Below are 57,671 nucleotides of genomic sequence, written 5' to 3'. Positions count from 1 at the left end.
AAGATGAGGGCCAAGATTACATCGGTTGGAAGGGCATACAATCTCTGCCTGTGCTCAATTTTGACAACCCAGAGGTAAGAGAATACCTCTATCAAGGGGACGATGCGGTGGTCAAGCATTGGCTAAAGCCACCCTACTCCATTGATGCTTGGCGATTTGATGTGATTCATATGCTAGGCGAAGGAGAAGGGGCAAAGAACAACGCGCCCTACGTCAAAGCTTTTCGTGACGCCGCCAAGCAAGTCAACCCGGATTGCTACGTACTGGGTGAGCACTTCTTTGAAGCGACTCAATGGCTGCAAGGCGATCAAGAAGATGGCGCAATGAACTACTATGGGTTTGCACACCCACTCAGAGCGCTGCTGACAGGCTTAGACATCGCGTTTGACCCAATCGACATCAATGTCAGCGAGTTTTTGGATTGGCAAGCCGAGGCGAGAGCGAAGCTGCCGTGGGCCAATCAATTGGCACAGTTGAATCAGCTCGACAGCCACGATACTGCGCGCTTTATTGAACTAGTCAAAGAGGAACCCGAAAAATACGCCTTGGCTGCCACGCTGCTATTCAGCTATGTCGGCGTACCTTGTGTCTATTACGGCAGTGAATTGGCACTCGAAGGCAGTCATGACCCCGATAATCGCCGCTGCATGCCGTGGGATAAGGTGGACGCTAACCCCACCTTGGCTCTGTTTCAGGCATTGATCGCCTTGCGCAAACAACACCCTGCGCTGCAATACGGTGATTACGTCCCTCTGGTACACGACGACAACAGCTTTGTGTTTGCGCGTACCCTAGGCGATGAAGTGATTGTTGCCGCCTTTAACGTCAGCAACCAAAACCAAATCGTCTCTATTCCACTGTGGAAGCTCACCAAGCCGGTGTTTGTGTTGACCGACTTACTCGACAAGCACGCCCTCCCCGTCAAAGGAGAATCCATGCAGATTACCCTACCAGCGATGGGCGCGCGCTTGCTTGGTGGCTAAATTGTAATTCAACCAGGCGCTGATAGAGCTCACATGACTCGAGCAGCGCCGCATGGCTGCCTTGGTCAACTAACTGGCCCCCGTCGAGTACGGCAATACTGTCCGCGTGTTGAATGGTCGATAGACGATGCGCAATGATCAACGTCGTGCGGCCTTGCATCAGTTGCTCAAGCGCCTGCTGAACGTGATGTTCACTTTCACTGTCGAGTGCACTGGTGGCCTCATCGAGCAGTAATATCGCGGGATCTTTCAGAATCGCTCGCGCAATCGCAATGCGCTGCCTTTGACCACCGGACAAACGCACACCGCGCTCGCCGAGAAAACTGTGGTAACCGTCAGGCAGCGCCATAATGAACTCGTGCGCATGGGCTTTTTTCGCCGCCCGCATCACCTCTTCATCACTCGCGTCTGGACGACCATAACGAATATTATGCATCACATCTTGGCTAAACAGGGTTGGCTGTTGGGGAACCAGCGCCATATACTCGCGCAGTTGACTCGGTTCAAACAGCTTCACATCACGCCCTGCGATGCGCACCTGACCAGATTGTGGGTCATAAAAGCGTTGTAGCAGTTCAAACAGCGTGGTTTTTCCTGCGCCTGACGGACCAACAAGCGCCAGCACTTGACCATCTGCGACCTTAAGCGAGAGGTTATCGATTGCCGCCACATCTGGCCGCGATGGGTAGTGAAACGTCACCTGCTCCAGTTGGACGCTCGCTCCTTGGATTGGGCTGTCGCTCCTGGCCTCACTCGGCCCCACAATATCACTTTGCACTTGAAGAATGTCGACCAAACGCTCTGTTGCCCCCGCCGCGCGTTGCAGCTCGCCCATGACCTCAGACAATGTGCCTAACGAGGAGGCGACCATAATGGCGTAGAACACGAACGCGCCCAAATCGCCCGCCGACATGGTGCCATGAATCACATCTCTTCCGCCGACCCAAAGCATTCCAGCAATCGCAGTAAAGACGATCACAATCACTCCGGAAATCAATATGGCGCGCTGCTTCACTCGCTGACGGCCAACGTCGTAGGCCTTTTCAACTTCAGTGGCAAAGGCCGCACGCTCAAACGCCTCACGGGAATAACTTTGCACCGTTTTAATCTGTTCAACCGCTTCGCCGGCGTAACTGCCGACATCCGCCATCGAGTCTTGGCTACGTCGTGATAAAGCGCGAACTTTACGGCCATAAAAAAGAATCGGGACCAACACAAACGGCACGGACGCCAGCACCACCAAAGTTAATTTCACATTGGTGGCAAACAGCATCACTATCGCACCTAAACACATGAGTGCGCTGCGCATCGCCATGGAGAAAGAGGATCCAATGATACTTTGCAACAAGGTAGTATCGGTGGTGAGGCGTGACATGATCTCGCCGCTGCTGTTGGTTTCAAAGTAACTGGGGTGCAAAGAAATCACATGATTAAACACCGCGAGGCGTATATCCGCACTGACGCGTTCCCCCACCGATGAAACCAAATAAAAGCGAAAGAAGGTGCCCACCGCAATCATGATGGTGACCGCCACGATATAAAGGATCGCTTGCTCAAGCTCCGCCAATGACTGCTGTGAAAAACCATTGTCGATAAGCATGCGTACCCCTTGACCCACCGAAAGCGTCAACGAGGCAGTCGTCACCAACGCAATCAACGCGCCGATGACCTGCCAGCGATAAGGACGCACAAAAGCCAGTAACTCGAATAAAATCGCTAAGCTTTTACGTGATTGGGCACTTGGTGTTGCCGAAGATGTCTGATTTTGCTGATTGGTGGATGCTCGTCCCATCAAATGGTCTCTTTTTCCGTCGTGATGACGCTAGGCTATTGAACAGCTTCGAGACTACCACCTCACACACTAGGATGCACCCATTGGCTTTATCAATAAAAGAGGAATGAACGCATCGACACCGCGCCCAGTTCAATGCCACCTGTGATAGAGAAAAGCCGATCTTGTTCATCCGACGCTCCCGCAACCGTTAGCGCAGGCACATAGTGCTCAAGCGTTGGATTCGCTTGATAAAGCAGAGAACCCAGCTCACGTGTATCCGCCAAGGATGAAAAGCGTCGCGTTTGCAGCGCCTGACCGACTTTATCATCGAACTCTAGCGCCCAATCATGAACATGACCGTCTAAATCCAGAGCGCGTAGGTTGTGCACCACATTGCCAGAGCCGAGAATTAAGACGCCACGGTGGCGAAGTTCACGCAATGTTTTACCGAGATTGAGATGCCAGTCGAGCGGCTTCGTAACATCAATCGACATCTGGAACACAGGAACGTTGGCCTCTGGGTAAAGAGATTTCAGCAGCGCCCACGCGCCGTGATCAAGCCCCCACGTCTCATCTTCATGGGCGTTGATGTGGTCAAGTAACTGCACCACTTCTCGCGCGAGCCTTGGTGCCCCGGGGGCCGGATATTGCTCTTCATACAGGGCCTTGGGAAAGCCGTAAAAATCATGAATGGTGCGAGGCTGCGCAGAAACATCGACCAGGGTCGAGCCTTGACTCATCCAATGAGCAGACAGCACCAAGATCGCTTGAGGAGTAGGTAAACTGGCGCCCAGTTCCATCCACGAACGACTGTAGCGATTGTCTTCAATGATATTCATCGGTGAGCCATGACCCAGGAAGATCACTGGCATGCGTTCGGATGCGCTCAATGAGCGTTTTAGTTGTTGATAAGTCACGTTGGTCATTGTTGTGCCTCATAGTATTCGCTGGAGATGCTCCCTTGTAAGTAGGAGCGGATGAACTCAGTATGCGCAAAATAAATAATGAACACTATGTAGATTATGTGGAATAATTATCTATATTTTGTTCGCAATTTCATTCGCAAGAATGTTCCCCATTTCGATTGTTCTTAGGAGGATACCCGTGGATAAAATGGATGGACTTAGAGCCTTTGTCGCCACCGCGCAAACGGGATCGTTTACCGCAGCGGCGCAAAGGCTTGGCATCTCTAACCGACTCACCTCCAAATATGTGGCTCAATTGGAAGCGCAGGTCGGCGCCCGCCTGTTGCAACGCACGACACGCAATGTCAGTGTCACCAGTGCGGGGTTGCGCCTACTCGAGCAAGCGCCACGTCTTCTCACCGAATTTGACGAACTGTTCGAGCAAGTCGGTCGCAGTCATCAACAACTCTCTGGGCCACTCAAAATCTCCGCCCCCATCACCTTTGGTGAACTCTACCTGCAAGATCTACTGCGCCGCTTTGCCTTGCTTCATCCAGAGATTGAACTCGACCTGCGCTTAACCGATGATTTCGTTGATCTAGCGATGGAGGGATTTGATCTTGCTTTTCGCATCGGCCTGCCCGACAACGCTTCTGTTCGTGGCCGTAAGTTAGGCATTATTCACAGCCAGTTAGTGGCCTCTGCGGAGTATTTGGCCGCCCACGGCACGCCGATTAGCATCGACGATTTAGCGCAACATCGGTTGATTATTGATACCAATCGGCAAGGTTACCAACGTTGGACCTTTACGCGAGAGGGCGTCCAGAGTGACTTCAAACCGCGCAGCCAACTTAAAGTCAACAGTGCGCGCGTGGCAAAAGAGTGGGCAGAGCAAGGGATGGGTATCGCTTTGTGCCCCGATTTTGTCACTCACGATGGCATCAAAAGAGGGCGTTTAGTTCGGGTACTGGACGATTACGATCTCGGCACACGTTCGATGTACGCCATCTATCTAGCCGGGCATGAAATTCCACGTAAAGTCCGAGCGCTGATTGATTTTGCCCATCAAGAACTGTCATCCACAATCTAACCTATCTACCCAGCAAGGCTTGGCGTATGATGCGAGGCTATTGCGAATAATAATGAGAAGTCAGCTCAAGCTCCCCTTGAGCCATTTACTGCTATGAACGTCACTACGCCAACCCACCTTATCCCCGTTGGGGTTCGATTTATGCTCTTGTCTGCACTGGGCTTTGCTCTGATGTCGGCAAGCGTCAAATACGTCAGTGAGCACGGTATTCCTGTGTTTGAGATTGTTGCAGCGAGGGCATTGGTGTCTCTCATCATCAGCTATCTGGATGTGAAGCGTAAGCGCCTCTCGGTATGGGGACACAATCGTAAATTGCTCCTCGTTCGCGGCGCCGTGGGCACCTTCGCGTTGATGTGTGTCTACTATTCGGTCACCACGCTGCCCCTTGCGGAAGCGACCATCTTGCAATACGTGCACCCGGTGTTCACCGCGCTGCTTGGCGTGCTGTTTTTAAAGGAGCGCATTCAAAGCGCCACCTTAGTGTGCATCGCTCTCTGTTTAACCGGGCTTGCCGTGATGATGCAACCCAACTTCAGTGACAGTGTTCACCATGAACTGCCTCCACTTAGTGTGATGCTCGCGCTCGGTGGCGCGTTTGGCAGTTCGATTGCTTACGTCATCGTTCGTAAATTGAGCCAAACCGAAGACAGTTCAGTGATCATTTTCTATTTCCCGTTGGTCGCCCTACCTACCTCTTTGCTGCTGATGGGCGATAACGTCGTTTGGCCAAGCTTGCCAATGCTGTGCATGTTGGTGCTGGTGGGCATTTTCACCCAAATTGGCCAATACGGTTTGACGAAAGCGATGCAAACCCAAGAAGCAGGCAAAGCCTCGGCGTACTCTTACGTGCAAATCGTCTTTTCTACCCTAATTGGTGTTTGGGTCTTTAATGAAGTGCCATCGCTTTGGACCTACCTAGGCGGCACATTGATCATTACTGGCGCTTTGATCAATGTGTTTGGACGGAAAATGCTGCCACCTCTTCGTAAAAGAAATGGGGCAACACGGGCGAAATAGCCGATTCATCGAGGCGAACCTTAAGGTCAACGGCGACGAGAGCGCCGTTGACCCAGCGCCCCCCATCACGCGCTCGGCGCGTGACACTCGGGTTCTGCTTTGTGACTCATCATTTCAAACACCACCAGCAACAAGGCGGCAGTGATGGCCCCCGCCAAACAGAGATATAACGCGCTGTAATAGTTATACAGCTCGGCGACCACACCCACCGCGAGGCTCGAAACAAGGGTACTGATGTTCAGCATGTTGGAAAACAGCGTCGATGCGGTGCCAAGGCGATCCTTCATCATGTCTTGCAATGCGACCATACCTAAGGTCGCGCATATCCCAATAAAGAAACCATTCAGCAATTGAGCAAACAACATCACGCTAAATTGGGTTTCTACGAGCATCACCAAATAGAACAGCGCACCAGAGACAACCGCGGTCGTCATCACCCTCGTGGTGCCAAACTTGTCCGCCATACGGCCGGCGGCCAGCATCACCGGAATCTCAAAGGCGGCGGCAGCCCCAAATAACAGCCCAAGCCAGCTGGCATCGACCACTAACTCTTGAGAGAGGTAAAGCGGAATACTGATGATGTAGAGGTTATTCGCTGAAAAAGCGCACACCACGATCACGCAGTACAACAGCACACGTTTACCCAGAGGTTTATTGACGCGACTTGCTGAGCGATCCTCTTGCGTCACCACATGCGAGGGGATCTGCTTGACGACCACCCAAATACCCAAGGCCACGATCACAGCCGAGACCGCAAACGAGGCGCTAAAGCCAAACTGAGCTTTGAGCATAAACGCTGCGGGTGGACCAAACACCCACGCAATCGCTAGACCCGCTCGCATGGTAGCAACAAAACGCGTGCTGTTGTCGACATGACGGTCACCATACTCTCGGCCGAGAGCGAACAATTGACCAAACGAAGCGCCACTGACGCTGCCGAACAGTGTGACCACAGCAACCGCCAACCAGTAGTCACGAATCACAGTAAAGCTCGCCACGGTAATGAGATAGCTGCTTAACGAGACGACCAAAATGGTTTTGCGATTCCAATGGCTGTCTGACCGTTTGGCGATCGCCGATGAGACCCATACCGAACTGCTGACCGCCACCACCATGTAGAGGCTCAACATCAATGGTGAAGCACCCAGTTCTTGCACAATGAAGAGACTCGATAATGGATAGAAAAACGCGCCGCACAAGCCGGTGACAAAAGTGGTAAATATAAAATAGAGTGCGGTTTTATCCCGGTACATGGCGGACTCCCCATCCAGACACATTGAGAACGAACACGGCGAATACGCCGCAAGCAATGCCCGTCAGTCTACGCCAATCCCCCGCCGACAATGGTAGTATTCGAGCCAGATTTGATACTATTCCTTCAACTTTACACTCATCTTTGACAGAAAAGCGTCACAAAGCTAGGCTAACGACAAACCAAGGAGCACATTGTGAAGCCATTTAAAGAGCATGTACTGACAACCCCTAGCTTTGACTGGCTGGTGCGTGAATTTCGTTGCCGAGAGCACAACGATCAGTACGCCTGCTCATGGCACTATCACAGTGAGTATGAGTTGGTGCTCTATCTCGATCCGCACTCAGTGTTTCAGGGTAACTATTACGCCGGTGATGCGATTGGCGAGATTGTGGATCATACTCTGCTGCTTTATGGGCCTGGGCTGCCCCACATGCTCGCAGGCAAAAGTGTTGCCTCAGAGAACAGTGAGCAACACACGGTGATCATTTGGTTCTCACAGCACTGGGTGGATCAACTGCAACACTTAGTGCCCGAAGCGAGACACCTCTCTCGCTTACTGAGCCAAGCTGCGCACGGGCTGCATTTTAGCCCTGAGATTGCGCAGAAAGTGGCCAATATCATGGAAGGGTGTATCCATCTGCCGCGCCATCACCAGGTGGTCAAAGTCATTGAGGTGCTGCTCACGCTTGCCGACGATCTTAAGGCGACCAAACTCTGTACCTCACCATATCGCATACAGCCTTTTTCCTCCCAGCACGACACGGATCGCCGCATTGAACTGGCCACGCATTACATTGAACAGCACTACGCACAAAGCATCACAATGGCCGCGTTGTGTCAAACACTGCACATGAGTGAAAGCTCCGCCTATCGATTGTTTGAAAAACACTATGGGGTAAGTTTCTCTGAACATCTCAAGCAGTATCGCGTGGGCAAAGCCTGCGAGCTGCTAGCCAGTACTCGTCTGCCGATCGCCCTTGTTGCAGAGCGTACCGGCTTTAAAAACCTCTCCAACTTTAACCGTCAATTCAAAGGGGTTAAGGCGATGACGCCGAGCGAATTTCGCCAACAGTTTATCTCTCCCTTAACGCTAAAATCCTCTCCCTAGCATGTTGTTGGCCTTAACCGCAGACGAAAAAGTATGAACACTCTCTCCTCCTTTTGCCTGCAACACGACACGTCTAACCGTCTCAGGGCTTAGAAGAGACACAACACAAACTTTCGTTCATAGCGGAGCCTCTCACCCTGTTCTATCTAATCAAGTACCTATGGATAGAAGAGGCTTACCCGATGTCCTTTCCCTTGACGAAATTCTCCCTAACAACCTTGACCCTACCCTGCTTAAGCGCATTGCTCTTGTCCAACACGACATTCGCGCAAGAAGAGGCGGCTCGACCGTTAACTGTGGGCGATGTGATCGCACGACCTGGCGTACTGACACCGAAAGGAAAACTCACTTTTGACGCCTCACTCAGTTACACGCAAAACTCATCCAATAAAGTCTCTGTGGTTGGGTATACCGTGTTGCCGACGCTGATTGTTGGACGTATCGAGGTGAGTGATTCAGACAGAACCACCATTACCGCAGGGATGAGTGCGCGTTATGGACTCACCAACACAACAGAGTTGGAACTGCGCTTACCGTTTGTGTATCGAAACGATCAAATCTCTACCCGCCCAATCCAAGACGGTGCGCAAGACAACACGGTCAATATCACGCTAGATGGAGGGGGATTAGGCGATGTGGAGTTAGCGCTGCGCCATCAATTCAATGTCGACTCAACTCCTTACTGGATTGGCGGCCTAAGCGTCAAATCAGACAGCGGAAAGTCGCCCTATGACATCGAGATCGACGACACCACCAATACCTACAAAGAGGTCCCAACCGGATCCGGTTTTTGGAGCATTGAGCCCAGCCTTTCGATGATCTATCCGACCGACCCTGCCGTCCTCTTTACCAGTTTCAGCTACATTTACAATTTTGAAGATGACGTCAATGTAGGGGACAGCAGCAGTGCCGTAAAATTGGGTGATACCCTTTCATTAGGCGCGGGGATTGGCTTTTCGGTCAATCCTGATCTGTCGTTTTCGCTCGGCTTGAGCCACAAAACAATATTGAAAAGCACACTGGATGGCGAAGAGGCGGACGATGCAAAACTACTGCAACTGGATTCGATTAACTTTGGTGTCAACTACGCGTTTTCAAAGACATCGTCATTGAACGTCAACGCTCAGGCAGGCTTAACCGAAGACACCCCCGACTTCCAACTGACAGTGAGGGTGCCGTTCAGTTTCTAATAACCTCCGATCAATAAGGCATCTTGAAGCTTGGTGCGACTGCGAATCTGTTGCACTAAGCCGCTGACTTGAGCGTCAATATTGACAATCGTATCCACCCCCAGCACGCTGTGATCGAGTGTATTTTGAATCACATTAGTGATGCTTGCTGAGGTGATCGACGCCGATGTGCCGTTGGTCACATCCAGTGAATTGACTAACGCCGCTGGGTTGACACTCACATCTCCTGCAATCTGATTGCCTTCGCCTACTTGAACAACATTCACCACATCGGTGACAGGCACCGCAGTCGTTGCCGTCAACGAGTCGTCCGTTTGGTTAGCTTGCCGGACTTGATAGTTCGCCGACTGCTTGAGCAGTTGACCGTTTTCAAACACCAAGTTGGCGATTTGCGTATTAAAGACCGATTGTCCATTAACACTGCTTCGTACACTCAAGCCTATATTGATGACGTAGTCTCTGTTGATTTGAAACCCTCCTCGATACAGAGCCAATCTCGATTGACTCATGGGTGTCAGTTGAACTTGCTGTATATCAATGGCATCAGCAAACACGGACATCGACGCCATGCTGGCTAATACTCCTATTACCACCTTTACCGTTTTCATAATGTCGCCCTAAAGGCTAGTATTCCCCAGCCTCTGGTAACGTGATCGAAAATACCCCGAGAGATTCTCGAGATACCCCTGTGCTTAATGGTGCGCTGTGATAAACCGCGAAGTGATCGTCGGTAATGAACGAGGCCCTCCCCACTTCCGCTTTATTGCGAATCAGCAGGACAACACCTTGATAGTACTGTTCAAACTCTTCAAAGCTCATCATCATGGTGCCACGAGAAGGATCGCCTAAGATCACAGAATGTTGGTTCATTCCCTTTATGACCACAAAGTGAAGATAACCGTCAAAATTCACTAAGGTCACCCCAGGAACGCCTACCTGTTTCATTTTCTCCAAACTGATCTGAAATCCATCTGCGCGCAGCCCTTGAGCGTCAAGATACTGCTTCATATCCAGCAACGAAAAGCCTTGTTGCTCAATGAGGGCTTGATCCCCATTTGAGAACATCACTTCAAATATCTCTTGTTCGGCGGAAGGGGTTTGGTAGTGGTAAGTCAGAAGGGAAGCCAGCGCCGCAGAGCCACAACTAAAATCGTATTGTTGACGATGCACGTCACCAAACTGCAACTCCTTGTAGCTTTTTACGGGCACGCTGTACATTCCGCGCTGGGGGAGAAAATTGAGAGCTTGAGCAGAAGAACAGAGCATCGCTCCTACCCAAGCTAGAATTACGCACCAAAGTTTCATGGTCATTTCAGTGTTAAATTGACAACTGTTGAGTTTTGTATCAACACATTATTGCCAGTGTTTTGGACCACGCTCGTGATACCTGAGCTGTGCATGAGCGCACTGCTCGCGATCACGTTGTTCCCCGTAACACTGTTTGTCACCGCATTTCCTGCGTTGATACCATTTATCTCTGACGACGCAGTCACACTCTCGATGTCGATGTGATATTGGCCTCCACGGGAGCTGTCGAGTTGCTGCTCCGACAGCCCCGGTTGTTCCAATATCAACTCATCGGCATAAGCAGATAGCGTGCCCAACGTCATCAGGACGAATAGAGCTGTACGCATCGCTTTGCTCCTAGAGTGCGAACTTAATCGGTAAACACAGACGCGTTAGTGGATACAGACTGTTGGATCAATGAGTTTGAACCCGCATTCTGCGCCACAGTCACGATACCCGCTGCACTGCCAAAGCCATCCATACGATTGATGTTGTCTACGCTCACACGGCCTTTGTTTCCACCGGCACCGTAAACGACAGATACACCCGATACGCTACCGCCCAGTGTTGAGCTGGCCACAACCGTGTCGGAGTCGAGATCAATCTCATAGGTATTAGTGTAGGTATTGGCACTGTTGTTCCAAGTATTACTGTTATCACTGCCATCGTTGTAGCTGCCATTAGTACTGGAATTGGTGTTACCACTGGCGACCGTTGCAGTATTACCACTATCGTCAACACTGTTGTCGATATCAGTATTCGCCTCGGTGTACGTAGCAGTGTTACCACTGTCGTCAACACTGTTATCCGTCATGGTGTTACCACTCGCTAAATTCGCCGTATTTCCACTATTGGCCACACTGTTGTCAGTATCGGTGTTCGCTTCGGTATACGTCGCTGTGTTACCACTATCGTCAACGCTGTTGTCCGTCATGGTGTTGCCGCTGGCTAAATTCGCCGTATTCCCACTGTTGGCCACACTGTTGTCGGTATCATTGTCATACACCGTTTGCGTTTGCGTCACGGTGTTGGCACTGTCGTCCCAGTTGTTACTTGAATCTGTATTGTGACTTAGAAAGTCGTCACTGTTATTGTTATCGGCCCACGCAATACCACTCACAAATAGCGCTGACATCGCGACAGCAATACCGGTTTTTTGAAGATTCATAATGTGCACTCCATTAAGTTGACTGATTGTTCCTCGCCCTAAGGCAAGCTCAGTATAGGGGGTGCGCAATTTGGAATTGTCTCACCGCTAAGACTGTCTAAAGCCAGACACCAGCAATTTAGGGAACACTTATCACTGCTTGTTTTTTTAATCTTTAAAAACAATATCTTATCGGGCACTGCTGACTGAAGTATGAAAGAAGATGACTATTTTGGAGGGAAAAAGTATGACGTGTTTACGGCTATTTTCAGTCTTGCACGCTCATACAGTCATGATGAAAGATAAAGTCAGAGCAAAGTTAACCTACTGATTTAAAATCACAAAACAACGTTCCGACTAAGCGCTTAGTTTATATACCGCCGATCATGTTGAAACTAAAGGTCACCACCCTAATACGCTTCTAGTCTCTCTTTATGATTTTGCGCCGTCATACTGGGCGCTGGCGTATACTTAACCCTATTGAAAGGACGATGTTTCGAGTCTTTCAACGTTCATTTTGTTGCCAGGATGGGAAACCCATGGATACCTACACACTGATGCTCCTGACGCAAAAAAATTTGCAAAGTAGCTTGATTCAACAGCAGCTCTCAACTATCAAGAATGTCAGCGTTGAGAGTTGCGCGCCAGAGCAATTGGTCGAGCTTTCTGTTAAGCGCAAAGTGGATCTGGTCGTGGTGGATTACGCCTACTTAGACGATATGTTACGCGAAGATGCCCTGCCCGACTTCGAGCTGCTCGGATTTGGTTTGCTCGTTCACAATGTACCGGAAGAGGCACAAAATTTTACCTTTGTGCGTTGGAAGTTTTTGCGCGGCCTACTCCTTCAATCCGCTTCGGTCGACCACTTAACACAGAGTGTAAAATACATTTTGTCCGGTGGATTGTGGCTGCCCAGAAAATGCCTAGAACGCACCGTGCTCCACTATCGAGATCCGGACACCGTCCAACACGACTACTACGCCAACTTGACCTGCCGAGAGAAGCAGATTCTAGATTTAATCTATCATGGCAAATCTAACCAGCAGATCGCCAACCAACTCTATCTCGCTGAAAGTACGGTCAAAAGCCACATCTACAAACTGTATAAAAAGCTGCATGTACACAAGCGAAAAGAGGCGGCGCAGGTCGTCCGAGCGGTCCAAAACGCCACGGGGCTTTAATTCAATGTGTGTGATTGAGCTTGGAGCTTAATCATTTTGCTTGATGTTTTTAAAGAATCGCTCCAGATTCACGCCCACCGTCATACCGCCGATAAATCGCCCTGTTTGGCTGTCGCGGATAGGAACACTGATTTGGGTTTGAAACAAATTGGTCGAAGGATCGTACTGAATGTCGTCAATAAACATGTCAATGCCGTTCAAGAGCCTCAAGTATTTGAGCTCATCGCCTTGCCACAAGTCTGATGTCACCACACTTTGCCCTACGTTATAGCCTTGAGCATCAAAAACCATGATTTCGGAGAAGCTCTCTTGGCTTTGTTCCTGAAATTGAATCAGGTATTGCGAGAGCGCATTGCCCATCAAGGCATCAAAATTGTTTTTCATTTGTCTGTGCTGAGGATCTTTATTCGCTACCGCGACGCCATCACTGACCAACGCACTTTTCGCCAAAGGCACAATATCTTGTATGGCGAACTGCTTAAGCACTTGCTCCTCCTTATCACTCAGCGAATAGGAAACACTCGAACAGACAGGAATATAGCTGTTGAACCTTGCCATGAAGCCTTCATTTTCGTTGACGAACTCATTGTTAAAGTAAATGCCCAGTGCAGAGAATGTCAAAAACTGTGAGTTAAGCTGCGACACTCGGTCCATCGGGTAAGAGCCGGAGGCAATTTCACTGTTGAACGCATTCAGGTCGATAGCGATCACCTCGATGCGATTTTTCAGTAGCAAGTTGATCAATTGTGCGGAATCCTTGGCGCGGATGATGGGGGTGTACATGGTTTGGCCTGATAGCCAAGCATCTTGAGCACTGCCATGCACTACGCCGAGTTTGTCAAAATTGACGGTGTCACCGCTGTACACCCAATACCACTTTTCCAGTACTAGAGGGTGCGTCAAGGTCGCATTACCAGAGAGCTCTGAGTTATAGGTTGAAGAGAAAAAGCCATCCACGCCGCCGGTTTTCAACGACTGACTAGCGCGCTTCCACGGTGAGAGTTGGATACGGTAATCCATGTCCATATTTTCTAAGATGCACTTGACCGTGTCCACCACAGTGCCATGCAATTCTCCATTATCAAAGCTTTGATAAGGTTTAGAAATTTCCGTATAAAGCTCAACAGGATTGGCCCATGTCTTTACCCAAGGCATCAACAGGAGCCACCACACTGCGACTAAACGCGCCATCATCACTCTCCTTGCTTAAGGGTTATCTCACCACAAACTGATTGACGTCACGGCTCAGCCCGCTCGATAGCTCCATGACATTTTGCGCGACTTGATGGATACGCTCTGACAGGGCTTTGCTGCTCTGATTCTGATCATTGAGGCTGACAAGGTTAGTGTTGATCTCTTCAGAGGTGGTGCTTTGCTCCTCCGTTGCGGCGGCAATTTGGGTCGCCATATCACTCACATCAATGGTGGCTTGATGAATCTCGGTAAAGAGCGTTTGAATTTTCTCCGCCGCTTCGACTGAACTGCGTACTTTATCATTCCCCACGCGAATCGATGACACGGCGTTTTGCACGCCCACCTGCAAGGAGTCGATCATCTTCTGAATCTCCTCAGTGGATTGTTGGGTTTTGCTTGCCAATGAGCGAACTTCATCCGCTACCACGGCAAAGCCGCGTCCTTGCTCACCCGCTCGCGCTGCTTCGATGGCCGCATTAAGCGCCAGCAGATTAGTCTGCTCTGCGATGTTACGAATCACATCCAGTACGGAGACGATGTTTTGCGATTCGGTTGACAGATTTTCGATAACATTATTGGCATCGGTAATCGCATCAGACAACTCATGCGTGCCACGTACCGATCCCTCAATCAAGGCTTGGCCATTTTGCGTCACTTTCGCGGTCGATTCCGACATTCTTGCCGCTTTGTCGGAATACTCCGCGACCTCTTTTACCGAGACACTGAACTGATTGACGGCGGTGGCGATCATATCGATACCACGACTGATCTCTTCGTTCACCACCTGCGCCTGTGAGTAGCTCTGGTTAAGTTCATCAGCCGTATGATTAAGATTATTGGTGTTATCGTAAATACCGATAATGATGCCCTGCAGTTTGCTGACAAAGTTATCAAAGGTACCGGCCAGAAGCCCGAGTTCGTCTTTGCGTTTAGAGTCGATACGTTGTGTTAAATCCCCATCACCTTGTGAGATTTCACCCACGCGTGAGGTCAATTGGCGCATACCGTCGACCAATAGTTTTGGAACAAAGAATGTCAGTACAGACGAGAGCACACCGACGAAAATGACGAAAAGAAGAAGATTGCGGTGATTCACATCCATGCGTGCATTGAGCACATCGACGGTTTGCTTTGCTTGCGCATCGAGCGCTTCACCGGCGACGTCATAGAAATCTCTTAACGTGGAAAAGTGCGCGCTGTTATCACCACTGAGCAATTCGGAAGCCCGTTGTATCTCACCTTTGTCACGCAGCGCAATAACTTCAAGAGAGGAGCTTTTCCACAGATCAAAGGCTTGCTGATAGCCTTTAAGCTTCGCCAATATTGCCTGTTCCTCTTGCATATAACCGAGATAGTTGTTCATTCTATCCAGTGCTTGCTGTGCGTTTTCTTCAAAATCAGCAAGGTCATCCTCAGTGCCATTGGCCGTGATGTAATTCATTTGCGCCACTCTGGCTTGGTATAAATCTCGGTCAGCATTGAGGATATCGGACAGCGCAGGCATATAAGTTTGGCCAAACAAACCCAGGCCATTATTGAGTGCGGAGGAAATGGTACTAAAGGTGACAAACACCACCACCAAGGAGACCACCAGCAAACCCAGTGCGGAAGATAGTTTTAAACGGATACTTTTTGACATGGCTGAGAGCATACTCCCTCCTAACTTCAAATGAGTAGACAGCTACTCATTTGAAGTTAGTTCAGAATGGGACCACCCTCAACCTAAGTGATAGGGAATAACCGGCAAATAACCCACAAGTTGTACCAGTTGCGTCAAGGCTATTTAGTTATTGAGACGCATACTCAATTGAGCGGCCACCTGCGCCAGTTCTTGACGGGTTTGCTCGATGTCTTCGATGTGATGATGAACAGTGCGCGAATTTAAGGTCATGTAAGGTACTGTCATTACTGCCATCAGTTCGCCTAAAGCACCAAAAATTGGATAGCTGATGTTGGTAACGCCAGAAATTTGCGGACTGGCGCCAACGAAGTAGCCGTCTCGCTGCGTTTTCTCGATGTTCGCTAACGCGTGTTCAATTTCAGCGGACGTCGCATCGGTTTGCGCAAGGATTTTGTCGCGCTGAGCTTGCTCGGTAAAACTGAGCAGCACGATGCCAGAGCCCGATGAGCAGATATCTAACGTTGCCCCTAAGCGTAAGCCAAAGCCCATTTTATAAGGGCTTTCCTGCACACTGATCACCACGAGCTCACCATGCTTGTATTGGCTTAAGTGGCAAGATTGGTTCACCTTCAAACACAGATCTTCCATCATAGGCACCGCACGTTTGAGCATCTGCGCAATGGGAGGATGTTGGTTGGACAGCACAAACATTCTTAGGCTGAGCGAATACGCCGATTGTTCAGCGTCGAGCTCAATATACTGCCGCTCCACTAGCACCGACAACATGCGAAAGATTTCACTGACACTGCGATCGAGTTTTTCCGCAATTTGCTTTTTACTCAGCGCCACCGGAGACGCGGCAAGAAGCTCCAAAATGTCGAGCCCTTTCTCAAGTGCGGGCGCGCGATATTCAGTTTTTTTAACGTTGCTCATGATCAATAGAGGCTGTCATAGAGAAGTCTCAGTATGACAGCCAATCTAGGTCCTTTAAAGTAGGTTAACGCCTTGATTAACGGATCAATCCCATCCACTGAGGAATCGTCAAGGAAATCGCAGGAATATAGGTGACGAGCATCAACACACCAAAGATCATCACAAAGAATGGCAACAAGGTGCGAATCACGCTATCAATGCTGATGCCACTGACCTTACAACCGGTAAACAGAATCGGCCCTACCGGCGGCGTAATGGTGCCAAGCGATAAGTTAAACACCAACAAGATACCAAATTGTACCGGATCCATACCCAGAGAAGTACAGATAGGTAGGAAAATCGGTGTGAAGATAAGCACCGCGGGCGTCGGGTCCATAAAGGTACCGACAAACAGCAACACCAAGTTGATGATCAGCAAGATCATAAATGGGTTGTCAGTCAATGAGAGCAGCGAGTCTGCAATCATACCCGGGATCTGGGTAAACGCCATGACCCAAGACATAATCGACGAGGTCGCCAACATGAAAATCACAATCGCTGACATTTTCGCCGTACTGAGGAAAATCTGCGGCAACTCACTGAATTTCAACGAACGATAGCACGACGTCAAAAAGAGTGAATAGACCACGGCAATCGCCGACGCTTCGGTTGCGGTAAATACGCCGCCAAGAATGCCGCCAATCACCACCAGAACCAAGGTTAAGCTTGGCACCGCTTGAATCGTGACAGAGAAACACTCTTTCAACGTCATGGTATGTTTGGCGATATAGCCACGGCGTTTTGCCATAAAGCCGGCGATGATCATCACGCTCAAGCCCCACAAAATACCAGGTACGTAGCCACCGACAAACAGCGCCGAGACCGATACGCTACCGGCAACCGTCGCGTAGACAATCAAGGTGTTGCTCGGTGGAATCAACATTCCCGTCGGCGCGGAAGCAATATTTACCGCGGTACTAAAGGCTGGGTCGTAGCCCTCTTTCTTCTGAATCGGCGACATAATGCCACCAACCGCCGCCGCGGATGCCACGCCAGACCCACTGATTGAACCAAACAGCATGTTGGAGACCACATTGGTCTGCGCCAGTGAACCAGGGAAGAAGCCGCTGATGATTTTAGAAAAGTTAATCAGCCGTATTGCTATGCCACCATTGTTCATGATGTTACCGGCCAAAATGAAAAACGGAATCGCGAGCAGCGCGAAGGAATCAAGCCCGACGAACATACGCTGCGCTGAGGTCGTCATTGCCCCTTGAAACGGAAGAATGACCGTCATCGCGGCAAAAGAGGCCGCGCCGACACTGATGGCGATCGGCGCACCGATAATCAGCAAGACGATCGCCCCAACAAACATCACCAGTGAGGCGGTAAGAGCCATATCCATATTACACCTCGCTTGAAGCTTTGCTGTGTTTGAGAGCTTTGAATTGATGGATTAGATTCAATTCGTTATAGAGGAAATAAAACAGAATCAATCCTCCAGAAATCGGGATGGCCGCGTAGATGACACCCATCGGGATTTGCAGTGCCGAATCTAACTGCCACATTTGGCGTACTGCACTGTTGTAACCACCGATGATCATGATCGCGTAGGCAAAACTGACCGTTACCAACTCGATGGACATCTCCACCAACACGCGCACTTTGTCATTGAACTTGTCACGGATAAAGGTGATGGCCATATGCTCACGTAGGCCAAAGACGTACGCACTGCCAAATAAAATCAGCCAAATGAAGAGATAGCGCGACAGCACTTCACTCACCGCACTTGGGCTATTGAATAGATAGCGTGAGGCAACCTGATAGGTGACCAAGGCGGTCATGGTGCCCACAATCAGAATCAAAAACAGGGACAGCACTTTGTCCACCCACTGTTTTAAGGTTGTCATGGCTGACAACAAGGTTTGAAATACGGTTTTTTGCATAATGAAGATCCGACAAGGAGCCAGCACCGCGCTGGCCCCTTACTCTTGAACTTATTTTAAAGCGGCGATTTTTTCGAACAGCTTCTTCTGAGCTGGAGACTCAGTGAGCGCCTGCTGAAGCGGTTGACAGCTCTCTTGGAATGGCGTGATGTCGACTTCATTGAAGGTCGCACCGTGCGATTTCGCGGTCTCCATTGCCGTGCTGATACGATCATTCCAAAGCTTAAACTGCGCTGGCGTACTCTCTTTCGCTAGGCGGCGCAGTGTCGCTTGGTCTTCTTTCGACATCGTATCCACAAAGTAGCTGCTCACCACTACCAGATCGGGCACCATCAAATGACGGGTTGATGAGAAGTAAGGTGCCACTTCGTACTGCTTAAGATCCGCATAAGTGATCTCGTTGTTTTCAGCGCCATCCAATACGCCTTGTTGAATCGCGGTGTACACTTCACCTTGACTCATAGGTACGCCCGTACCGCCCATGCACGATAGCATCTTAATCATGGTTTCAGACTGCATTACACGAATCTTGTTGCCTTTCATGTCCGAGACGTTTTCAACCGGCGCATTCTTGGTGTACATGCTGCGAGCGCCTGCGGTGTACGCCGTCAAGACTTCAAAACCAAAGCGTTTGGTGGACGCGAACAGCTCGTCCAACTCGCCCGAGGTAAATACCGCCTCTTGGTGCGCTGGACCAGAGTAGACATACGGCATACCAATCACACGGTAGGTCGCGTCGTAGTTTTCAATCAGTGGGTTGGCGACAACCGCCATTTGAATCGCGCCATTTTGCACCAACTCAAGTGCCGCACGTTGGTCGCCAAGCAGTTCATTTGGGTAAATAGACAGTTTGTAACGGCCGTCCGTTTGCTCGTTGAGTTTTTTGCCAAACTCTTGCAATGCGATGTATTGCGGATGATTGTCTGACTGGTTAAACGCCGCTTTGATTTCAGTTGCCGCTTGAGCCATAGAAACGGTGCCTAGGCCAACGCTGACCAAAGCAGATAGAGCCGTCATTTTCAGTACTTTTTTCATCACAGTAGTCCTTGTCAATGTGTAGGGTAATGTCGTTATTGGTTGTTATCGGATGGCGGTCATGTCCACGAAATCCATGTCATCAAAGGTCTGGTTTTCGCCCAACATGCCCCAGACAAAACTGTAGTTGCTGGTCCCACAACCTGAGTGAATTGACCAACTCGGAGATAGCACTAACTGTTTGTCACGTACGACGATGTGTCGTGTTTCTTGCGGCTCTCCCATGAAATGGAAAACCACTTGATTCGGTTGAACGTTGAAATAGAGGTAAGCCTCCATACGGCGTTCGTGAGTGTGCGCAGGCATAGTGTTCCATACACTGCCTGGTGCAAGATGCGTCACGCCCATGCACAGTTGGCAGGTCGGCAGCACATCTGGGTGCAAGTATTGATTGATCACTCGCAGGTTAGAGGTGTCGTTTGAGCCAAGCTCGACCACTTTCGCTTGTTCACGGGTGATCAAACGCGATGGGTAGCCATGATGCGCAGGCGCACTTAAGCAGTAAAGATACGGTTTGTGCGCACTCTCTTTAGAGTGGAAACGGATATTGCGTACCCCTTTGCCTAGGTAAAGGGCATCGAGCGGCTCAAGTCGGTAGATCTCTTCCGAGGTGTGGACTTCAATCGCCCCTTCTCCCAAGTTGACCATGCCCAGTTCGCGGCGCTGCAAGAAATAGTCGGTGCCGAATACGCCATTATCGATGTACTCATCCAAAGAAAGTGGTTGAGTCGTAGGGCACACACCCAGTGCGACCACACGATCGATATGGCTGTAAAGCAAGGTAATCGAGTCTTCAGCAAACAACTGTTCATTTAAGAATTCTGCGCGTAAGCGATCCGTATCGTAGTGCTTCGCATCGAGCGGATTGCTGTTGTAATTGGTAAACATCATTCTCTCCTTTGTGTTGGCAGTAAGTGTATCTTTAATTCATATATGATCAATATCGTTCAAATATAATCAAAAACGAATTGAGATCTTCACCCGCTACCTAACCTCTAAAGGGAAATTTTGTGTGATGTTGGCCATCATTTTTTGCCAAAAACACGCCAAAAATTAGACATTGAAACAATTTACCTCATTTTTATGAACCATTGTTTTAATATCAATCATTTATCATTCAAGACTGAACTTAGGCGCAATGAGCAGCCCAAAAGAGACAAGCGCATCGCACTGGGCATCGGTTGTCGTTATACTACTTTGGTTGAGAATGATGCAGCTTGGAGAGAAGGGTTTTGAAGGGGTTACCACAGCGTGCGCTGACGATTGCAGCGCTTTGTTTTATTACGAGTGTATGGGGAAGCCCTGAGAGCCTCGCCGCCGACTCTGATGCCTTTAGTCAACCCCGAGTGGATTTGATCCAAGTCGATAAATCAAAACGACGTATGTACCTACTGTCTAACAACGAAGTGGTTAGAGAGTTTCGCATCGCCCTGGGTAAAGCGCCCAAAGGACACAAAACACAAGAGGGTGATCAAAAAACGCCCGAAGGACGCTACTACTTGGATTTCATTATGGAAGATTCTGAGTTCTACCGTTCCATCCACATCAGTTACCCAAACCAAGCGGATCTCGAATACGCCAGTGCGTTGAATGTGTCGCCGGGCGGAGACATTAAAATTCACGGTTTGAGAAATGGAGAGCAAAGGCCCGCCAACTATGTGCAGAGTTTCGATTGGACGAATGGATGCATTGCTCTCAGCAACCCTGAAATGGATGAATTACTCAGCCTAGTGGAAACGGGAACCCCAATCGACATCCACTGGTGAGCCGCTAAGAGTTGACCTCTTCCAGTGTCGGCGTTTTGCGCTTTTCTCGAGTCACCCACCAGCAAATCAACGAGCCAATGGTGACCATCGCCACGCCTTGAAGAAAACTGTGAGTGATCGCCACACCCAGCAACCATGACGAGATAACGGTCGCGATGATGGGAGTAAAGTACGACAAGGTCGCCAGAAACACCATGTTGCCACCGATAATCGCGTAGTTCCACAGCGCATACCCTGCCCCCATCGTTACGCCGGCAAGCAACAGAATCGCGCCAGATTCCATCGTCAACACCTCACTCAAAGGCAGAGCGCTGTACTCTGTGAACAGTGCCGCTTTAATCCATAAAGTGATGGCCGTGAGAAGAAAAAACAACGTAATGGCGTTTTGCCCTCGCGCCAGGGTTTTGGTTAGATTGCAATAAAGCGCCCATAAAAAGGCTCCGATGAAGGCCATCGAATACGTCGCTGGGTTCATGGCGACATTGGCTGCAATTTGGCTGACAGAAAGACCCGCATCGCCGGTGATACTCCACGCAACGCCAACAAACGCGAGTGCAATACTTGGGTACACCAGCCAACTGGCCCGTTTCGGGCTTAACAGCAGAGCCATCAGTACAGTGAGTGCTGGCCAAAGATAGTTTATCACCAACATTTCAATCGCTTGCATGCGCGAGTTGGCCATGCCCAGCGCTAAGGCGAGACAAATCTCATAGGCGACAAACAGCCCGCCACCAATGAGCACATACCGCCAAGAGTACTGGCGCCACTTCGGCCGCCCCATCACCAGCAGCAAAAACAACGACGCCACGCTGTACATCGCTGCAGCCCCTGCCACTGGGCCAAAGGACTCCGCGACTAAGCGGGCTAATCCCGTCACGCTGCTCCAAAGAAGAATGGCCGCAATACCGGCCATTGTGTATCGATCGACGGACACGATTTAGACGATTTCCCAACTGTGGGTCATTTCAACGCCCTCTCCGAGCATCAAGCAGACTGAGCAATATTTTGTCAGTGAAGCGGCCGCCACTTGCGCCACGATTTGGGGATCAAGCGCCTCTCCAGACACCTCAAAATGGATATTCACTTTGGTAAAAATACGTGGAGCGCTGTCACGGCGCTCAGTGGTCAGCTTGGCGACGCAAGTGCTCACCGCTTGGTTGGCTTGTTTGAGACCATCGACCACGTCTACCGAGCTACATCCCCCCGCTGCCATCAACACCATCTCCATTGGGCTAGGCGCGCTCGCACCCCCATTGCCATCCATCACGACAGAGTGGCCCGATTGGGAATGACCTAAAAACTTGAACTCATCGATCCACTTAACTTCTGCTTGCATGATTGTCTCTCTACTCATTTAAAAACTGCGAAAACGTCAGTGTGTAAAAAGCGCCAGTGAAAAACTCACTCGCGCTCTGTTGTCTGTTCATTGCTTCAGCACATGCTGATACCGGCGATTAGCGATTATACGGTCAGCAAAACTCGCGCTGCGAGCAGTATCAATACACACCCTGATAGTCTATCAATCAATACGGCTTTAGAGCGAATTTTATCGATAAGCTTCGGACTTGAGAGCAAAAACGTAATTAAGGTATACCAGAGCCCATCCACCACAAACGGTGTGAGCACGATGATCGACTTCGCGGCAAAGGTGTCACCGACTGCGACAAATTGGCTAAACAGCGCGATGAAGAACAGCGCAATTTTCGGGCTGAGCAGAGAAATCAGCAGCCCTTCTCGCGCCGATTGAGCCACTGGTGTTGGCTCGCCCGACTCCAGCCTTGCCGCTACGCCACCTTTAGAACGCAGCGCATTGTAGCCAAGGTAGATAAGGTACGCGGCACCGGCGTAGCTAATCCCCTTGAATAGCAAGGGTGATTGCTGCAACACCACAGCTAAGCCAATTAAGGTAATAAACGCATAGACGCCAATACCAAAAGCGTGCGCCCATGCGGCGGCAAATCCATTGATGCGCCCGCCCGCCAAACTGTGCTTTGCCACCATGGCCAAACTAGGCCCCGGAGACATAGCACCGAGTAGACAAATCGTGAAAAGTGAAAACCAAATCGTTAAGGTCATGAAAACGTGTCCTAATCCATGTGAATGGCGTAACGATAATGCTGATTAGCTATGATTTGAAATCAAACTTTTTCATAAGCATCATGATTTCATATCATACCTATCGAGTAAGGGGATGTGCGCATGGCGCTCAGCACAACCTCTCTCATCCATTGATGGGCGGGATCAAGATCGTACTTGGGATGCCAAATCAACCAATAGAGATGACTGGCCGTATCAAAAGGCAAAGGACGATAAAGAAGTGACGCATCCCGCGACAAGTTAATCGCTATGTGTTCTGGTACCACCATCAGGTAGTGGCTGCTTTGCAGAGCATTGACTGCGGCGGTAAAGAATGGCACTTTCAAGGCAACGCGTCGTGTGTGACCAAGCGCGTTCAGTACCACATCGGTGCTGGTGTCCTTGTCGCCGCCCCCTGTGACTTTCAAATGTGGGTAAGCCAGCATATCTTCCATCGATACCGCACCTTTATCGGCAAGCGGGTGCCCTTGGCGCATCAACAAAACGGATTTGTCTTCACCGATCAGCACGGAACTGACGTACTCTGGCTGACGAGGGAGCATGGTTGACGCCAGATCAATACCATTCGTATGAAGCTGGTCCAAATAATCTGGGTCCCACAGCTTGTACGTCAGATTCAAATTAGGGGCTTGATCGGTCAGCACCGAGACTACGCTAGGTACGATGTACTGCGCGACATAATCACTCGAGGAAAACACAAACTCTTGTCGCCAATTGTGCGGTTGAAACGGCGCATCGGCCAACAGATTATCCACCTCAGAGAACATCCGATCCAAGCGCTTCTTAATAACCAGCGCACGAGGGGTTGGAACCAATTGGTTACCGTCTCTCACCAGCAGTGGATCATCAAATAGCGTACGTAGCTGAGCTAACTGACGGCTCACCGCAGATTGAGTAATGTGCAAACGCTCTGCTGCGCGGCTGACATGGCACTCGTCCAGTAACACCGATAACGCCCGTAGCAAGTTTAAGTTGATGTTATTGAGCATCATGAAGCGTGTTGAAGAACTCAGTTAAAACAGTATGCGTCACCAAATGACGCAGCTCTGGGATGGTGTACAGCTCATCTCGAATCCGGTATAGCTGCGCCATACTCTCCACTTCGACAAACAGCATCATGTCCGTTTCACCACTGATGGCATGGCACCACTTCACCCCTTCAATCTGATAAATACGCGGGGCATAATGATCGCAATAGTGCCTGGTTTTCGTCGTATCAAATTTGAGTGCGAGATAGGCTTGGATTTTGGCGCTACTGGTGTCTGGCTGAGCAATTTCTGCGTGATAACCGAGGATCACTCGCTCCGCTTCTAAACGCTGAATACGCGCCGTCACAGCAGAGCGGGACAAGTTGACCTGACGGGCGAGTTCACTGACAGACAATCGAGCGTTGCCTCTAAGTAATGTAATGATTTTATTATCGAATTTATCCATTTCTTTTTCTCATACTTGCCCTTTGGTCAATTTGACACAAAACGAACAGGAAGAAAAGGTGACAAAATGGCGGGCGATACGTGAAAAAACGTCAAAGTGACGGATAAGCGAGACACATTGATGGATGCCGAGATAGACACAATTGGTTAAGCTTGGCCAATCACCCCGCGCTAGGATGCGACATGAACCAACTCAAACAAGAAATCTCGTTATTATCAGGCATCGGCCAACTCTCGACCACATTACTCGGCACTGGGCTATTTATGGTGCCCGCCATCGCTGCCAGCATTGCCGCTGAAGCGTCGCTATGGGCTTGGTTGCTGCTGTTTATCGCCATCTGCCCCATTGCGCTCACGTTCGCCCAGTTAGGTAAACGCTACCCCAACGCTGGCGGAACCGCCTATTTTGTGCGAATGGCGTTTGGCCCCCGCCTTGAAAAAAGTGTCGCGTGGCTGTTTTTGAGTGTCATTCCTGTCGGGGTACCTGCCGCCATTGCGTTGGCTGCGGGCTTTCTTGAACAGATTCTTCCTACTAGCCTTCAAGACCCTTTGCTTGCGCAAGTGATCACCGTGTTATTACTCGTGCTGGTTAACTTATCTGGGGCGAAATCTTCGGGCCGTCTACAAACGGTGATTGCGCTCGCGATCTTTGCACTCGTCGTCGCGTTTTGGTGGCAAAGTGATCTAAAGACCGATGACATCACGCTCCCCACCTTGAGCCAACAAGATTGGCTGCCGATTGGCGCGGCGCTCGGCGTGATGTTTTGGTGCTTTGTCGGTATCGAAGCGTTCGCCCACATGGGGGAAGAGTTTAAAAACCCAGAGCGCGATTTTCCCATCGCAATTGTGATTGGCTGTTTAGTCGCCGGCCTTACCTATTGGGCTTGCTCGGTCGTGATTTTAAAATTGGGCGCGTATGGCTCTGCGCAATTTGAAAGCACCTCTATTCCGTGGATGGCAGCTCAGTTGTTTGGTCCGAGCGTCAAGTGGCTCATCAGCATCATCGGCTTTGCGGCCTGTTTTGCAAGCGTCAATCTCTACACTCAAAGTCTCTCGCGTATGGTTTGGTCGCAAGCGCGCGATTACACGCCACACAGTGCGCTTGCAAGATTGTCAGTGCGTGGCGTGCCGGCAAACGCAACGATTGCCGTTGGCGCTGTGCTGCTGCTTTCTTGCGTCGTGGGTGAAATTTCCGGCCTTAACTTGGAGTTTTTCCTTAAGCTCGCCAACGGGATCTTTGTTTTGGTTTATCTACTGGCGATGCTGGCGGCCTACAAACTGCTGCGCGGCGTAGATAAAGTCTTAGCGAGCGTCGCGCTACTGCTCTGTAGCCTTGTGTTTCTCTGTTTAGGCTGGTCGATGTTTTACGCCGTGACCATTTTTGCCGTGCTCACACTCCCTTGGCATAAATGGCGTAAACTGCCGCCGCAAGCCACCTAAAACCAGTACAAGAGAGAGATTGACCGACGTTATTGGTGCAAAAGCAATCATTCAACCCAACATGTCCCGTTTTGTTGGGTTTGTGTGCTAGGTTTTTCAAGATAGAGTATTGTTTTTCTGCCGTTTTCGAGTACTTTGAACACAGCGTTTAAACGGACAATAACGGCTGGAGTGCTCTGTGAGCCAATTTCAAGATCTCTCTATTTTGATCGCCGAACTGCTTCGCAGTGAAGACTGTGAGCAGGTCACCACTCTTAACGAATCTATCGAACACGGACTTGAGCCCGGCGCTTTGGCGCTGATTCTCGAGGCCTTTCCCATTGATGACCGTGTGCGACTTTGGCGCAGCCTGCCCCTTGAGCTGCATATTGAAGTACTTACCGAAGCGCGTGCGGAAGTTCGCCACTCCATCATCAAAGAGCTGTCTGAGGTTGAACTCAAATTAACCCTCGCCAAACTGGATAACTTATCTCTGATTGAATGGTCTGACTCACTCCCTGAGGAGATCATCAATGAAGCGCTACGCCTGATCGAAAAAGATGAACTTGAGCTTTACGATCAAGCGAATGCCTATGAAGATGATCAGATTGGTCGTTGGGCCGAACGAAAAGTGGTCACGCTCCCCTTCACCATTTCCGTTGAGAAAGCGAAAGGTTTGATGGAGCGCTACAGCTATGACGCCCCTGAGCACATCTATCTGATCAACAAGAAGAAACAGTTTCGAGGTATAGTGCGCTATATCGATTTGCTGCGCGCCGAGCCGGGCGACAGGCTTAAATCATTGGCGCTAGAGCACCCTGTCACCTTAAACGCCAAGCTAGAACTTTCTGAAAGTATCGAGGCATTGGAGCACTCTTCACTCTCAACCATGCCAGTGACCGATGACGATGACACCTTGATTGGTGAAGTGGATTGGCATTTTGCCCTCAGTACTCAACGAGAAATATACGAAGCGCGCCTAATGGCGGGTACCGGTATGGATGAAGGGGACGACCTGTTTGCTCCCATCATTCGCAGCTCGAAAAAGCGTGGGGTTTGGCTTGGCATCAATCTCATGACGGCAATCCTTGCCTCAGTCACTATCGGCTTGTTTGAAGATGTGATTGCTCAAGTGGTTGCACTGGCGGTCTTGATGCCCATCGTCGCCTCGATGGGTGGCATCGCAGGTAGCCAGACGTTAACGCTGATGGTCCGTGCGATGGCGCTCAACCAGATCACAGCGGGGAACCGCTGGGCGCTAATGAAAAATGAAGTGGGCATTGGCTCTATCAACGGATTGCTGTGGGCAGTCATCATTGGTGGACTCGCCGGACTGTGGTTTCAGTCTGTCATATTAGGTGCCACCATCGCGCTGGCGATCGTCGTCAACATTATTACCGCCGCTCTATTTGGTGTGCTGATCCCAATTGTTCTCGACAAGCTCAAACTTGACCCTGCACTGGCAGGCTCTGTCATCCTGACAACTGTGACTGACGTGGTGGGTTTTTTCGCCTTTCTCGGCACAGCGAGTCTCGTCATGCTCTAAGCCCTAGCGGCACATAAGATGACCTTAGATCGCGCACCCACAAGGTGCGCAATCTGATCCTCTGTTCGCAATATGCTGGTGTATTTGCAATATGCAATGCCAATATGCAACCAGCCACTCTTTCTTAGTCTCAATCTCAACGTAAAGCCTGATACAGCGGGCATATTAAAGTTGGCACATAACCTGCTATCTATACAGTGACCCTAGCGTTAGGGTCACCTAGCCAACTGACGTTGTTAGTGAACCCAATTTGTTCACACCCAATATCAGCCAGAATCCTCACGGTTTCTGGCTCTTTTTTTTATTTTTGCTCATCCATACAAAATACTGATGGCACTCACCCAATTATTAGCAACACAAATCCTGGAATAATCAATATTCCAATAGAAAACATAAAATAATAAATACACAACGCACTGTTTTCCTTGATCAAATCAATCAAAAACATCCAAGCAACCGTTTTACAAGCCGCCACTTGCATTGACAGCGCAAAATACACCCCCATAATACGCGCCGCAATCGAATACATTCTGGTAAAGACAGTCTCATTCTGCGGAGGTAATACAATGGCTGATGACAACAATTACAGCTTAGGACCGGTCCCGAGCAACGCACGCAAAGGGGTTGCGTCTCTCACTATGGTTATGCTTGGTTTAACCTTTTTCTCCGCCAGTATGTGGACAGGTGGCGCTTTGGGTACGGGCTTAACGTTCAACGATTTCTTTCTTGCCGTGTTAGCCGGTAATTTGATCCTCGGTGTCTACACCTCGATTCTTGGCTATATTGGTGCCTCCACCGGCCTATCTACTCACCTCCTTGCTCGCTATTCATTTGGTACACAAGGCTCTTGGCTACCTTCTGCGCTATTGGGCGGTACGCAAGTCGGTTGGTTTGGCGTGGGTGTGGCGATGTTTGCTATTCCAGTCCAAAAAGCGACGGGGTTAGACGTCAACTTGCTGATCCTCGCATCGGGCTTATTGATGACGGCAACGGTTTACTTTGGCATCAAAGCGCTGATGGTGCTCTCTGCCATCGCCGTCCCTGCGATTGCTATTCTTGGTAGCTACTCGGTTTCACTGGCGGTGGACAGCGTGGGCGGCGTGGATGCCTTAATGCAGGTTTCACCCAAAGAGCCGATGGATTTCTCTATCGCATTGGCAATGGTGGTCGGTTCTTTCATCAGCGCGGGGACGTTGACGGCTGATTTCGTTCGCTTTGGTAAAAAACCCGCTGGCGCTGTTCTTGTCACCATGATTGCGTTCTTTATCGGAAACTCACTGATGTTCATCTTCGGTGCTGCTGGCGCTGCAGCGACCGGCCGCGCGGATATTTCTGACGTGATGATCGCGCAAGGACTGTTACTGCCTGCCATCATCGTTTTAGGTCTCAACATCTGGACCACCAACGAAAACGCCCTTTACGCTTCGGGCCTAGGTTTTGCCAACATTACCGGCCGCTCAAGTACCTTAATGTCGATCGTCAATGGCGTCGTCGGCACCATTTTTGCGCTGTGGCTATACAACAACTTTGTCGGTTGGTTGACCTTCCTCTCAACGGCGATTCCTCCTATCGGCGGCGTGTTGATTGCTGACTACCTCATCAATCGAAAACGCTACAAAGACTTTGCCAATGCAACCTTCAAACGTGTTAACTGGGCCGGCATTATTGCCGTAGCCGTTGGTGTGCTAGCGGGTAAATTCATTCCGGGTGTCGTGCCGGTCAACGCAGTATTGGGCGGTGCGTTATGCTATGTCATACTCAACCCATTATTGAATAAATCTTCGCTGACCACGCAAACTGCGTAAGGAGATCGCATGCCATCGCTACTGATCAAAAACGTCACGCTTGAGGCGCAAAGCGGCCTTAAACAGATTCTTATTGAAGATGGACACATTTCGTCCATCACCGATGCGAACTCCACTATCAACTTTGAGGGGGAAACGCTGGATGGACAAGGGGCGATGGCCGTCGCACCCTTTTGCGAACCACACATTCACCTAGACACAACTCAAACGGCTGGTGAACCGAGCTGGAATATCTCGGGCACGCTATTTGAGGGCATCGAGCGCTGGGCAGAACGCAAGCAGCTGCTCTCTATTGAGGATGTAAAGCAGCGTGCCAAACAGACGTTAAAGTGGCAGATTGCAAACGGTGTGCAGCATGTGCGTACTCACGTGGATGTCTCTGATCCGACTCTGGTTGCGCTAAAAGCAATGATTGAAGTGCGTGAAGAGATGCGATCTTGGGTAGATATCCAAATCGTCGCCTTTCCACAAGAAGGCATCCTCTCCTACCCTAATGGTAAAGCACTGCTTGAAGAAGCAGTCAAACTAGGCGCCGATGTGATTGGTGCTATCCCGCACTTTGAGTTTACGCGCGAGTATGGTGTCGAATCGCTGCATTACGTCTTCGAGCTAGCACAACAATACGACCGTCTGATTGATGTGCACTGTGACGAAATTGATGATGAGCAATCACGCTTCGTCGAAACCGTAGCCGCATTGGCTCACAAGTTCGATATGGGGCACAAGGTCACCGCAAGCCACACGACGGCAATGGGTTCATACAACGGCGCTTACGCGTCACGACTGTTCCGACTGCTACGCATGTCGGGCATCAATTTTGTCGCTAACCCGCTGGTCAACATTCACCTTCAAGGTCGATTTGACGACTACCCCAAACGCCGTGGCATCACACGCGTGAAAGAGATGTTAGCCGCAAACATTAATGTCTGTTTTGGCCACGATGATGTGTTTGACCCTTGGTATCCACTCGGTACCGCCAACATGTTGCAAGTGCTGCACATGGGGCTGCATGTGTGCCAAGTGATGGGTTACGATCAAATCAACCAGTCACTGGCGCTGATTAGCCACCGCTCTGCGCGTACCCTCAACATCACAGAACGTTACGGCATTGAAGTGGGTAAACCGGGTAACCTGCTGCTGCTTGAAGCAGAAAACGGCTTCGACGCGGTCAGACGTCAAGTTCCAGTGCGTTATTCGATTCGTGGCGGCAAAGTGATCGCTGAGACTCAACCCGCGACCACGCATATTCACCTCGAGGAGCGTGAAGCGGTCGATTTCACCCGTTAACGGTAGGATTGGCTAGGTGGGGCTGGACTAATGGCGTCGAAACAAGGATATTAGTCAGCAACCCTATCCATCTAATTTGTTTGAGGAAGCTTTGATGATATCTAAGTGGGCGCAACGTTTTTACCAAATGGCAGAATTGGTTGGCTCTTGGAGTAAAGATCCTTCGACTCAGGTCGGCGCCGTCATTACAAAACAGAACCGCATCGTCTCTGTCGGCTTTAATGGCTATCCACATGGCATTTCCGACAGTGCCAATACGGATGACAGAGACATGAAGTATCTAAAAACGCTGCATGCCGAAGAAAATGCCATTTTGTTTGCTAAGCGAGATTTAGATGGCTGCGAGATCTGGGTGACTCACTTTCCGTGCCCAAACTGTGCAGCGAAAATCATTCAGACTGGTATCTCCTCGGTGCACTGCCCAGAGCAAACTGAGGATTTTCTCTCTCGCTGGGGTGACAAGATCAAAGTCAGCCAAGACATGTTCTTACAAGCGGGTGTGAAAGTGAACTGGTTGCCGCTCGATGATCTGATCCCAAGACCATAGACTTTTCTCGACCCATTTATCCCCAAAAACGGAGCCCACCGCGCTCCGTTTTTTTCATTCTTACTCATCGACACTCAAAGACATCACGCCCCCACTCGCGTTCGACCTTGGTTTACCATTTTACGATCTCGTTTTGTTTACCAAATCTGTAGATTCCATGAGTCAAAACGCATTCCTTATGTACCTTATAGGCAAGATTGCACCAATGACGTGTCACAAGTATTTTTTGTCGCGAATTAACTGCGCTCTTCATTTTTTGTCAATAGGCACTTCTACTGATTCTTAACGTGATCAACCTCTGCAATATCGACGTTATTTAGTGATAACCACCGACATTATTTTTACTAGCAGAATAAGATATTAGCTATTACAATCCTGCCGCATAAAAATTACAAAATAGTTACAACCCTATCGCTGTATTGAGCACCCCAACTGAATACAGCATCAGCCCTAAAACGTGAAAGGTCCCCTAAACCATGAGTCCAGAACATCACCTTCTAGACTGGCAGAAAAGCCAAACGAATGCTGAAACGATCTCCCCTTTACTCAGCCAACTTTACCGACAAAAAGGCGTTGAAGTGCTGCTGTTTGGCAAAACACTGGTCAACGCCGCCACCATCGACATCATCAAAGCGCATCGGCTCGCTCGTCACTACACCGGAAAGCCGCTGAGCACAGAACAAACCCTGCCTCTGATTCAGGCGCTCTCAACCATGGCTCTGTCACCATGTCGTATTGATGTCGGCCAACTCGCCCACCAATTTTGGCAAGGTCGCGATGATGCCCACGGCGTCAGTGACTTTTTGCACACGGCGCTGGTCGGTGCGATGAATGGCAACACGGTGCCGACACCTCGCGATGTGGTGTTGTATGGTTTTGGTCGAATTGGACGACTTCTAAGCCGCTTGTTGGTCGAAAAATCCGGCCCGGGTTATCCATTACGTTTGCGCGCAGTGGTCGTACGCGGCGGAAAGCAGGGTGATTTAGCCAAGCGCGCGAGTCTACTACGACGCGACTCTGTTCATGGCCAATTTAATGGCAGCATCATTGTCGATGAAGAGCGCAAAGCGTTGATTGTGAACGGCAACTACATTCAATTCATCTATGCCAACCAACCTCAAGACGTCGATTACAGCGCCTACGGTATTCAAAATGCGTTAGTGGTCGACAATACGGGCGTGTGGCGCGACGCCGAAGGCTTGAGCCAACATTTGGCCTGCCCGGGTGCGAGCAAGGTGCTGCTGACCGCTCCAGGCAAAGGTGAAATCAAAAACATCGTCTTTGGTGTGAATCACGATGAAATCGAAGCGAATGACACCATAGTGTCCGCAGCCAGTTGCACGACCAATGCGATTACACCGGTGCTCAAAGCGGTTAATGACCAGTACGGTATTCTCTCTGGCCATATCGAAACCGTGCATTCTTTTACCAATGACCAAAATCTGATTGATAACTTCCACTCAGGCGAACGCCGTGGTCGCAGCGCGTCGCTAAATATGGTTCTAACGTCAACCGGCGCGGCTAAAGCGGTCGCTAAAGCCCTACCTGAATTGGCGGGCAAGCTCACGGGCAATGCCATTCGCGTTCCGACTCCGAACGTCTCGATGGCAGTCGCGAACCTCAACTTGGCCCAAGGCACCGACAAAGCCTCACTCAACGCGTATCTTCGTGATGCCGCGTTGAACTCAAGCCTGTCTGCCCAGATGGACTATACGGATTCCACCGAAGTCGTCTCGAGTGATTTGGTCGGTTCACGTTTTGCTGGTGTCGTCGATGGCGCAGCTACCATTACGCAAGACAACCGCTGCGTGCTCTACATTTGGTATGACAATGAGTTTGGCTATAGCTGCCAGGTTGTCCACTGTATGGAACAAATGATGGGCGTTCGCTATCCCACGTTCCCACAAAGCCGCGCTTAATCTCAATTCAACTCCACAACAATAATAATCCCCCCCCCCCCCCGAATTGCCGCTGCATCAATGCAGCGGCCTTTTTCATTCATCTTTCATTCATACCGCCTTCAGTACGATAGCCTCTCACATTAAGAGGAGTCCTATATGGCACGCGCAATGACCGCTATCTTCGCCCTGTTTGTTGGCATGTTTACTTTGATAATGAGCCTTATCCTTGCTATTCCGTTGACCATCGCTGCGATTTTCGCTGGCAAACGACTTCAGCGTTCAGCAGCATTTTCACGCACTGAACCATCCGCCAATAAAAGCGGCAACACGATTGAAGGTGACTATGAAGAGGTCCAGCGCTAGTTAAGTTTGCACCTCGACCAAAAAGTGTGCTAACTCTATACCCTGCTTGCTCAAGAGAATAAAAAGGAAGAGTTTATGAGCCATGGGAAAAGGGACATTACACTGCGTTTTCTGGCCGAGCCGGGTGACGTCAATTTTGGCGGTAAGGTCCACGGCGGCGCAGTCATGAAGTGGATAGATTTAGCGGCCTACGCCAATGCCGCCGCATGGAGCGGTAAGTACTGCATTACTGCCTACGCGGGCGGAATTCGTTTTGTAGCGCCAATCCATGTTGGCAACTTGGTCGAAGTAAGTGCCAAAGTGATCTACACCGGCACCTCATCGATGCACATCGCCATTGACGTGCAAGCCAGCGACCCTAAAGAGATGAAAAATCGCCTCACCACACACTGCATTGTCATCATGGTCGCGGTAGACGAGCATGGAAAGCCATCACCTGTCCCTGAGTGGATTCCCGAGACTGCCGATGATATTAAACTGCGTGACTCGGCGATCCGCTTAATGAACATGCGTAAAGAAATCGGCGAAGAGATGGAAGCGCACGTCAAATACCTCAAATAGACATCAACAGGGGGCGCTTGCAGCTCCCCCCTCTCAGTCTATCGATTAGCCATCAAGATTAGCCAACTTTCTCAGTTCCGTTCTATGATTTGTTAACCACTGTTCGAACGTCTGCGGTTGGGAGCCAGTCAGGGCAACAAACTCATCACTGCTGCCATCCGAGAAGAGACCTCGATTGTGCTGGTCCATCGTAACACACAGCTCAATAACAGGCTCTGGCAGTTGGAATGAGGTCAGTTGAGAACGAAACTCATCGTCACTCAAGTGCACCATATTGATTGACGTACCCAAGATGCGATCCATGATATGCGCCATTTCATCATTAGTCAGTGACTCGGGCCCATTCAGAGTCAATACTTGATGTCCTGAAGGGGCTTTAACCAACGTCGCCGCAGCCGCCATCGCGAGATCGCGACGAGAGAGTTGCGCTGTTTTGCCATTACCGGCAGACGTCAACCAATGGCCCGTTTGTAACGTACTGGCAAAGTACTCAGGTAGATTTTCAAAATACCAGTTGTTGCGAAGAATCACGGTATTGTCGATACCACTTTGAACGATCGCCGCTTCGGTCGCCTCATGTTCATGAGCAAACATAACCGGTGACTGGCTCGGCGCTGGCATAGACGTATAGATAAGATGGTCAACGCCCGCTTTTTTCGCAGCGTTAACTGCGTTGAGATGCGGCTGTGTGCGAGCGCCCGCAGACAAATCAATGCTGACTAACAGTAGGCTATCCGCCCCAGTAAAGGCCTGTTCTAACGAGCTCGGATCAGAAAAATTTGCTTCTCTCACGTCCACACCCAACTCGACCAGCGAGCTCAACTTCGCTCTGTCACGGGTGGTGACGATCAATTGCTGCGCTGTTAACGCGCCTGAGCTAAGAAGTTGCTCTACTACTGCTGAACCTAATTTGCCGGATGCGCCGGTCACCAAATATTTACGATCTGACATCATGATATTCTCCGTTTCTCTAACTGTTCCAAAGCGACAGACTCCTTCAGCCTGTCATGGGATGAACTGACTATATAATTATTAATTTGATAAATAATTAGCCAATTATTAAACTTATTGTTTATTAATAGTAAACAGTGAAAGTCATGATCTCCCTTGACGATATGTTAGTGTTTGCCATGGTGGCAGAGAAACAGTCCTTTACTCAAGCAGCCGAGGCGCTGGGTCTTGGTAAGGCAAGAGTGTCGCAGATTGTCACTCGCTTAGAACGTTCGTTGAACACACGCCTGCTTCACCGCACAACCCGTTCGCTATCTCTCACCGATGCCGGTCAGCGCTACTACGAAAAATGCCGAGCGATCAACGATATTGCCAAAGAGGCCAACAGTGAGACACTCACCGGGAACCAAACCCCGAGTGGCACCATTCGAATCTCCACCCCCAGCAATGCGATGGTCGAGCTACTGAGCGAGTTCATTCGCCAATATCCCGATATTCGACTCGATATTATTGAAAGTGATAGCTACAGCAATCTGATTGAGTCGCGTTGTGACATTGCACTGCGAGCCTCTTCAGCGCTTGAGGACTCTCGTCTCTATGCCACCAAAATTGGCTTTTTCCGCGACATGATTTGCACCTCGCCGGATTACTTAAAACGCGTCGGGAAAATTGAAGAGCTGAAGGACTTAGTCAATCTTGACTGGATAAGTCATCACATCGTCCACGGTGATAAGCACTTGGTTTTAACCAATCAACAAGGTGAAGTCACCCGACTGGTACATCAACCTAAGGTGCAAGTGCGCACCGCCAACGCAGTGAAGCAATTTGTGCTCAACGGGTTAGGATTTGCCATCATGCCCAGTTTTATGATTAAAGAAGAGCTAGATGCCGGTCAGCTTGTGCGGATTTTACCTCATCTTCATGACCGTGAAATTCCTCTGTATGCGGTTTATCAGGAGAAAGCCCTGATGCCACTACGTGTGAGAACTTTGATTAAATTTCTCAAACAAAAAGGCAATGCGTTTGATTAGAGAGGTAGCGCGAACTGAGGCCTGATATGCCCTTCACAGCAATGACATCATACTGTCATCATTCCTTCATCTAGTTTTGGTTAAATCCGCAAACGTTTTCATCGCTTGGATGGGAACCCACACGCCTATGGCTAGGCTTATGATGATAATCCGCTAAGATCGGAAGGAAACCCCATTGAACGTCAGTGAAACCACGCTCAGTGAATCGACCATTTCAGACCCACGCGCAGTGGAGTACCAATGGGTACGGACACTGTATGTGGAAGGGTATAACCCGCAAGAGATAAACCACTACATCCGCACCTGCTTTGGCGGTGATGACGTGTTTGCCGATCTGTTTCGTAAAGTCGCGCTCTCTCAAGAGAGTGTCTATGTGCTGTTGCAATACGTTGGGTGCGCCCCTTCAAACCGAGAGTTCTAGAGCCACTTCTCAGCGTCATGTAACTACTGGCGCACTTTTCAGATAAATATGCTCTGTTGCTCGCAGTGATTCTCAACACCACTATGCGGGATATAATCGGTCGCTATACTGCCTCTAACCTATTCATTTATCTTGAATTTGTCCTATAAAAAAACCCGAACAAGTTCGGGTTTTGGTTACAAAAACTGTTAGAAGTAAAAATAGTAAGGAATCTTGCTAACAGCCAGCTATGCGTAACGCCAGGACTGCTCTTCGCTTAACGGATCGGCGGCCAAACCAAGAATGTTAAGTGAAGAAACAAAATGGGCGACCTCGCGGTCGCCCTTATCGTTCTTATTAGCCTTTCACACCACCGGCGGTTAATCCTCCGACCAACCAGCGCTGCGCAAGTAAGAATACGATGGTTATTGGTAATGCGGACAAGACTGCTGCCGCGGCAAAATCACCCCAGAGGTAGTTTTGCGGGTAGAGATACTGCTGCATACCAACCGCTAACGTGTAAGAGTTTACATCAGAAAGTAGTAACGACGCCACCGGAACTTCACCCACAACCATGATAAACGAGAGGATGAACACCACCGCAAGAATCGGCACAGACAATGGCAGTAGAACCAATCGGAACGCTTGCCATGGCGTTGCACCGTCCAGCGCTGCCGCTTCTTCTAGCGAGCCATCAATGGTTTCAAAGTAGCCTTTGATGGTCCAAACATGCAGTGCGATACCACCGAGATAAGAGAAGATCAAACCACCGTGTGTATTCAAACCCAAGAATGGGATGTACTGGCCGAGCTTGTCAAACAGAGCGTAGAGTGCCACCAGTGCCAAAACGGCTGGGAACATTTGGAAGATCATCATCGCTTTCAAGATGGTGTTCTTACCTTTGAACTTCATTCGGGCAAAGGCGTACGCCGAAGTGGTCGATAGACACACAATCAAAATAGATGAAATGCCCGCCACTTTGACCGAGTTCCACAGCCAGGTTAACACTGGGAACGGTGGTGGTGTCACGCTACCATCTGCGTTGGTGACCGAGAAACCCAGTGCGAGTTTCCAGTGCTCCAACGATGGATTATCTGGAATGATGCTACCCGTTGCGAAGTTACCTTCACGGAATGAGATGGCAACGATCATCAACAGCGGGAAGATAATTAGCGATAGGAACGCCCACATTGCAATGTGTGTTGCCCAAACGCGGTATTTTAATGACTTACCTTGTACCATAGCCATAATGAGCCTCCTTAATCTTGAGCAACTTTCGTGACACGTAGGTTGAGTAGCGCAAGTGCACCCACCAATAGGAAAATAAGCGTCGCGATGGCACTCGCCAGACCGAAGTCTTGACCGCCTGCACCTTCAAACGCGATGCGGTACGTGTAGTTCACCAGTAGGTCGGTGTAGCCCGCCGGCTCGGAGGTACCAATCATGTTTGGACCACCTTGCGTCAACAGCTGAATCAATACAAAGTTATTGAAGTTAAACGCAAAACTTGCGATGAGCAGCGGTGTCAACGGCTTGATCATCAGTGGCAGGGTAATCTTGGTAAAGTTGGAGATGAAATTGGAACCATCAATCGCAGACGCTTCGTAAAGATCGTCTGGAATCGCTTTCAATAGACCCATACACAAGATCATCATGTAAGGGAAACCAAGCCAGGTGTTGACGATCAAAATCATCATCTTCGCCATAATCGGGTCTGAGAACCAAGATGGGCTGATGCCGAAGAAGGCTTCCAGAACCATGTTCACTTCACCAAAGCTTTGGTTAAACAAACCTTTGAAAATCAGGATAGAGATAAACGCAGGCACCGCATAAGGCAAGATAAGCAGCACACGGTAAATCGCGCGGCCTCGCAAGGCTTCCCACTGAACAATGCTGGCGAGGATCAAGCCGATGATGACGGTTAAGCCCACGCTCACCGCTGAAAAGACAACTGTCCAGATGAAAATACTGATAAACGGTTCTTTGATGCCGTCGTCTTTCCAGACACGCTCAAAGTTGTCAGTCCCTATAGTGACGATAAAGCCAGGTGAGACAGTATTACCGACAAACTGCCCCTGCTCATCCACCGGCTGATAGAAGCCGACATCCATGTTCGGGCGTAGCATTTCACCAGTACGGTTGTTGTACAACGCCTCGCCATCCTCTTGCAGGGTGTATAGAGGAACCACGGCAGCAAACTTACGTAAACCGCTCATGCGGATATCTTCACCGCTCGGTAAATGCAAGTCTAAGCCATTGAGCACCGGGCGATTTTGAATAATGATTTTGATCGCTTCAGGTTCGCCATCCACATTGGTGACAGGCGTGAGATCCATGTCCGTTGTGATGACATTGGCCAAATCAAACTCTTGCGTCACGAGCAGCTGTTCGCCATCTTCAATCGCGATCTTATGCCCTGTTCCCGTGTTGTAGAGAGAGAAGGAGTAGCTCTGACCACTTTGGTAGGTTCGATCAAGCAGAACCGTTTGCGCACGGTCGAAGGACAATTGGTTTTTCGCACTGTAGTTTGTAAATGCAAGACCGATTGTGTACGCCAAAGGAAAAAGAATGAAAAGAATCATCCCTGCGATACCTGGATAGATATAGCGGTGGGCGTAGGTCTTTTTACTACCAAAGATAAACAGTGCGAGCGCGGTAAGAATGACTGTGAGCAGCGCAAACGCCATCTCACCACGAGAATACATTAGAATGGTTGCGTATCCGTTAACGATACCGACACTGCCTAGCAACGCCCATTTGATGAATACGTTTTTACTTGTAGGCAAGCTCGTTGTGGGTGATGCCATGGCATCTGTACCTTGAACTGACTGCATATGAGAACCTGCTAGCGATAAACAAAAAAAGAGAAATGAAGGAGGGGTTACCCCCTCCTCAAAAGGTCGAACAATTACTTAGTCATTTGTTTCTCTGCGTCTGCAAGTGCTGCATCCACAGTTTGACGGCCATCAACGATGTTGATGATGGCATTTTTCGCGCTGCCCCAGAAAGCGTTCATCTGAGGGATGTTTGGCATGATTTCGCCGTTCATTGCGTTGTCCATTGTCGCTGCAATGCGTTGGTCAGAATCAAGCTCACGTTGGAATGAGTTCAACGCTACCGCGCCCAGTGGCTTGTCATCGTTCACTTTGCGTAGACCGTCGTTGGTCAGTAGGTAGTTTTCAATGAACTCAACCGCAAGGTCTTTGTTTGGTGACGCTGTGCTGATACCTGCAGTCAATACACCCACGAATGGCTTAGACGATTGACCTTGGAATTTAGGTAGTGTTGCTACGCCGTAGTTGATGCCTGACTTCTCAACGTTGCCCCATGCCCAAGGACCGTTGATAGTCATCGCAACATTACCTTGGTTAAACGCAGACTCAGACACAGAGTAATCCATATCAGAAGAGATCACGCCTTTATCGACTAGACCTTTAACAAAGTTCATCGCGTCTTTTACGCCTTCGTTCGCGATACCCGCGTCTTTCACGTCGTAACCCGCTGAACCGTATTTGAATGCATAACCGCCATCAGCCGCCATAAGTGGCCATGTGAAGTACGGTTCTTTTAGGTTCCACATGATCGCTTTCTTGCCGTTTTTCTTCAGCTCAGCGTCTAGTGCTTCCACTTCTTCCCACGTTTTTGGTGGGTTAGGAACCAAATCTTTGTTGTAGATAAGAGACAATGACTCAACGGCGATTGGGTAACCGATAAGTTTACCGTCGTACTTCACTGCATCCCACGCGAAATCAACGATGCCATCTTTGATTGCTTGAGAAGGCTTGATTTCAGCAAGAAGACCCGCTTCTGCGTAACCACCAAAGCGGTCGTGCGCCCAAAACACAATATCAGGGCCATCGCCAGTAGAAGCCGTTTGAGGGAACTTGTCTTGCAGTGCATCTGGGTGAGCGACGGTCACCTTGATACCCGTATCCTCTTCAAACTTTTTACCAACTTCAGCAAGTCCGTTATAACCTTTATCGCCGTTGATCCAGATGGTAAGTTGACCTTCTTCGATAGCAGCACTTGCACCGAATGAGCCAAGAGCAACAAGAGTACCGAGTGCTACTGCGCTTAGGGCGTTTTTCATGTTCATATCCTTTTTATATTTGTGTTGTAGGGCGTCACCAGAGGATTCGCCGTATTTCGACATATATTTTTAGCCATCGTGACAAGTAACTCATCCTCCTGCTCCCTACGCCCTCCGTATTATGGCCTATTTTCGTGATCACCATCGACGAAGGTTGGCGACCCAAATCACAAAACCAGTCAGTAATGTGATCAGATTCATGCTTACCGCAAGCAATAATTTGAACTTGATCTCGCTACGCCTTTTCCTCCACCCTAAGCCTCCTCCCCCTCTACTCCCCCTACAATTAATTGTGTCGGGAGGATGTCGGCGTGATCGGTTTCTCGCAAACTACAGACATCCAAGAGTGGATGGTAAGAACCCTTTCCAGCGACGTGTTTTTACGCAACAGCTGGTTGCAATGCCGCAGGGTTTGCTGTGATGGTGCAAGCACGTGATTGTTCAGGAAACTGATTTGATACGGGGGAGACGCTTGTTTCACACGGGGGAAGCAAACCTTAATTGGCTTGATGGGTGATGTGAGCGACTCCGTCACCCATTTTTTCTTACACTCAAGTTCACCTTACCTGAATTCCTACTATTATTGCTTGCCAGATAATTCATATAATGTTGAGCAGTAAAACAAAAATATTGATCGAGGACGAGCTAGATGGCGAGTGTCACGTTAAAAAATGTATGTAAAGCTTACGGTGACGTACTTATTTCAAAGAACGTTGATTTGGAAATCCAAGAGGGCGAGTTTGTTGTCTTCGTGGGTCCATCAGGTTGTGGTAAATCCACCTTATTGCGTTGTATCGCCGGTTTAGAAGACATCACCTCCGGTGATCTGTACATCGGTGATGAGCGAATGAACGAGGTTGAGCCTTCTAAGCGCGGCGTGGGCATGGTATTCCAGTCTTACGCGCTCTACCCACACTTAAACCTTTACGACAACATGTCTTTTGGTCTCAAACTGGCAAAAGCGAACAAAGCAGAAATTGATAAGCGCGTCGAGCACGCGGCAGAAATCCTGCAATTGAGCCACCTATTAGAGCGGCAACCGAAAGCGCTTTCCGGTGGTCAGCGCCAACGCGTGGCCATTGGTCGTACGCTGGTCTCTCAGCCTAACGTGTTCTTGCTTGATGAACCGCTGTCTAACCTTGATGCCGCGCTGCGTGTTCAGATGCGCTCAGAGATTACCAAGTTGCAACGTAAGCTTGGCTGCACCATGATCTATGTAACGCACGACCAAGTCGAAGCGATGACCATGGCTGACAAAATTGTGGTCCTCGATGGTGGTTATGTATCGCAAGTTGGTCAACCACTTGAGCTTTACCACTACCCACAAAACCGTTTTGTCGCAGGCTTTATCGGCTCACCAAAAATGAACTTCATGAGCGTCTTTATAGAAGAAGTGGAAAAAGATCGCGTGATGGTTCAACTTGCTAACGGCACTACATTCTGGATTCCAGTCGATGGTACAACCGTCAATCGAGGTGAGCGTATGTCACTAGGGGTTCGCCCTGAGCACTTGTTGCCTGCCGGTGAGGGTGATGCCGTGATTGAAGGTGAAATCAACATCGTTGAGAAACTGGGTAACGAAACCCAAGTCTACATGCACATCGACGCTGCGGATGCGGACATGATTTACCGTCAACCAGACACGTTGGATGTTGATCCGGGAGATACCATAGCGGTTGGCATCCCTGCGCATCGCTGCCATCTGTTCCACAGTGATGGCCGAGCCTGTCGTCGTCTTCACCAAGAAGCGGGTGTCGCGCTCCCTAGCGCTTAATATCGAGACACCATTTATTATCCTTCTGCCCAGCCTTCTTCGCTGGGCTTTTTTATGCCTACCTCACAGCTTCTAACCCATTAATCTACAATGTTGCAAGTAATTTCATATATTCTTAGTGTGGGTATTATACTTACTGGGTTGTATGACTATACTGTTCAATAGTTGGCTAGTGAGAAGAATAAAATGGAAAATCAAGTTTCCGACATCCGTCGGACTCTGTTGTGTATCATCGCGATTGCAATGGGGCTCAACCTATTGTTGGTCGCGTATGTCACCACGCAGTACGGCGCACTCAAACGTGTTGAAACTCTGGTGGTCGAGCAGACGCCTCAGCATTTCGATATGGCCCGTAAGCTCACCGAGATAGAAAGCAGCATGGGTTACCTAGGTTTCATCCACCACTTTAAAAACTACGTCCTCAGACGCGATGACAGCTACTATCACGCGGCTATAGCCAGTTACGAGCAATCACATCAATTGCTCAGTGAACTAGCGCAGATGCAAACTACCAATGACTTCTCAACCGAAATTCAGATCCTCTCCAACACTTTAAATGAATACAAAGCCAACCTTGAACTCGCCCGCTCACTGCCCTACACCCTAACCAGTGCGGAAGTGGATGAGATCGTCTCGGTGAATGATATCGCAGCGGCGACCGCACTAAAATCAATGCAAGACTCACTGGAACCTCACTTAGCCAAAACTGCTGTCGAGGCAGAGAAGGATGTCTATCAATCCATTCGCTACACGTTAGCCTTCAACATGCTGATGATCCCCATCATATTGGGCGCAAGCTTGTATATCTTTAAGACTTCTCGACGCTCGTATCGTTTGGCTCATGAACTCAATGCGATCTTTGATGTGTCGCCTGATGGAATGCTCTACATTGAAGACAACGGCCAAATCCTCTACGCCAACAAGAAGGCTTGCCAGCTGTTTCAATACAGTTTTGAAGAGCTCACCCAGCGTAAAGTCGAAGATTTAGTTTCGCCCGAGCTAAGAGAGAAACACCAGCAATACCGTATAGACTTTATGAACAAAGCCAAACATCGCCGCATGGAGCAGCACCGATCAAACATTCAGGGGATGTCCAAGACGGGCAAGCAGTTGGATTTGGCAGTGGCGATTGCCTCTGGCAGTGACATTAACCAGAACCGAGCCGTGTGTATCGTCCGAGACTTGCAACCAACGCTCGACCTCAAGCAGCGCGCCGAAAAAGATCACCTCACTCAACTCTACAACCGCAGTGTGATGGACGATATGTTGCGCAAAGAGCTACAAAGAAGTCACCGCACTGGCGACCCTCTCTCCGTGTTTCTGATTGATTTGGATAATTTCAAAGCGGTCAACGACCACAAGGGGCATGGGGTGGGCGATCAAGTCCTCAGACAAACCGCGCAATTTCTTCTCAATCATACTCGCGCCTATGACCATGTAGGCCGCTGGGGTGGCGATGAGTTTATTGTCCTTTGCCCGAACTTAACGCCGGCAGACGGTAAGCACTACGCTGAGAGACTACGTGACGCGTTTAACCAGCTTGAGTTCAGTCAGCACCATGACATTACGCTGAGTATCGGTATTGTCACGTCCGATGAGCAGACCCATTACAACTCGAAAAACCTGTTTACCGCAGCGGACAACGCGCTCTACCGTTCCAAAAACGAGGGCAAAAATCGCGTCTACCACATAGAAGATGCCGCGGGTAGGCTGGCAAAATGACAAACGAAAGGCGCCTAGTGGCGCCTTTCATCTTATATACCCTAGCTGCGTTTTACTCGCTATCGCGCGGCTCTATCGGTTCTTGAGACTTATCCACTGCCACATAGCCGTACTCTTCAATGCGTTTTTTCGCCGCGCTGCTGGTGAGATAGTCGACAAAGGCTTGGCTCTCGTCATCAATCGATTCCGTCTTGTACAAAATGATGAAAGGACGAGCCAGCTCATATTGGCCACTGGCAATGTTGTCGTTGTTGGATTCAGTGCCTTCAAACTGAATCGCTTTGACCGAGTTGTCAATCGATCCCGTCGAAATAAAACCAATCGCCTGTTTATTGTGGTTAACGATGGTTTTCACCATGCTATTGCTGTTCACCACCAAGTTGTTCGGGCTGATATCAGACACCAAACGGCCTTTGATCACTTTGGTAAGGCCCAGCAGACTTTCAAAACTGTAACGCGAACCTGACGAATCTTCTCGGGTCACCACTGCAATGCGTTGATTCGGGCCACCGACATCTTTCCAGTTGGTGATCTTGCCTTTGTAGATATCAAACAACTGATCGCGCGTGACGTTTTTCACTGGGTTCGCTTGGTTGACTACGACCGCTAAGCCGTCATAGGCGATGGTTAATACAGACAACGACGCGTCGAGCTCACTTTCCGTCAAATAGCGCGAACTCATCCCCAAATCGGCCACGCCTTTTTTCACTAGCGTGATCCCAGCGGTCGAACCGACACCTTGCACCGCGATGTAAGTCTCGGGGTGGGCTTTGTTGTAATCCTCTGCCAAAACATCCATGACACGCGCGACAGAAGTCGAGCCAGAAATATTGACCTCAGCAGACCACGCAGAAAAGGCCACGACTGTTGACATCAAAGTGGTCAACGCAATGCGAAACATAACTTTCTCCAAACAATTAGGCAGATAACAGCCGCTATCATATTTCGATAAGATGACAATTTTGTGAAAATCGATTCAGGCGCACTGTATTCGTAATGGGTCTATGCTTAAGTACTTACTACACAGAGTGCGCATGCATGAGACTTCACGTCATGGAGTGAGAATGGGACTAGTCAGTTTGCTACAAAAACAAGCCCAAAGGCGCGCGGAAATGATCTGTAAGCATCGCAATCAAAGCTTACCCGCTGAATTTGGCAAAGCCAGCTATGAAATGGCTGGGCAAGGTGTGGTGTTCATCAAACAATTTTTTTTACTCGATTCCAACCACTGCGAATATATGTCACCGGTAGCGAAAGTGGATTGGAATGACGACCTCGGCGCTTGGCAGCTCTTTATGCTGTCACCGGAAGACTCTGACCAAGAGAGTTGGACTCCCTACCCCTATCTTCCCCCTAGCCTCGACCTCACCGCCATCATGCGAGAAGTCGATAAAGATCCCAAAGCCGTATTTTGGGACTAAAAAGGGAGCCGAGGCTCCCTTAACAACACGTATCTTGCTCTTTGGGTTTACGACGCCGGGCTCTCTTGCGTTTCAGGCGCAGCGACCATATCCGCAAAGACTTGAGTCGGTTTGGCAACCAGGCTTCGCGTCTCCTGATTCACCTCATTGAGCACCACTTCAAGCACATCGCCCAATCGATAAATCACCTCGTTGTCGATGCTCACTGTGCCTTGTTCGCCATCGCACGCGAGGCGCTCTTTGTTGGCGAGAATCAATGAGCCTGGAATAAACGCTGCTGCGCCATTTTCTAGTAGTCTCACGCGTAGCCCAGCGCGAGAAACATCGAAGATCTCTGCATGGAAAGGCGTCGCTTTTTCCACCTCTGACGCCAGTGTGCGCGCATACAACCAATCACCCACATTACGCTCAGCAATTTTATGATGCTTACGGTGCAGCGCAAGCTCTTCACCCACGGTTTCGTCTGCCATTTGTACCGGCGCTTTCCCTAAGATGTGAGCCTTAAGCATACGATGGTTAATCATGTCGCCGTACTTACGAATCGGTGAGGTCCACGTGGCGTATAAGTTTAAGCCCATCGCATAGTGCGGAAGAGGTTGATTGCCAATTTCGCTGTAAGCTTGGTATTTACGAATGCGGTTATCTAGGTAAGAAGTCTCTTGTGCCGCCAACCAGCGACGCAACTCAGCAAAACCTTCTAAGGTCGCAATAGACTCTTCCGTAAAGGGTAGCTCACCTTCTGGGTTAACCAAGTTTACCACGTCCGCGATCTTCTCTGGCTTGAAGCCGGCGTGGGTGTTGAATACACCTGAATCAAAGCTCGCTTGCAGCGTTCGACCCGCACAAATATTGGCGGTGATCATCGCTTCTTCTACCAAACGGTTCGCGCAGCGGCGCATATCCGCATGAATGGCAACCACATCGTTGTCTTCACTCAATTCGAAGCGATAGTCAGGACGGTCGGGGAACACAACCGCGTGCGTCTCACGCCATTGCGCACGTGCCAATGAGAACTGGTAGAGATCTTGAACCACTTGCGCAATGGTCTCATCCGGTTGCCAATTGTCGCAGTGGCCGGTCTCTAACCAATCAGATAGCTGGTCATACACCAAACGCGCATGAGACTGAATGTGCGCGGCAAAGAACTGAATGTCATCACCGATCACGCCATCTTTACTTACCGTCACACGACAGCACAGCGCCGGGCGCTGCTCACCTTCAATCAAAGAGCAGAGATCATCGGCAAGATCACGCGGCAACATTGGGATGTTGCGCCCAGGCAAGTAAATGGTAAAACCACGCTCACGCGCGACTTTATCCATGTCACTATCTGGAGTGATGTACGCGGTAGGATCGGCAATCGCGATCGTCAGTTCAAAATCGCCCGATTCCGTTTTCTTCGCGTACAACGCATCGTCCATATCTTTGGTCGACGCGCCATCAATCGTCACAAACGGAACGTCAGTCATATCGACACGCTCAAGGTCAGCGTCGTCTTTGAGTTCCCAGTGGTCGATACCTGCTGGCTCACTGTTGGGCAAGTCATTTTGCGCTAACGTCACCCACCACGGCGCAATTTTGTCGTCTGCATCGGTGATTTTTTGTGAGATTTCAACAAAAAAGCCATTGTCACCATTGAGCGGATGACGGATTAAGTGAGCAACAACCCAGTCGCCCTCTTTCAAATCATCGCTTTTAATGCCTTTACGCGTTTTCGCTTTCAGAGACAACTTTTTCAACTGAGGATGATCCGGCGCAACGTTCAGTTTGCCTTTGAACCATTTCACACGGCCGATGAAGCGCGTTAAGCCCTGCTCCAATAGCTCTTCCGGTTCAGCGACTTCGCGCTCTTTTTCAGTACGAATGATGGCTTTGACTTTATCCCCATGCAGACATTTTTTCATGTACGGTGGTGGAATAAAGAAGCTGGTCTTGCTGTCGACTTCGAGAAAGCCGAACCCTTTCTCGGTGGCTTTAATCGTGCCTTCTTTTTTCGGAAGGGTTTCTTGGATTTGCTGCTTTAGCTGAGCGAGTAGCGGATTGTCTTGGAACATGGATACATTTCTAAGCAAAAAAATTGCGCACACTATAACATTGCCGCATCGACCAAACCACCTCACGCCGATAACAAGCGAGCAAAAGCCGCGCAAAGCGCTGAAAAAGGCAGCGATGATGACGCTTTCATGAACACCCAGTTCAGTTTTGAGAATTTTTTGTGATGAAACTCAAGTTTTTCTGGCTTTTGTTATGTTTTTCAGGAATAATTCGCACCCTTGTTTACGTCCCTAGTGGCTTGATGCGATTTACGACTCATCCGCATCTGAACGGAATCAGCTCTTTCTGGATTGATATTGGAATTGGTAGAGCTCATGGGACCTTTAGTTGAATTAATATAGTAGGATCCCAATGACAGATTCTGTAATCAAGTTTAGTGACTTGTCACTGAACGACGCCATCCTATCCGCTCTAGACGGAATGGGCTTTGTATCTCCAACTCCTATCCAAGCAGCAGCAATCCCTCACCTGATGGAAGGCTCTGACGCACTAGGTAAAGCACAAACCGGTACCGGTAAAACAGCGGCTTTCTCTCTACCTTTGTTGAACAAACTTGACCTTGCTCAGCGCAAGCCTCAAGCGATCGTTCTTGCTCCTACCCGTGAACTGGCTATCCAGGTTGCAGCGGAAGTGAAAAACCTCGGTAAAAACATCCAAGGTCTAAAGGTATTGGAAATCTACGGTGGTACGTCCATCGTTGACCAAATGCGAGCGCTTAAAAATGGCGCGCACATCATCGTCGGTACTCCAGGTCGTGTTCAAGATCTGATTAACCGCGACCGTCTTCACCTCGATGAAGTACACACCTTTGTCCTTGATGAAGCAGATGAAATGCTCAACATGGGCTTTGTTGACGATGTAACAGCGATCATGGAGCACGCGCCTTCATCTGCACAGCGCGTTCTTTTCTCTGCGACTATGCCTCCAATGTTGAAAAACATCGTTGAGCGTTTCCTTCGTGAGCCTGTGATGATCGACGTCGCGGGTAAGAACCACACCGTTGATAAAGTAGAGCAGCAATTCTGGGTCGTGAAAGGCGTAGAAAAAGACGAAGCGATGTCTCGCATGCTTGAAACAGAAGAGACAGATGCCTCTATCGTGTTCGTTCGTACTCGTCAAGATACTGAGCGTTTGGCTGACTGGTTGTCTGCACGTGGCTTTAAAGCGGCGGCACTGCACGGTGACATCCCTCAATCATTGCGTGAGCGCACCGTAGATCACATCAAACAAGGTGTGATTGATATTCTGGTTGCGACAGACGTTGTCGCTCGTGGTCTTGATGTACCACGTATCACACACGTATTTAACTACGACATCCCATTCGATGTTGAGTCCTACATCCACCGTATCGGCCGTACTGGTCGTGCTGGACGTAAAGGTAAAGCGATCCTGCTTGTGCGCACTAACCAAATGCGCATGCTACGCACCATCGAGCGCGTGACTAAATCTTCTATGGAAGAGATTCAACTGCCACTGCGTGACCAAGTTGCCCAAGCGCGCCTTGTAAAACTTGGTGAAGAACTTGCTGGTGAGAAAGAGCACAAGTCTCTAGACAAATTTGCGGAACTGGTTGAACAGCTTCAAACCACGTTAGAGATTGACGCAAGCACGCTAGCGGCTATCTTACTGAAACGTCAGCAAGGTAAACGCCCGCTATTCTACATTGGTGAAGATCCAATGGTTGAAGCAATTGAGCGTGACAAGCAACGTCGTAAAGAGCGCCGTGAAGGTGGCCGTGATGGTCGTCGCGAAGGTGGTCGTGAGCGCAACTTTAACACCCAAGATTGGGATACTTACCAATTGCAAGTGGGTCGCGAGCAAGGCGTACAAGTGAAAGACATCGTTGGCGCATTGGCGAACGAGTTGGGTCTAACTAAAGGCTCTATCGGTGCGATCAAGCTGGCTCAAGGCGAAACGTACGTTCAATTGCCAAAAGCGATGTCTTCTGACACGGCAAGCAAACTTCGCAAGCTGCGTATTCGTCAGAAGCAAGTGGATGCCGTGGTCTGTGATTTTGACGACTTCCGCGAGCCTCGTGGACGTCGTGACGGTGGTCGCCGTGAAGGCGGACGTCGCGAAGGTGGCTTTGGTGGTCACCGTGGTCGTGATGGCAACCGCGAAGGTGGTTACCGTGGCAACCGTGAAGGTGGTCGTGGTCATCGCGAAGGCGGCCGTGATGGCGAACGTCGCTTCGACCGTAACCGTGGTGGTGATCACCGTGGTAACTACCGTGGCGAACGCGGCCATGGTAAAGCACGCCACTCTGAAGCTTAATCTTCATTGGTTAAATAAGAAAAAGGTACGCATTGCGTACCTTTTTTTGTGTCTTTTGTTGTTAGGATTGAACCGTTTGACCTGGCAATCAGGCCGTTCGACCAAAAATGTATTTATCCATCATGGCCACCATTTTGCCAATTTCTGGTTTCGTAATGGTGTCATTCGCGCCAAGTGCCAGTGCTTTTGCTCGGTTGTCCTCACTCATCAAAGAAGAGAACATCACGATGGGGATCGATTGATACGCTTCGCTCTCTCGAAGGCGTTTAACTAAGTGCATGCCATCCATACGAGGCATCTCTACATCCGTCACCACACCATCGATCAACTCGTTGACCGGTAAGTTTTCCTCTTTCGCCACTTCAATCAAATTCATCAGCTTGTCGTGTGCTTCACCACCATCTTTACAAGCAATGATGTTGTAGCCAGATGAACTCAAGGTATCTTGGATTAGAGAGCGGATAAAAGCAGAGTCATCGACCACCATGATGGTTTTGCCATTACGTTTGGTTATTATCCGTTGGTTCATATCGACGCTCTTATCTTCTTTCACGTCGTATTTATCCATAGACAATTCTGGGTTAATGTCGGCAATGATTTTTTCAAAGTCGAGGATCATGATGAGGTTGCCATCTTTACGGACCACCGCAACAACGCAGTCTTGTTCGCCCGCTTCTAAAAACTGGCTTGGTGACTCAACGTCATTCCACGAAATACGGTGAATGCGACTGATACTGTCAATCAAAAACCCATTGGTCATATTGTTGAAGTCAGTGACAATAACAAACTTTCGAGCGAGATCTGGGTTGGTCGGGACACCGAGCCAGCCAGCCAAATCCACCAGCGGGGTCAAAATATCACGTGATGAAAATACGCCCACCATATGCGGCTGTGCGTTGGGGTAATCGGTGGTTTCCGGCACCTGAATCACTTCGCGTACTTTGGCGACGTTGATACCGTAATAACACGTTTTGGTTTTACCATTTGGGAGCTGTTTTTCTAAATGAAATTCAATGATTTCCAGCTCATTGGTACCGCTCTCAGTGAGTATCGTGCTGCTAGATACGCTCATAATGACTTATTGCCTGCTCTCAACTTGATGATATACGCCTTTTTAACCGCTATTCACGCTTTTGTAAATTGCCACCCCGTAGGTTCGACGTAGGAATAACCAAATTTGCGTCGATTCCGTGACGAATAGCGAGGTCTGTGCGTTGTGGTACTTTTAGTGTAGACAGGATTGTCAGCATGATCACTGAAAAATCATCACGCTAATCAATCCGAATCTGCCTGAGTAAAAAGTCGGCACTATGAGAGCGACAACTTTTTCACTGTGTGACGCTCGACCAAGGTCGGCTCTAGTTGCACGACTTGGCTCTCCTCGACGCTGTTTTCAAGACGCTGCAATAGTGCCTCGACCGCCGCTTTGCCGAGTCGATACTTAGGTTGGTGGATAGTGGTTAAAGCGGGTGTCATAAAACGAGCGATATGAATATCGTCATACCCGATGATAGAGAGCTGATCCGGAATTTTGATCCCTAACTCAGCCGCAGCGTTGATCACGCCAAGTGCCATCATGTCATTGCAGACAAAAATCGCACTGGGCAGCGGCCCTTTCTCGACCATCTTATGCAGTGCGTTGTAACCGCCTTCACACTCAAAGTCGCCTTCGATGATCCAGTTCGCTTTGAACTCATTGCCCGCTTCGTTCATCGCGCGTTTATACCCTTCATAGCGCATCTGCGCTTGGTGTTTTGCCAGTGGCCCGGTGATACACCCAACCTGAGTATGACCACAATCAATCAAATATTTCGCCGCTAAATAGCCGCCGCGTAGAGAGTTGTCTTGAATCTTGTCGCTGGTAAACAGCATCGGGCCCCAATCCATGACGACAACGGGGATGTCTGGGTATTTGTCAAAGATATCGATGCGCTCGCCTTCAAGCGACGAGCACATCAAAATCAGCCCATCGACACGCTTTTGCAGCAGAGTATTGATCGATTGACGCATCCGCTCATGATCGCCTTCGGTGTTGCACAAGATCAGGTTATAGCCTTGATGATAACAGCTGCGCTCTACGCCCTTGACCACCTCACCAAAAAATGGGTTCGTCGAGGTCGTCACCAGCATACCGATGGTGTTCGTACGATTGACTTTAAGACTGCGCGCAAGCGCCGATGGCGTGTAATTGAGCTGAGAAGCGGCTTGATTAACGCGCTCGGAGATCGCTTCACTCACAAAACGCGATTGGTTGATCACATGGCTAACCGTAGAGGTTGAGACCCCTGCCAGTTTGGCAATATCTTTCATGGTCGCCATATCATCGTCTCCTTACTACAGCGATATTATGGCTGCCGACCCGGCAGCCATCTAGACAAGCTAGACTCGCTCAGCAAGAAACGCTTCCACTTCTTGACGACTAGGAATAGACGTTTGCGCGCCGAACCGGGTCACGGAGAGCGCCGCCGCTGCATGAGCGAACCTAATCGAAGATTCTAGAGGCAAATCCTCTAATAAGCCAGTGACCAAGGCCCCATTAAAGGTATCCCCTGCGGCTGTGGTATCCACAGCCTCAACACGAAAACCTTGGATAAGTTCCCCCCGTCCATTTTGACTGAGCCATACGCCCTTAGCGCCCAGAGTAATGAGCACGATCTCAATACCTTTCTGGTGCAAGGCATTCGCGGCTTGCTGCGCTGAAGCATCATCGGTCACCGTGATCCCGGTCAGCACTTGCGCTTCGGTCTCATTTGGGGTGATGACATCCACACACGCCAGCAACTCATCGCTGAGCACCTGCGCAGGGGCCGGGTTTAAAATGACATTGGTGCGCGCTTCTTTGGCAATGCGGGCGGCTTTCTCAATGCCGCACATCGGGGTTTCCAATTGCATTAATAGATAGTGAGCTTGACGAATCGCTTGGCAATCTTCGTTGTCTATCGCCTCTGCAATCAGCTTCGCGTTCGCCTCCGCTGAGATGCAAATGCTGTTTTCACCGCTGTCAGCCACTTGGATCATCGCAATCCCAGTCGGACAGTTAGGTTGCATTTTCACGCCAGAGATGGCGATTTTATCTAACTTAAAGCTCTCACGGATGTTAATGCCAAACGCATCATCGCCGACACATGCGATAAATCCGACATCCGCATTGAGCCGAGCGGCCGCTACCGCTTGGTTGGCGCCCTTGCCACCAGGAATGACTTGATAATGTCGACCGTGCAGCGTCTCACCTGGACGCGGGAAAGAAGGCACCTGAAGAACATGGTCAGCGTTAACACTACCCAATACCACTAACTTATTCATAGAAAATTCCTCGGCTCGAGTGAACCTTGTTTCGAGTTACGCTAAATACCTTTTCACTCACAAGGATGACTCTCGCTCGGTTTTATCAAAACTAAGCCTTGTAAGTGCAAAGGTATTCGCCCTCCTACTCCCCTTCAGGCAAAGGAAGTAGGAAGGCTCGCACGATCACCATGCGTTATTTCATGACGTGATTACTTAGTCACAACTTTCAACGGTACTGGGATGTATGCTTCAACGCTTTCCCCTTTCAGCACTTTCGCTGCGGTCTCGATGCCCAATGCACCAATCAGATCCGGCTGCTGAGCAATGGTCGCCTCCAGTTTCCCACGGTTAACCGCGGCAATGCCGTCGTCTGTGCCGTCAAAACCAACGATCACAACCTCTTTACCCGATGCTTCGACCGCGCGCAGTGCACCCAGTGCCATCTCATCGTTTTGGGCGAAGACGGCTTGTACATCTGGGTTCGCTGCCAACAAGTTTTCCATTACGTTCAAACCTTTAGTACGGTCAAAATCCGCTGGCTGACTGGCCAACAGTTCCATTTCGCTGCCTTTCACCGCGTTCATGAAACCTTCACCACGCTCACGCGCTGCCGAGGTACCCGCGATACCTTCAAGCTGAATCACTTTGGCTTTCATGCCCACTTTTTCAACGATGTAGTTACCTGCAAGCTCGCCCCCTACAACGTTATCTGACGCAATGTGGCTGACAACCTCACCACGGCTTGCACCGCGGTCAAGCGTCAGCACAGGGATATTGCTGCGGTTTGCCATACGAATCGCGTTCGATACCGCATCAGAATCGGTTGGGTTGATTAAGATCGCTTTGACGCCACGTACCGTAAGGTCTTCCACGTTGGAGAGCTCTTTACTTGGGTCATTTTGCGAGTCCAGAACGATCAGCTCGTAACCCAACTCTTTCGCCTTCGCTTCCGCGCCATCTTTCATGGTGACAAAAAATGGGTTATTCAACGTTGAGAGGACAATCGCCATCGTGTCTTGCGCATGAGCGGCAACAGACACAGTGGATGACAGCAGAGCAGCAGAGATAAGAGTTGCTAGTTTTTTCATTGTTTTAGTCCTTTATGTAGGGGGAGACTCGAAGTGTGACCACGACGAGTCAGAGTTAACCTAATTACTTGTTTTTGTTATCGACCAGTACCGCAAGTAGAATCACTACGGCCTTGGCGATCATTTGGTAGTAAGAGGAGACATCGAGCAAGTTCAGCGCATTGTTCAAGAAACCAATGATCAGTGCGCCAATCAAGGTGCCCATGATTCGCCCTTTACCACCCATTAAGCTGGTACCACCTAATACCACCGCTGCGATGGCATCCAGCTCATAGCCCATACCTGCCGTCGGTTGCGCTGACGACAAGCGAGAAGTGATGATGATCCCTGCCAGTGCCGCCAACAAACCACAGATGGCGTACACTCCGATTTTCACTCGGTCGACGTTAATGCCCGATAAGCGAGTGGCCGACTCATTACCGCCCAGCGCGTAGACGTAACGACCAAAACGAGTGTGATTGAGTAGATACCATGCCGCTGCAAATACCACGACCATCAACCAGACCGGAACAGGGATCCCTAAGGCGTAGCCCGTACCAAACCAAGCGAACGCATCGGCGGTATCGGTAAAGCCGGTTGAAATAGGACGACCATCGGTGTACACCATAGTGACACCACGCAGAAGGGTCATGGTGACCAAGGTTGCGATAAACGCCTGCACCTTACCTTTGGCAATGATGATCCCGCTGATCGCGCCCAGCGCCGCCCCCGCCAGCAGTGCGGTTGGCACGGCGATCAGTACCGGAACTTCCAGTGCAATCATGCTCGCGGCAAAAGCACCACATAAGGCCAGCACAGAGCCGACGCTCAAATCGATGCCCGCGGTTAAAATCACCAGCGTCATCCCCACCGCAATGATTGCATTGACCGAGGTTTGGCGAAGAATATTTAAAATGTTATCAAGGGTGAAAAAGTTCGGGTTTAAGAACGACACCACGACAATCAAAAACAGCAGGGCAATCAAAGATTTCTGTTCGATTAACCACTCTTTGCTCAGCAGCTTTTTGCTGTGGCTTGGGTTCGCTTTAGTTAGGGTTTTGCTGCTCATGCTGCATCCTCAATACGCTTTTTACCGACGGCACACGCCAGTAGTGTTTCCTGGTCTGCCTCTTTGGCATCAAATTCGCCGCTAATTCGGCCCTCGTGCATCACTAAAATGCGATCACTCATTCCGAGCACTTCTGGCATTTCCGACGACACTAAGATGATGCTCATCCCATCGGCTTTAAATTTATTAATCAGTTGGTAGATCTCTTTCTTGGCGCCGACATCCACGCCGCGTGTGGGCTCATCGAGAATCAGCACTTTAGGCTTGGTCATCAAGCCTTTCGCAATCGCTACTTTTTGCTGATTGCCCCCCGATAAGTTGCCAATAATCTGCTCTCGACTTGGCGTCTTGATGTTAAACAGACGAATAAAATCATCGACGGCAATCACTTCATCGCTATGTTGAATACGCCCGCCCTTGGTGAGCTTATCCAGTGAACAGAGCGACATGTTCTCTTTGACAGAAAGCCCAAGCACCAGTCCATCGCCTTTACGATCTTCAGAGATATAGGCAATACCATTTGCCAGCGCATCTTGTGGGTTTTCTGGATTGACCGTTTTGCCATTGAGATTGATCACGCCCCGCTCACTTGGCAGCGCACCGTAGATCACTTTCATCAGCTCAGTACGTCCAGCGCCCATCAGGCCAGAAACGCCCAAGATCTCACCTTGGTTTAAGGTAAAGCTGACATCTGAAACACCCGAACCGGTCAGGCCAATCACTTCCAAACAGACCTTGCCATGCGAAACCGCGATGCGTGGGTACTGCTCGTCCAATTTGCGTCCGACCATCATCTCAATCAGGCCATCTTCATCGGTATCAGACACCGGACATTCACCAATGAACTTACCATCACGCAGCACGGTAATGTCATCACAAATCTGGAAAATTTCCTTGAGGCGATGGGAGATATAGACAATGCCGCAACCCTGATCGCGCAGTTCATTGATCACCGCAAACAGCGATTCCGTTTCGGTATCGGTCAAGGCATCGGTCGGCTCATCCATAATGATAACTTTGGACTCGAATGAGAGTGCCTTGGCAATTTCCACCATTTGCTGCTCACCCAAACTCAACTCACCCAACAACTGCTTCGAGCTGTGTTTCACGTTCAAGCGGCGCAACAATTTATCCGCTTCCGCGTACATGGTGTCCCACTGAATGCGCCCCAACGCAGAGGTAAATTCGCGGCCTAAGAAGATGTTTTCCGCAATCGTCAACTCAGGGATCAGGTTCAGCTCTTGGTGAATAATGCTGATACCTGCTTGTTGTGAGTCCCTTGGTCCTTTAAAAGCCGCGGGTTGGCCCTGATAGTGGATGGTTCCGCTATCTTTGGTGTAGATGCCGGTCAGGACTTTCATCAAGGTTGATTTGCCTGCTCCGTTCTCCCCCATCAGCGCCATCACTCGGCCTGGGTACACATTGAGACTGGCGCTATCTAGGGCTTTGACCCCAGGAAACGCTTTGTCGATGTCACTCAGTTGTAAGATAGCTTGAGACATAATTGTTCCTGTCTTTGTGCAGCGTCACCGCGTCACACGATGTCGCCAACGTCATGATGGTTAAAACACGACGCCCGATTGGAAGATAACATTGGCATACGGTGTACATTCGCCCGTACGCACAATCGCACGACTGCGCTCGCTACGCTGTTTAAACGCTTCATGAGAGAGGGTGTGCACTTCGATTGTCTTACCTGACGTGCGACGCTCCTCATCGATCAACGCCATCAATGCTCGATGATGCTCAGGGCTGACTTCGGCAAACTCTTGCGCCACGATCACTCCTTCAATCTGCGCTTCACTTAGCCAGACACGCACCGTATCTAAAAAGCTGGGCACGCCATAAGTCAGCGCCAAATCGATGCGCTGCACCGACTCTGGAATAGGCAAACCGGCATCACACACGGTGATTTCATCGGTATGGCCGAGTGTCGCCGCTAGGTGGGACAACTCCGCATTCAGTAGGGAACTTTTTTTCATGTAGGGAACCTTTTTTCATGTAGGGAACCTTTTTCTCGTTCATCGTTTCGCTGGCCGTGGGCTTCTCTTACCGGAAACAGCGCGATCACATCGCGTTAATACCCCTGTCGCTGATTGAAGCGCTGTTTAAAACACCTTGCTTTAATCAACCTTGTAAACACCATCGAAACGTTTCGATGA

Annotated in this window: 53 protein-coding genes (1 of these 53 running past the window's edge); 21 read left to right on the top strand and 32 right to left on the bottom strand. The window is 49.7% G+C overall.

Annotation, left to right across the window (positions count from 1 at the left end; translation table 11 throughout):
* Window positions 1-983 carry the 3' portion of a maltodextrin glucosidase gene (malZ, locus tag AC6R0S_RS06260; RefSeq protein WP_500637467.1) on the top strand. The gene continues 862 nt to the left of window position 1, outside the view, so 983 of the gene's 1,845 nt are visible here — the last part of the coding sequence; the start codon falls outside the window, past its left edge; the stop codon is at window positions 981-983.
* On the opposite strand, the gene AC6R0S_RS06255 is transcribed toward malZ, so the two are convergent.
* Together AC6R0S_RS06255 and ygiD are read right to left on the bottom strand one after the other, a co-directional pair.
* Window positions 943-2,775: an ABC transporter ATP-binding protein/permease gene (locus AC6R0S_RS06255; protein WP_500637466.1), complete on the bottom strand. Its 1,833-nt coding sequence runs from the start codon at window positions 2,773-2,775 to the stop codon at window positions 943-945. The two genes, malZ and AC6R0S_RS06255, sit on opposite strands and share 41 nt — an antisense overlap.
* 92 nt (window positions 2,776-2,867) lie before the next feature.
* Window positions 2,868-3,683, bottom strand: a complete 816-nt coding sequence (ygiD, locus tag AC6R0S_RS06250) for a 4,5-DOPA-extradiol-dioxygenase (protein WP_500637465.1) — start codon at window positions 3,681-3,683, stop codon at window positions 2,868-2,870.
* Window positions 3,684-3,870: 187 nt separating this feature from the next.
* Here ygiD and AC6R0S_RS06245 point away from each other — a divergent pair, with 187 nt between their 5' ends.
* Together AC6R0S_RS06245 and AC6R0S_RS06240 are read left to right on the top strand one after the other, a co-directional pair.
* Complete coding sequence (locus AC6R0S_RS06245; protein WP_500637468.1) at window positions 3,871-4,752, top strand: LysR family transcriptional regulator; 882 nt, start codon at window positions 3,871-3,873, stop codon at window positions 4,750-4,752.
* A 93-nt stretch (window positions 4,753-4,845) separates the two neighbouring features.
* A complete protein-coding gene (locus AC6R0S_RS06240) occupies window positions 4,846-5,769 on the top strand; it encodes a DMT family transporter (RefSeq protein ID WP_500637464.1) in 924 nt (307 codons plus the stop codon).
* 65 nt (window positions 5,770-5,834) lie between these two features.
* On the opposite strand, the gene AC6R0S_RS06235 is transcribed toward AC6R0S_RS06240, so the two are convergent.
* The gene (locus tag AC6R0S_RS06235) at window positions 5,835-7,022 is read right to left on the bottom strand and encodes a sugar efflux transporter (RefSeq protein WP_500637463.1); all 1,188 of its coding nucleotides are present in this window, start codon (window positions 7,020-7,022) and stop codon (window positions 5,835-5,837) included.
* A gap of 195 nt (window positions 7,023-7,217) precedes the next feature.
* On the opposite strand from AC6R0S_RS06235, the gene AC6R0S_RS06230 reads away from it, so the two are divergent.
* Window positions 7,218-8,132 carry a helix-turn-helix domain-containing protein gene (locus AC6R0S_RS06230; RefSeq protein WP_500637462.1) on the top strand — a complete coding sequence of 305 codons (915 nt, stop codon included), beginning with the start codon at window positions 7,218-7,220 and terminating at the stop codon, window positions 8,130-8,132.
* 182 nt (window positions 8,133-8,314) lie between these two features.
* Window positions 8,315-9,322 carry a transporter gene (locus tag AC6R0S_RS06225; protein ID WP_487901615.1) on the top strand — a complete coding sequence of 336 codons (1,008 nt, stop codon included), beginning with the start codon at window positions 8,315-8,317 and terminating at the stop codon, window positions 9,320-9,322.
* Here AC6R0S_RS06225 and AC6R0S_RS06220 read toward each other — a convergent pair.
* From AC6R0S_RS06220 to AC6R0S_RS06205, 4 genes are read right to left on the bottom strand one after another with little or no spacing between them, the layout of a single operon-like run.
* The gene (locus AC6R0S_RS06220; RefSeq protein ID WP_500637461.1) at window positions 9,319-9,930 is read right to left on the bottom strand and encodes a hypothetical protein; all 612 of its coding nucleotides are present in this window, start codon (window positions 9,928-9,930) and stop codon (window positions 9,319-9,321) included. The two genes, AC6R0S_RS06225 and AC6R0S_RS06220, sit on opposite strands and share 4 nt — an antisense overlap.
* A 16-nt stretch (window positions 9,931-9,946) precedes the next feature.
* Window positions 9,947-10,588 (bottom strand): C39 family peptidase, encoded by a 642-nt coding sequence (locus AC6R0S_RS06215; RefSeq protein WP_500637460.1) that lies wholly within the window; start codon window positions 10,586-10,588, stop codon window positions 9,947-9,949.
* A gap of 41 nt (window positions 10,589-10,629) precedes the next feature.
* A complete protein-coding gene (locus AC6R0S_RS06210; protein WP_334551568.1) occupies window positions 10,630-10,956 on the bottom strand; it encodes a carbon storage regulator in 327 nt (108 codons plus the stop codon).
* A 23-nt stretch (window positions 10,957-10,979) separates the two neighbouring features.
* Window positions 10,980-11,777, bottom strand: coding sequence for a hypothetical protein (locus AC6R0S_RS06205; protein ID WP_487901618.1), 798 nt, complete (start codon window positions 11,775-11,777; stop codon window positions 10,980-10,982).
* Between the two features lie 518 nt (window positions 11,778-12,295).
* On the opposite strand from AC6R0S_RS06205, the gene AC6R0S_RS06200 reads away from it, so the two are divergent.
* Entirely contained in the window at window positions 12,296-12,937 is a 642-nt protein-coding gene (locus AC6R0S_RS06200; protein WP_500632046.1) for a helix-turn-helix transcriptional regulator, read from the top strand.
* Window positions 12,938-12,964: 27 nt separating this feature from the next.
* Here AC6R0S_RS06200 and AC6R0S_RS06195 read toward each other — a convergent pair whose 3' ends face one another.
* From AC6R0S_RS06195 to kduI, 7 genes are all read right to left on the bottom strand, one after another.
* Complete coding sequence (locus AC6R0S_RS06195) at window positions 12,965-14,131, bottom strand: transporter substrate-binding domain-containing protein (protein WP_500637459.1); 1,167 nt, start codon at window positions 14,129-14,131, stop codon at window positions 12,965-12,967.
* A 19-nt stretch (window positions 14,132-14,150) separates the two neighbouring features.
* Complete coding sequence (locus AC6R0S_RS06190) at window positions 14,151-15,770, bottom strand: methyl-accepting chemotaxis protein (RefSeq protein WP_500637458.1); 1,620 nt, start codon at window positions 15,768-15,770, stop codon at window positions 14,151-14,153.
* A gap of 144 nt (window positions 15,771-15,914) precedes the next feature.
* Window positions 15,915-16,685, bottom strand: a complete 771-nt coding sequence (locus tag AC6R0S_RS06185; protein WP_500632648.1) for an IclR family transcriptional regulator — start codon at window positions 16,683-16,685, stop codon at window positions 15,915-15,917.
* Between the two features lie 76 nt (window positions 16,686-16,761).
* Window positions 16,762-18,069 (bottom strand): TRAP transporter large permease, encoded by a 1,308-nt coding sequence (locus AC6R0S_RS06180; RefSeq protein ID WP_334551560.1) that lies wholly within the window; start codon window positions 18,067-18,069, stop codon window positions 16,762-16,764.
* Window position 18,070: 1 nt separating this feature from the next.
* Window positions 18,071-18,610, bottom strand: coding sequence for a TRAP transporter small permease (locus AC6R0S_RS06175; protein ID WP_500632049.1), 540 nt, complete (start codon window positions 18,608-18,610; stop codon window positions 18,071-18,073).
* A 51-nt stretch (window positions 18,611-18,661) separates the two neighbouring features.
* Window positions 18,662-19,645 (bottom strand): TRAP transporter substrate-binding protein, encoded by a 984-nt coding sequence (locus AC6R0S_RS06170; RefSeq protein ID WP_334551556.1) that lies wholly within the window; start codon window positions 19,643-19,645, stop codon window positions 18,662-18,664.
* A gap of 45 nt (window positions 19,646-19,690) precedes the next feature.
* Entirely contained in the window at window positions 19,691-20,533 is an 843-nt protein-coding gene (gene kduI / locus AC6R0S_RS06165) for a 5-dehydro-4-deoxy-D-glucuronate isomerase (RefSeq protein ID WP_500632059.1), read from the bottom strand.
* A 458-nt stretch (window positions 20,534-20,991) separates the two neighbouring features.
* Between kduI and AC6R0S_RS06160 the strand changes: the two genes are divergently transcribed.
* Entirely contained in the window at window positions 20,992-21,411 is a 420-nt protein-coding gene (locus tag AC6R0S_RS06160) for a L,D-transpeptidase family protein (protein WP_500632060.1), read from the top strand.
* 4 nt (window positions 21,412-21,415) lie between these two features.
* On the opposite strand, the gene yddG is transcribed toward AC6R0S_RS06160, so the two are convergent.
* The 5 genes from yddG to AC6R0S_RS06135 form a co-directional block, all read right to left on the bottom strand.
* Entirely contained in the window at window positions 21,416-22,324 is a 909-nt protein-coding gene (gene yddG / locus AC6R0S_RS06155; RefSeq protein ID WP_500632061.1) for an aromatic amino acid DMT transporter YddG, read from the bottom strand.
* A gap of 24 nt (window positions 22,325-22,348) precedes the next feature.
* Window positions 22,349-22,747: an OsmC family protein gene (locus AC6R0S_RS06150; protein ID WP_500632050.1), complete on the bottom strand. Its 399-nt coding sequence runs from the start codon at window positions 22,745-22,747 to the stop codon at window positions 22,349-22,351.
* 125 nt (window positions 22,748-22,872) lie between these two features.
* Window positions 22,873-23,487, bottom strand: a complete 615-nt coding sequence (locus AC6R0S_RS06145; RefSeq protein ID WP_334551552.1) for a LysE family translocator — start codon at window positions 23,485-23,487, stop codon at window positions 22,873-22,875.
* An 89-nt stretch (window positions 23,488-23,576) separates the two neighbouring features.
* A complete protein-coding gene (locus tag AC6R0S_RS06140) occupies window positions 23,577-24,497 on the bottom strand; it encodes a LysR family transcriptional regulator (protein ID WP_334552186.1) in 921 nt (306 codons plus the stop codon).
* Window positions 24,487-24,942 carry an Lrp/AsnC family transcriptional regulator gene (locus tag AC6R0S_RS06135; protein ID WP_334551550.1) on the bottom strand — a complete coding sequence of 152 codons (456 nt, stop codon included), beginning with the start codon at window positions 24,940-24,942 and terminating at the stop codon, window positions 24,487-24,489. Before AC6R0S_RS06135 ends, AC6R0S_RS06140 begins: the two co-directional genes overlap by 11 nt.
* Window positions 24,943-25,124: 182 nt before the next feature.
* Here AC6R0S_RS06135 and yjeH point away from each other — a divergent pair, with 182 nt between their 5' ends.
* From yjeH to AC6R0S_RS06095, 8 genes are all read left to right on the top strand, one after another.
* Entirely contained in the window at window positions 25,125-26,381 is a 1,257-nt protein-coding gene (yjeH, locus tag AC6R0S_RS06130) for an L-methionine/branched-chain amino acid transporter (RefSeq protein WP_500637457.1), read from the top strand.
* A gap of 178 nt (window positions 26,382-26,559) precedes the next feature.
* On the top strand, window positions 26,560-27,906 hold the full coding sequence (locus AC6R0S_RS06125) for a magnesium transporter (RefSeq protein WP_500637456.1): 1,347 nt from the start codon (window positions 26,560-26,562) through the stop codon (window positions 27,904-27,906).
* A gap of 566 nt (window positions 27,907-28,472) precedes the next feature.
* Complete coding sequence (gene codB, locus AC6R0S_RS06120; RefSeq protein ID WP_500637455.1) at window positions 28,473-29,711, top strand: cytosine permease; 1,239 nt, start codon at window positions 28,473-28,475, stop codon at window positions 29,709-29,711.
* Window positions 29,712-29,720: 9 nt separating this feature from the next.
* Window positions 29,721-30,998, top strand: coding sequence for a cytosine deaminase (locus tag AC6R0S_RS06115; protein ID WP_500637454.1), 1,278 nt, complete (start codon window positions 29,721-29,723; stop codon window positions 30,996-30,998).
* Window positions 30,999-31,092: 94 nt separating this feature from the next.
* Entirely contained in the window at window positions 31,093-31,545 is a 453-nt protein-coding gene (locus AC6R0S_RS06110; RefSeq protein ID WP_334551540.1) for a dCMP deaminase family protein, read from the top strand.
* A 476-nt stretch (window positions 31,546-32,021) separates the two neighbouring features.
* Entirely contained in the window at window positions 32,022-33,464 is a 1,443-nt protein-coding gene (locus AC6R0S_RS06105; RefSeq protein ID WP_500637453.1) for a glyceraldehyde-3-phosphate dehydrogenase, read from the top strand.
* 138 nt (window positions 33,465-33,602) lie between these two features.
* The gene (locus AC6R0S_RS06100) at window positions 33,603-33,809 is read left to right on the top strand and encodes a hypothetical protein (RefSeq protein ID WP_487901631.1); all 207 of its coding nucleotides are present in this window, start codon (window positions 33,603-33,605) and stop codon (window positions 33,807-33,809) included.
* Between the two features lie 75 nt (window positions 33,810-33,884).
* Window positions 33,885-34,370: an acyl-CoA thioesterase gene (locus AC6R0S_RS06095; RefSeq protein ID WP_487901632.1), complete on the top strand. Its 486-nt coding sequence runs from the start codon at window positions 33,885-33,887 to the stop codon at window positions 34,368-34,370.
* 45 nt (window positions 34,371-34,415) lie between these two features.
* On the opposite strand, the gene AC6R0S_RS06090 is transcribed toward AC6R0S_RS06095, so the two are convergent.
* Complete coding sequence (locus tag AC6R0S_RS06090) at window positions 34,416-35,324, bottom strand: SDR family oxidoreductase (RefSeq protein ID WP_500637452.1); 909 nt, start codon at window positions 35,322-35,324, stop codon at window positions 34,416-34,418.
* A gap of 143 nt (window positions 35,325-35,467) precedes the next feature.
* Here AC6R0S_RS06090 and AC6R0S_RS06085 point away from each other — a divergent pair, with 143 nt between their 5' ends.
* On the top strand, window positions 35,468-36,352 hold the full coding sequence (locus AC6R0S_RS06085) for a LysR family transcriptional regulator (RefSeq protein WP_500630823.1): 885 nt from the start codon (window positions 35,468-35,470) through the stop codon (window positions 36,350-36,352).
* A gap of 175 nt (window positions 36,353-36,527) precedes the next feature.
* Window positions 36,528-36,773, top strand: coding sequence for a hypothetical protein (locus AC6R0S_RS06080; protein WP_334551531.1), 246 nt, complete (start codon window positions 36,528-36,530; stop codon window positions 36,771-36,773).
* Between the two features lie 336 nt (window positions 36,774-37,109).
* On the opposite strand, the gene malG is transcribed toward AC6R0S_RS06080, so the two are convergent.
* The 3 genes from malG to malE all read right to left on the bottom strand — a co-directional run bounded on the left by malG (window position 37,110) and on the right by malE (window position 40,842).
* Window positions 37,110-38,000, bottom strand: a complete 891-nt coding sequence (gene malG, locus AC6R0S_RS06075; protein ID WP_334551530.1) for a maltose ABC transporter permease MalG — start codon at window positions 37,998-38,000, stop codon at window positions 37,110-37,112.
* Between the two features lie 11 nt (window positions 38,001-38,011).
* Complete coding sequence (malF, locus tag AC6R0S_RS06070) at window positions 38,012-39,586, bottom strand: maltose ABC transporter permease MalF (RefSeq protein ID WP_500637451.1); 1,575 nt, start codon at window positions 39,584-39,586, stop codon at window positions 38,012-38,014.
* A 74-nt stretch (window positions 39,587-39,660) separates the two neighbouring features.
* Window positions 39,661-40,842, bottom strand: coding sequence for a maltose/maltodextrin ABC transporter substrate-binding protein MalE (malE, locus tag AC6R0S_RS06065; protein ID WP_334551527.1), 1,182 nt, complete (start codon window positions 40,840-40,842; stop codon window positions 39,661-39,663).
* 649 nt (window positions 40,843-41,491) lie between these two features.
* On the opposite strand from malE, the gene malK reads away from it, so the two are divergent.
* On the top strand, window positions 41,492-42,616 hold the full coding sequence (gene malK / locus AC6R0S_RS06060; RefSeq protein WP_500637450.1) for a maltose/maltodextrin ABC transporter ATP-binding protein MalK: 1,125 nt from the start codon (window positions 41,492-41,494) through the stop codon (window positions 42,614-42,616).
* 186 nt (window positions 42,617-42,802) lie between these two features.
* Window positions 42,803-44,338, top strand: a complete 1,536-nt coding sequence (locus AC6R0S_RS06055) for a GGDEF domain-containing protein (protein WP_500637449.1) — start codon at window positions 42,803-42,805, stop codon at window positions 44,336-44,338.
* A 52-nt stretch (window positions 44,339-44,390) separates the two neighbouring features.
* On the opposite strand, the gene AC6R0S_RS06050 is transcribed toward AC6R0S_RS06055, so the two are convergent.
* Complete coding sequence (locus AC6R0S_RS06050; RefSeq protein WP_500637448.1) at window positions 44,391-45,239, bottom strand: phosphate ABC transporter substrate-binding protein; 849 nt, start codon at window positions 45,237-45,239, stop codon at window positions 44,391-44,393.
* A gap of 163 nt (window positions 45,240-45,402) precedes the next feature.
* Between AC6R0S_RS06050 and AC6R0S_RS06045 the strand changes: the two genes are divergently transcribed.
* Window positions 45,403-45,759 carry a DUF3024 domain-containing protein gene (locus AC6R0S_RS06045; RefSeq protein ID WP_487901639.1) on the top strand — a complete coding sequence of 119 codons (357 nt, stop codon included), beginning with the start codon at window positions 45,403-45,405 and terminating at the stop codon, window positions 45,757-45,759.
* Window positions 45,760-45,806: 47 nt separating this feature from the next.
* On the opposite strand, the gene rnb is transcribed toward AC6R0S_RS06045, so the two are convergent.
* Window positions 45,807-47,813, bottom strand: coding sequence for an exoribonuclease II (rnb, locus tag AC6R0S_RS06040; protein WP_500637447.1), 2,007 nt, complete (start codon window positions 47,811-47,813; stop codon window positions 45,807-45,809).
* A gap of 352 nt (window positions 47,814-48,165) precedes the next feature.
* On the opposite strand from rnb, the gene AC6R0S_RS06035 reads away from it, so the two are divergent.
* Window positions 48,166-50,088: a DEAD/DEAH box helicase gene (locus tag AC6R0S_RS06035; RefSeq protein WP_487901641.1), complete on the top strand. Its 1,923-nt coding sequence runs from the start codon at window positions 48,166-48,168 to the stop codon at window positions 50,086-50,088.
* A gap of 88 nt (window positions 50,089-50,176) precedes the next feature.
* On the opposite strand, the gene AC6R0S_RS06030 is transcribed toward AC6R0S_RS06035, so the two are convergent.
* The 7 genes from AC6R0S_RS06030 to rbsD form a co-directional block, all read right to left on the bottom strand.
* Entirely contained in the window at window positions 50,177-51,160 is a 984-nt protein-coding gene (locus AC6R0S_RS06030; RefSeq protein ID WP_500637446.1) for a chemotaxis protein, read from the bottom strand.
* Window positions 51,161-51,396: 236 nt separating this feature from the next.
* Window positions 51,397-52,407: a substrate-binding domain-containing protein gene (locus tag AC6R0S_RS06025; RefSeq protein ID WP_334551515.1), complete on the bottom strand. Its 1,011-nt coding sequence runs from the start codon at window positions 52,405-52,407 to the stop codon at window positions 51,397-51,399.
* Window positions 52,408-52,467: 60 nt separating this feature from the next.
* Window positions 52,468-53,391 (bottom strand): ribokinase, encoded by a 924-nt coding sequence (gene rbsK, locus AC6R0S_RS06020; RefSeq protein WP_500630828.1) that lies wholly within the window; start codon window positions 53,389-53,391, stop codon window positions 52,468-52,470.
* A 191-nt stretch (window positions 53,392-53,582) separates the two neighbouring features.
* Entirely contained in the window at window positions 53,583-54,461 is an 879-nt protein-coding gene (gene rbsB / locus AC6R0S_RS06015; protein WP_500630829.1) for a ribose ABC transporter substrate-binding protein RbsB, read from the bottom strand.
* A 64-nt stretch (window positions 54,462-54,525) separates the two neighbouring features.
* Entirely contained in the window at window positions 54,526-55,509 is a 984-nt protein-coding gene (gene rbsC, locus AC6R0S_RS06010; RefSeq protein ID WP_487901646.1) for a ribose ABC transporter permease, read from the bottom strand.
* On the bottom strand, window positions 55,506-57,011 hold the full coding sequence (gene rbsA / locus AC6R0S_RS06005; protein ID WP_500637445.1) for a ribose ABC transporter ATP-binding protein RbsA: 1,506 nt from the start codon (window positions 57,009-57,011) through the stop codon (window positions 55,506-55,508). Before rbsA ends, rbsC begins: the two co-directional genes overlap by 4 nt.
* 60 nt (window positions 57,012-57,071) lie before the next feature.
* Window positions 57,072-57,491: a D-ribose pyranase gene (gene rbsD, locus AC6R0S_RS06000; protein WP_500630832.1), complete on the bottom strand. Its 420-nt coding sequence runs from the start codon at window positions 57,489-57,491 to the stop codon at window positions 57,072-57,074.
* Window positions 57,492-57,671 lie beyond the last annotated feature (180 nt).

This window comes from Vibrio sp. R15-SG3-ISO1B, assembly GCF_059833835.1.
This window is presented reverse-complemented; position numbering and strand designations above follow the sequence as displayed.

Coding starts and splice junctions, on each gene's coding strand:
- AC6R0S_RS06100 (WP_487901631.1), top strand. CDS start 33,603: ATGGCACGCGCAATGACCGCTATCTTCGCCCTGTTTGTTGGCATGTTT.
- malK (WP_500637450.1), top strand. CDS start 41,492: ATGGCGAGTGTCACGTTAAAAAATGTATGTAAAGCTTACGGTGACGTA.
- AC6R0S_RS06140 (WP_334552186.1), bottom strand. CDS start 24,497: ATGCTCAATAACATCAACTTAAACTTGCTACGGGCGTTATCGGTGTTA.
- rbsA (WP_500637445.1), bottom strand. CDS start 57,011: ATGTCTCAAGCTATCTTACAACTGAGTGACATCGACAAAGCGTTTCCT.
- AC6R0S_RS06110 (WP_334551540.1), top strand. CDS start 31,093: ATGATATCTAAGTGGGCGCAACGTTTTTACCAAATGGCAGAATTGGTT.
- AC6R0S_RS06105 (WP_500637453.1), top strand. CDS start 32,022: ATGAGTCCAGAACATCACCTTCTAGACTGGCAGAAAAGCCAAACGAAT.
- AC6R0S_RS06195 (WP_500637459.1), bottom strand. CDS start 14,131: ATGATGGCGCGTTTAGTCGCAGTGTGGTGGCTCCTGTTGATGCCTTGG.
- AC6R0S_RS06095 (WP_487901632.1), top strand. CDS start 33,885: ATGAGCCATGGGAAAAGGGACATTACACTGCGTTTTCTGGCCGAGCCG.
- malE (WP_334551527.1), bottom strand. CDS start 40,842: ATGAAAAACGCCCTAAGCGCAGTAGCACTCGGTACTCTTGTTGCTCTT.
- malF (WP_500637451.1), bottom strand. CDS start 39,586: ATGCAGTCAGTTCAAGGTACAGATGCCATGGCATCACCCACAACGAGC.
- AC6R0S_RS06135 (WP_334551550.1), bottom strand. CDS start 24,942: ATGGATAAATTCGATAATAAAATCATTACATTACTTAGAGGCAACGCT.
- rbsC (WP_487901646.1), bottom strand. CDS start 55,509: ATGAGCAGCAAAACCCTAACTAAAGCGAACCCAAGCCACAGCAAAAAG.
- rbsB (WP_500630829.1), bottom strand. CDS start 54,461: ATGAAAAAACTAGCAACTCTTATCTCTGCTGCTCTGCTGTCATCCACT.
- AC6R0S_RS06215 (WP_500637460.1), bottom strand. CDS start 10,588: ATGCTCTGTTCTTCTGCTCAAGCTCTCAATTTTCTCCCCCAGCGCGGA.
- rnb (WP_500637447.1), bottom strand. CDS start 47,813: ATGTTCCAAGACAATCCGCTACTCGCTCAGCTAAAGCAGCAAATCCAA.
- AC6R0S_RS06240 (WP_500637464.1), top strand. CDS start 4,846: ATGAACGTCACTACGCCAACCCACCTTATCCCCGTTGGGGTTCGATTT.
- AC6R0S_RS06145 (WP_334551552.1), bottom strand. CDS start 23,487: ATGACCTTAACGATTTGGTTTTCACTTTTCACGATTTGTCTACTCGGT.
- yjeH (WP_500637457.1), top strand. CDS start 25,125: ATGAACCAACTCAAACAAGAAATCTCGTTATTATCAGGCATCGGCCAA.
- AC6R0S_RS06185 (WP_500632648.1), bottom strand. CDS start 16,685: ATGAGCAACGTTAAAAAAACTGAATATCGCGCGCCCGCACTTGAGAAA.
- AC6R0S_RS06085 (WP_500630823.1), top strand. CDS start 35,468: ATGATCTCCCTTGACGATATGTTAGTGTTTGCCATGGTGGCAGAGAAA.
- AC6R0S_RS06055 (WP_500637449.1), top strand. CDS start 42,803: ATGGAAAATCAAGTTTCCGACATCCGTCGGACTCTGTTGTGTATCATC.
- AC6R0S_RS06245 (WP_500637468.1), top strand. CDS start 3,871: ATGGATGGACTTAGAGCCTTTGTCGCCACCGCGCAAACGGGATCGTTT.
- AC6R0S_RS06150 (WP_500632050.1), bottom strand. CDS start 22,747: ATGCAAGCAGAAGTTAAGTGGATCGATGAGTTCAAGTTTTTAGGTCAT.
- AC6R0S_RS06035 (WP_487901641.1), top strand. CDS start 48,166: ATGACAGATTCTGTAATCAAGTTTAGTGACTTGTCACTGAACGACGCC.
- AC6R0S_RS06175 (WP_500632049.1), bottom strand. CDS start 18,610: ATGCAAAAAACCGTATTTCAAACCTTGTTGTCAGCCATGACAACCTTA.
- AC6R0S_RS06255 (WP_500637466.1), bottom strand. CDS start 2,775: ATGGGACGAGCATCCACCAATCAGCAAAATCAGACATCTTCGGCAACA.
- AC6R0S_RS06115 (WP_500637454.1), top strand. CDS start 29,721: ATGCCATCGCTACTGATCAAAAACGTCACGCTTGAGGCGCAAAGCGGC.
- AC6R0S_RS06220 (WP_500637461.1), bottom strand. CDS start 9,930: ATGAAAACGGTAAAGGTGGTAATAGGAGTATTAGCCAGCATGGCGTCG.
- AC6R0S_RS06050 (WP_500637448.1), bottom strand. CDS start 45,239: ATGTTTCGCATTGCGTTGACCACTTTGATGTCAACAGTCGTGGCCTTT.
- yddG (WP_500632061.1), bottom strand. CDS start 22,324: ATGGCCGGTATTGCGGCCATTCTTCTTTGGAGCAGCGTGACGGGATTA.
- AC6R0S_RS06225 (WP_487901615.1), top strand. CDS start 8,315: ATGTCCTTTCCCTTGACGAAATTCTCCCTAACAACCTTGACCCTACCC.
- AC6R0S_RS06030 (WP_500637446.1), bottom strand. CDS start 51,160: ATGAGCGTATCTAGCAGCACGATACTCACTGAGAGCGGTACCAATGAG.
- AC6R0S_RS06190 (WP_500637458.1), bottom strand. CDS start 15,770: ATGTCAAAAAGTATCCGTTTAAAACTATCTTCCGCACTGGGTTTGCTG.
- rbsK (WP_500630828.1), bottom strand. CDS start 53,391: ATGAATAAGTTAGTGGTATTGGGTAGTGTTAACGCTGACCATGTTCTT.
- AC6R0S_RS06045 (WP_487901639.1), top strand. CDS start 45,403: ATGGGACTAGTCAGTTTGCTACAAAAACAAGCCCAAAGGCGCGCGGAA.
- AC6R0S_RS06180 (WP_334551560.1), bottom strand. CDS start 18,069: ATGGATATGGCTCTTACCGCCTCACTGGTGATGTTTGTTGGGGCGATC.
- kduI (WP_500632059.1), bottom strand. CDS start 20,533: ATGTTTACCAATTACAACAGCAATCCGCTCGATGCGAAGCACTACGAT.
- AC6R0S_RS06170 (WP_334551556.1), bottom strand. CDS start 19,645: ATGAAAAAAGTACTGAAAATGACGGCTCTATCTGCTTTGGTCAGCGTT.
- AC6R0S_RS06210 (WP_334551568.1), bottom strand. CDS start 10,956: ATGCGTACAGCTCTATTCGTCCTGATGACGTTGGGCACGCTATCTGCT.
- AC6R0S_RS06200 (WP_500632046.1), top strand. CDS start 12,296: ATGGATACCTACACACTGATGCTCCTGACGCAAAAAAATTTGCAAAGT.
- AC6R0S_RS06025 (WP_334551515.1), bottom strand. CDS start 52,407: ATGGCGACCATGAAAGATATTGCCAAACTGGCAGGGGTCTCAACCTCT.
- AC6R0S_RS06235 (WP_500637463.1), bottom strand. CDS start 7,022: ATGTACCGGGATAAAACCGCACTCTATTTTATATTTACCACTTTTGTC.
- rbsD (WP_500630832.1), bottom strand. CDS start 57,491: ATGAAAAAAAGTTCCCTACTGAATGCGGAGTTGTCCCACCTAGCGGCG.
- codB (WP_500637455.1), top strand. CDS start 28,473: ATGGCTGATGACAACAATTACAGCTTAGGACCGGTCCCGAGCAACGCA.
- ygiD (WP_500637465.1), bottom strand. CDS start 3,683: ATGACCAACGTGACTTATCAACAACTAAAACGCTCATTGAGCGCATCC.
- AC6R0S_RS06205 (WP_487901618.1), bottom strand. CDS start 11,777: ATGAATCTTCAAAAAACCGGTATTGCTGTCGCGATGTCAGCGCTATTT.
- AC6R0S_RS06090 (WP_500637452.1), bottom strand. CDS start 35,324: ATGATGTCAGATCGTAAATATTTGGTGACCGGCGCATCCGGCAAATTA.
- malG (WP_334551530.1), bottom strand. CDS start 38,000: ATGGCTATGGTACAAGGTAAGTCATTAAAATACCGCGTTTGGGCAACA.